Raw genomic sequence first — 54,722 nt, forward strand, 5'->3', positions numbered from 1 at the left:
AAAAACCATTAAAAGATTTTTTTAACACTACAAAAAATATATATGACTATACAAATTATATAAACAAAGTGAGAGAGCATTTGAAAAGTAATTATTCAAAAAATATTGATTAAAAAAAATGACTCTGTGTCTTTTTGTGAAATTCATCTCCGACCTAAAAGAGGTCGGAGTATTCTTTCACTAATTTGATAAAATATTTCAAAAAACTATAACATTTATATACTAGTTTGGCTAATTTATGATAGGAATTCAGTGAGGTGAAAATAATGAAAAGAATTACTATAGCAATATTAGCTTTAATCCTAATGGGTCTGTTAATCCCAACAGGTTTTGCAACCGATTCCAATCTTGTAATAACATATGGTGAAAGCACTTATGCAAACAGTGATTATAAATCAGCTGTTGATGCATTCTTTGTAAATCAAGCAAATGTTGATTTGAAAAATGTGGACTCAAAAATAATCACTGCCGATCAGGTTAACAAAGTATCAAGCGGAATTACAGGTAAATCTTACTCCTCAGATCAAATATTTTCCTCAGCATTCCTTGATTTGAAAGACAATGATAATCTGGAGGTCAGTGTGGACAAGTCAAAGATTACCACAGTAACAGGTAACATGTACATTTCCGCATTGAAATCAGCAGGTATTACCAGTGGGCATGTTTATGTTACAAGTCCAATCCAAGCTACTGGTGAATCTGCTCTTGCAGGAATAATGAATGCATATGAGGAAGCTACTGATGTTAAAATTCCAGATAACGTAAAAGAAGCAGCAAACGATGAGATTTATACTCAAGCTGAAATCGTGGAAAACTCAGGTGTCGATGCGGAAAAATTATCAAAATTGGTTGATGATGTAAAACAGGAGGTATCCGGAGATAATGTGACAGATCACAATACAATTGTAAATATCATTAACAATTATGTCCAGAACAACAATCTCAACATTACAAATTCCGACATTGAAAACTTGGCGGACACTATTGAGCAAGTGCAAAACGTTCAAGGTGATGTAAACCATTACAAGGACCAAGTTGGCAATCTTTTGAATGGTGGAAATTCAACAGGCGGTTTTTCTCTTGACGCATTATTTGACTGGTTTAAATCATTTATTAATGGGATTTAATTCCCATTAACTTTTTTTACTATAAAGCATTTTATTTATATTATTTATTTATCATTAGATTCAGACTTAATATTCTGAGGTGGTATATTGAAATATTTTGGAAATATTTTAAAAATCTCGATTATATTAATTATTATCTTAATGGCTGTTGGGTCAATTCATGCTACAGATAATTCATCTTCTGAGGCAATTGATGATTCTGATGATGATTTCGAATTGGATGAAGATTTGGAAGATTTTGAATTGGATGATTATTTAGATGATTCTGATGATGAGGATTTGGATGATTCTGAATTGGATGATTATTTAGATGATTCTGATGATGAGGATTTGGACGATTCTGAGTTGGATGAAGATGAGGATAATCTGGATGATGGCTGGTCTGATTATTTGAAGAGTTATGATTATCTAGAATATAAGATTATTTCCTATCTGGAAAGATATGGTAACTGTAGTGAAGATAATTGGACTGAATCTGAGAGTTTCCATGATGAATATCAAATATATCTTGCTAATTCATCAGATTATACATTAAATAAAAGTGCAGAAGGTTATAATACCTATTTAAAGATTTTCGATTCAATAACCTCCACATTTGGAGATTATAATTTAACAAATAATCAAACCATGTTCTTAAAATTTTTAATAATCTATTATTTGAATAATTACGGTAATGTAAGTGCGAATTATACCTGGAACAAAAGTGAAAGCTTTGAAAATTATACTCCTCCTTTTGACTTTATGGCTGATGCAATGTGTTGCCGCATTGCAGGAAATGCAGCAGCAGGAGGATCTGGTTATTATTCAGAGGTTTATGCACCTTTAAGTTTTATTCAATCTAATAATTTGACTGATGTCAATCAAACTTCACACATTAATCAGACCATTACCGAAGCGCAAAATTCGCGGGATTTGAATATATTTGTATTTATATTGGTGCTGGTGATTATGATTTTAATGATTATTTAACTTTGTAGTTTCTTTTTGAAATTACATCTCTTTTTTTTTAACTCAATGGATTTTGCATAATTTTCAAGTAAATCACAAATTTTGACCGCTTAATATATATACTATTGAAAAACATAAATAAACTTAATAGCAAATTAAATTTAATTAAATGAAGGTTTGATAATATGGTTAGGTTTTCACAAACTCTTGATGATGCACCATCAAGAAATCAAAAAAAATATTATGCTCAACAGGGGGAACGACAGTATTATGAAGAACGCAATGCTGACTCCAGAACAATTGACGATATTGTCTACAGTCAGTTTCCTAGACCAAAACAGGTTAAAAGACCAGTTCGTAGGGATGATGAATATGTTAAGCCTGAAGCCTATGAACCGATTAATGTAATTCATGAACAACCTCAAATTGAAAGAGAATCTATCAAACCAGATTATTCCAAACCAGAATTGATTTTCCCTGCTGATCAAAATATTCAATTTGGTGTTGAGTATTCCCCAAATTCAAAACCGCCTGTTATTGGTAATAATTATACAATCCGTTCAAATTCAATCATCTACAATGATGTGGTCATCGGTGATAATTTCAGAACAGGACACAATGTTGTCATTCGTGAAAATACCAATATCGGTGATGATGTGCTGATCGGAACAAATACTGTTATTGAAGGTGATGTTATCATTGGAAATGATGTCAGCATTCAGTCTAATGTCTACATTCCAACCAATTCTGTAATTGAAGACAATGTATTTATCGGACCTTGTGCTTGTTTTACTAATGATAAGTATCCTGTAAGAATCAATTATGAACTTCAGGGACCTAAAATCAGACGTGGAGCTTCAATTGGAGGTAACACAACATTCCTGTCCAATGTTGAAATTGGTGAAGGGTCTATTGTAGCTGCTGGAGCTATTGTAATACATTCTGTTCCGCCGTTCTATTTGGCTATTGGAACACCTGCACGTATCAAACCGCTTCCAGACCATTTGAAAGTTCCTAACAGATTTTAATATTTATAATGGAGATTAATTATGGCTAAATATAAATGTAAGATTTGTGGATATGTTTTTGATGAAGATGACATTGAAGAAGGTTTAAATATTCCGGCAGGAACCAAATTTGATGATTTGCCAAGTTCATTTAAATGTCCTAAATGTAGAATGGCTAAAGCAATGTTTGAAAAAATAGATTAATTTTATATATTACAAAGATAAATAATAATAGTAATAACAAATTTAAGGAGATTGTTAATCATGGCAAAGTTTAAATGCAAATTATGTGGATTTGTCACTGACGAGTTTGATGAACTTCCAGAAGACTACAAATGTCCAATGTGCGGTGCAACTGCTGACATGTTTGAAAAAATTGAATAAGGTTGTTTAACATGGCTTATGTTTGTAAAGTTTGTGGTTTCGTTTTAGAAGAAGACGAATTACCGGAAGATTATGTATGCCCTGTTTGTGGCGTACCCGCAGCAAATTTTGAAGAACAATAGGTTCTTCATTTTTTAAATTTTTTCTAAAAACTGCTTATTTTTAAAATTGACTATTATTTTACCAGAGTATTTTCCAAATATCTTTTCTATATCTCGGTTGTCTTTTGACACGACATGATAATGCACTTTATCTGAATACTCCTTGTCGATCGCTTCAAGGGAATTGTTTCTGACTTCAGTGTCAGCTATTTTAATGTCTGAATATTCAAAAATAAGTTCATAGACATCATATTCCTCAATTTCAACAATGTTGGCTTGACCAACAGCTTCCATGACTGATTTGGAATATGCGCGAACAAGTCCTCCTGCACCAAGTTTGATTCCGCCAAAATATCTAGTGACGACTGCAGTTACATTATGGAGCTCATTTTTCCTTAAAACATTAATCATTGGTTTTCCTGCAGTTCCGCCGGGTTCTCCATCATCATCAAAGCCCTCTCCGTCGCCAACAATGTAGGCGGTGCAATTGTGAGTTGCGTCACTGTACTTCTGGTTTAGCCTTTGAATGATTTCCTTTGATTCCTTCTTGTTTTTGGTTGGGTAAAGCCCACATATGAACTGGGATTTTTTAATGTTAATTTCGCTTTGGACTGGTTCTTTAATAGTTTTCATAATATCAATATATTTATATATCTCGTCAAACATATTAAATTTAATTAATTTAATGAAAGGTGTTAATTGTGTCAAGTAGATCTGCTACAGTTTTAGTAATTTTTATAGTTGCTGTTCTTGCATTTTGTCTTGCAAGTGTCTTTGCAGCCATGACTGGTCCAATTTCAATTTTACCTAATCAAAGTCAATCCGGAGGAGTATTGGATAATCTTTCGGCAATCACTGATGATAATTCAAACAATAATAAGTATAATTATCAAGATTACAATGATTATTCCGATGATCATTCATCTAAGGATGATTCTAAAGTTGAAACAACTACGGATGATTCGTCAAGTAATTCGAATTCACATCAAAGTAGTTCGGATTCTAGTTCTACCCATAGTTCAACTTCATCTGATTCTTCTTCTTCCAAAAATAGTGGAGGTAGTAGTTCAAGTGATGTTGAAACTACAACAGATGATTCTTCTTCCAAAAGTGGTGGTAGCTCAAGTGATGTTGAAACTACAACTGGATAATCATCTTTCCTTTTTTTTTAAAAATCTAACAGTTTTTCGATATCAAATATTACAGAGTTAATTGCCAGATTGAATAGTCTGTGACCATATTCCTCATCGATGTAAACGCCGTTTTCTTCAACGTCTTTTGCACCTTCTTCAATGTTCGGGTCATCTCTGCGTGCCTGTTTAAATCCGTGCAGACCTACCTCTTCATACTCATTAACATTGGCCTGATTTTCAAGTTCTTCTTCATTGACAATGCCCAAAACTTTAGCCATTGATAGCTCTCCGCTGCCTCCGTGAGGGCCTTCTGAAGAGATTACCTTATTGTTGAATGTAATTGCTAAGTCTGTCTTGTCTTCGATGTCCCACAATTCCGCCATCAAGGGAATGTTTCCTCCATGTGCATTGACGATAACTGCCTTTTCGATATTGAGGAATTTTTTGGCTTGGTTTAATGTAGTGATGACATTTTCTTTTAGCTCATCAAGGGAAACGTGGACTCCATGGTCAATTGTGTCCAGTTCATATGCTGGAAATATTATTCCTAAAAATTTGGCTCCGGTTAAAAGGGATGACTGAAAGGCGATGTGGGCTCCAATTTTGGCGTCAGTGTCGATTGGCAATGCAGGACCATGATTTTCCAGATGTGATCCTAGTGCAATTATTCCGATTTTGTGAACTCCAGGGTCTCTGATGTTTCCTGCTCTGTATCTTAGCTCTGCCATCTCATCACCTTATATTTCAAAGTTCCAGATGTCGTCGCCCACGTAATGTTTGGTTTCAACGGCTTTTCCGGAATCATTTGCAACCATTTCTTCCCCGCTGATTAGGCTCACTCCCATGGCCAATGGTTTTCCATGGGTTTCATCAATTATTAGAACAATGTCTCCAGGTTCAACGCCTTCGGAAGCATCAACAATTCCTGGGCTCATGATATCGGCACCATTGCTTACAAATCTGATGGCTCCCATGTCCACAGTAACGGTTTTTGCATCAATCTGATTGGCAAGTGCTGCCTTAAGTGTTGGGAATGGTTTATCATCAATAATTATAATGTAAGGTTCTCCATCTACCAAAATAAATGAATTAGGTTCCGCTTCAAGTATTTCAACATTCTTTTTTCCTTGAAGTAAATCTCCATATTCTCCCAATTCGGCTTTTATCTCTTTAATTTTCTTTTTTTTCAAGAAATTTCTTTTTTTGACTTTAATTACCATGATATCCCAATATTATTTTATTGAATAATATTTTGTATTTAAAATAAATAAACTTATTTGTTAATTAAGGAATATTCCTCATCTCTTGAAAAAACATATCTGAAATCTATAGGCTCACCAAACTCCGCAACGCTTATTGGAGAATCTCTTTTTGCATATTTTGTTATTGTGGTTGCATTCTCATTGCTTAGCTTGCTGATTGCATTGTTGATTATCTCAAGTTCCCTCTGGCTGAATTTGAGATCGGGTATTATGATTAGATAATATCTGTAGATTGTCCTGTTATAATAGGGTTCTTTTCTAAAAAATAGATAGTTTTTTGATATCAGCTCTTCGCTGATTTCCCTGAAATGCGTTGGTCTTATTCCTCTTTTTGATTTTATATAGGTTTCATTTGTCAGAAGTTCGCCGTAAAGCTCATAATAATTGAAATCAATGAAATAGAGTATGCTGCAAAGAACAGTCTTTCCAAAATTTGGTTTTTGATGGCATTGGGATAATATGTACATTATCAGGTCGATATACTTTTCACGGTTGAATCTCATGGGTATCACGATGATGGTTGGATGGAAATATTTTTGTATGAGATTCAATTTAAGTAAAGTGTGAGAGCATTTGAAAAGTAATCGTTGTTAATTATTACTGTCAAGGATAGTTTTTTCTTATATTTTGCCTAAATTAAGGTAACCTTTATATAGTAGGTTATCTATAATTAATAGTATTAGTTTTAATTAGGTTTTGTCTTATCTTAACTTGATTATATTATGTCTAATAAAGAGTAGTATTTACTCTATTCATATTAAAAAACTAAAATTTGTAATAATATAAGGTGATATAATGAGCGGACAAAATGTTCAAAGACCACTTGACGCATTAGGAAAATCTGTGGATGCTCCTGTTTTATTAAAACTCAAAGGAGATCGTGAATTTAGAGGTATACTTAAGAGCTTTGATTTACACATGAACTTAGTTCTTAATGATGCAGAAGAGTTACAAGACGGAGAAGTAACAAGAAAACTCGGTGTTGTGCTCATTAGAGGAGACAATATTGTTTATATTTCACCATAAGTATTATTCAATACTTTTCTAGATTATATTTTTACGATAGCTTAAGGAGGTGTATCAATGTCAAAGGGAACTCCATCAATGGGTAAAAAGAATAAAAAAACCCATATCAGATGTAGAAGATGTGGTAAAAACACTTACCATGTACGTAAAAAAGTCTGTGCTTCTTGTGGATTCGGTAGATCCAGCAAATTAAGGAGATACAGTTGGCAAAATAAAAAATCAACTACTAGACAAAGATTAGTATAAGTTGATTGAAATTTTGAAGATTATTTTAATAATCTTCTTCAAAATACTTTTTTTTAATTAATGCTTAATTTCATAGAACTTTTTTTTAGATAACTTTATTAACTATTTTTGATTAATTTAGTTCTAAGCATGATGAAATGATTTTCAGGAGGTCATAATATGACTGATTTAAATGAAATTGCTCGTGAACATGATGTAGATTTAGAAAACTGTGTTGTTTTTGTAAGAGGTAATGATGATATTTTAGCTGTGGATATTTCCAATGCCGGAATTAGACAAAGAAGTGATGATACCATGGGTTTTACTTTTTCAATTGCTCCAAAACAGGCATTGGCACTTGAAGAATACTTCAATAAATTCACAACCGGTGAAAAATTCTATTTTGATATTTCACAAACAGGATATAGGCCGGTTTATTATAGGGGATTATCTCCAATGACTAAGGAAGTCAGTCAGGAATATGAACCAAAATTCAATATTACATTATTTGCTCAAAAGGCAATTGTCGAACCGGAAGATTCATATTTCGCACCGACCTGTGCCTGCTGCGAGTTTTGCCATATTGATTAGGCTTTGAAATTTAAAAAAAGGGGAGAACTTCTACAGTTCTCCGTCCAGGGCATCCCATAGGTCTACTGCCCATCCTTGCTTGCCGTCGATTACCATGTCAAGCAATCTTACTTTTCCTTCTTTAAAGCGGAACAGCCTGTAGTCCAGTTGTGGCTTTTTAGCGCTGCCTTCTTTGTTGCAGTCAAGATAGATTCCTTCGCTGTATTCTTCTTCGAAATTTCCTGCTTGCACAAACTCTCCAACTAAGGAATATCCGTTTTTAACACTTTTATCTAACTGATCTACTGTTTTTAACCATCCGCCTTGTGCTCTGAATTTTATGTCTGGATCGATTCTTGTTATCTCTTCTTGCCAATTAAGTATCATTATACCAAATCCTTTTTTAATTCTAATTTGGTATTTTCATATATAAATGAAAAGTGCGAGAGCATTTGAAAAGTAATATTTATAACTATTGTTATATATACTTATATATAAGTTCAGTTATATAATAAATAATATTATTAAATATCAAGTCTGGGCTTTAAATGAATTTATTTGAAAAATTTAATATTGAAACTGATGATGAACATTTATATGAGGTTGCATTTACACATGCTTCATATGCAACCATTCATGATTTGGATTATAATTATGAAAGACTGGAGTTTCTAGGAGATTCAGTTTTGAGTTTGATTGTATCCGAATATTTATTTAAAAAATATCCCCATTATGAGGAAGGGGAATTAACTAAAAAAAGGTCCAATTATGTTTGTCAAAATGCATTGATTTATTACTCTCAAAAGTTAAAGTTAAAGGATTACCTTCGTGTTGCGGCTGAAGAGTCCAATTTGACAAAAAATGAGGTAATATCCATAACTGCGGATATTTTCGAATCATTTTTGGGAGCAATATTTATAGATCAGGGCATAGAATTTGCAAAGGAATTCATTTCCAAATGGATTTTTAAATATATTGACCAGGAAAGAGTGTTCTTTGAAGATTACAAATCAGCAATGAAGGAATACGGTGATGCTGAAGAGGTTTCTATTGAATATCAAATATTGAAGGAATATGGTGTTCCTCATGATAAGACATTCATTATGGCCTGCCTGATTGACGGTCAGGAAATGGGTGTTGGAAGAGGTAAAAATAAAAAAGAAGCTGAACAAGCAGCTGCAAAAGGCGCAATGCGTAAATTAAGGCTAGGGAGAAATTAGATGAACAAAGAATCTGTAGGTGTTGTTGAGACAAAATATTTCCACATTGAAGAACCGATTGATTTGGACAGTGGAGAGGTTATAGACGAAGTTACTGTAGCCTATGAAACATATGGTGAACTCAACAAGGAAAAATCCAATGCTATCTTAATTTGCCATGCATTGACTGGTGATGCGCATGCTGCAGGATGGCATGAGGGAGACAAGAAACCCGGTTGGTGGGAAATTGTAATAGGTCCTGGAAAAGCTTTGAATACTGAAAAATATTTCATAATATGTTCCAATGTTTTAGGAGGATGTAAGGGAACAACAGGTCCAAGTTCAATAAATCCGAAGACAGGCAAGGAATACGGTTTGGATTTTCCCGTCATTACAATTGGTGATATGGTTAAGGTTCAAAAGAAGCTTATTGATTCATTCGATATTACTCAGTTGGCTGCCATTATTGGTGGCTCAATGGGCGGAATGCAGGTTCTTGAATGGATGGTTTCATATCCCGCAATGATGAAAAAGGCAATTCCGATAGCAACAGCTGCCATGTCCTCTCCACAGCAAATTGCATTTAATGCTGTAGGGCGCCAATCAATATTTTCTGATCCGCATTGGAAAGGCGGAAATTACTATGAATCAGGTGTGATTCCGCGAAATGGATTGTCTTTGGCCCGTATGATTGCTCACATTACCTATTTAAGCGATGAATCCATGGACATCAAATTCGGACGAGGTCTTCAGGATAAGGATGAAATCAGTTATGACTTTTCACTCGATTTCCAGGTTGAAAGCTACTTGAAGCATCAAGGAGAAACCTTTGTAAAACGTTTTGATGCAAACAGTTACCTGTACATTACAAAAGCCGTTGACCTGTTTGATTTGTCAATAAACGATTCATTGATTGACGGGTTTAAGAATGTTGAAGCAAAAGTCCAAGTGCTTTCTGTCGATTCAGATTGGCTTTATCCGACTGAACAAAGTACTGATATTGTGACTGCCCTGAATGCAAACAACGTTGATGTATCATTCTCGGAAATCAAATCAAACTATGGGCACGATGCATTTCTGCTTGAAAAGGGACAGCTCAATTATCTATTTGCAAATTTCCTATCAGAAAGTGTCGTCGAAGACCTGATGATGGAAAACATTGCCACTATCAAGGCAGATGCAGATGTTGTTGAAGCGGCTAAATTGATGTTGGATAAGCATGTTACCCACATTCCGGTTGTCACTGATGAAAACAAATTGATAGGAATTGTAACAAGCTGGGACTTGTCCAAATCCATCGCTACCGACTCAAATCATCTGACTGACATCATGACAACAACAGTCAAGTACTGTAATGCCGGAGATACAATAGAGGAGATTGCTCGGTATATGCGCAAATTCGACATATCATGTCTTCCTGTCGTTGATGAGGACATGGTCGTTTTAGGATTGATTACAACAGATCAAATCAGTAATTTACTCAGCTAAATTACACTTTTTTTTAATTTTTTGGAGAGATATTATTTCAAGGACTGCTAAATTCATTGATGGTGCCAAAAAGGGTATTCCGATTACTTTCGGTTATGTTCCGATGGGTATTGGATATGCGGCAATTGCCATAAAAGCGGGAATGACTCCTTTTGAGACCATTTCAATGTCTTTTCTGGTATATGCTGGAGCGGGACAGATTATTGCGGCATCCATGGTTTTGAGCGGTGCGACTGCAATGGCAATCATACTGACCAATTTTGTAGTTAACTTGAGGTATTTTGTGATGTCCACTTGTGTATTGAACAAGATTGAAGATTCAAACACTCCTTTAAATATATTGGCGGCCCATGTGACTGTCGACGAGTCCTTTGCAATGTTTTCATTAAGTGAGGATTCAAGCATCTGGACATATCTCGGAATTGCAATAACCGCATGGCTGAGCTGGTGTCTGGGAGCGGGAATAGGTGTTGTCCTTTTGGATCTGCTTCCGGTAATTGTCACAAACAGTTTCAACATTTCATTATATGCACTGTTTGTAGCCATATTGACACCTGCAGTAAAGGAATCCAGACAGATTGCCCTGTTGGTATTGGTAACTGCAGTTTTAAACATTGTCCTAAGTCAGTTTTTGGGCAACTGGTCCCTAATCGTTTCCACTTTGGTTGGAGCGGCAATTGGAATGTATATAGTTGATGATGAATACTTGATTTCAGGTGATGCATAATGGATTATATGGCTTTGGTTATTTTGGGCTGTGCGGTCGTGACATTCATTCCAAGACTGATTCCTGCATTGTTCATCGATAAGTTGGAGTTCCCTCCAAAAGTCGAGAAATTCCTGAATCTGATTCCTTACACTGCCCTTGCGGCACTGATATGTCCGGGGGTTTTGACTGTTGACAATCAGCTGTGGTATATAGGATTGATAGGAGCCATTGTGGCAGCGGGACTTGCCTGGAAGAGGGTTCCCCTTGGAGCCATTGTAATATTGACTGTGGTGATTCTAATTGCGGTCTATTCGATCGTACCCTTCTTTTAGGGAATTATAGGATAAAAAAGGAGAATTATAATGTTCGGTAATGTTAATGTAGATTTATTTTATTTTTTCAATCACAATTTTCAAAATCCTATTTTTGATTCTATAATGCCGATAGTGACCCACTTTGGAGGATTTAAGGTATTGATAGTTGTGCTGATTGCTATTATAGCATATGCACATTTAAAAAATAAGAAAACTCTTAAAAGAATCACTATGTTTGCATTGTTTGCATTTTTATGCTCTGATGTTGTTACCGCTATCTTAAAGCATCTGATTATGGAACCGAGACCTTTTGTAACTTTGGATAATGTGCGTTTGCTGATTGTGGAAACCGATCCCCTTTCATTTCCATCTGGCCATACCACTTCAACAGTGTCATTCGTAACATTTTTTGTATTGAACATGAAGGAATTGGCCAAAAAGCATTATAAGATAATTGATGCCGTATTAATATTATTTGCAGTCACAATCCCATTTTCAAGAATGTATGTCGGTGTGCACTATCCTGGTGATGTCCTGGCAGGTGCTGTTATCGGTATTTTAGGTGCATGGCTTGTCAACAGGTATAGAACACGAGTGAGAGCTTAATTCAAGCAGAATTTTTTTTGGGAAAATGCTTTGGTAATTGTATAAGTTTTTTCTGCTTGGAACTATTTTTTCTAACAAAATATGTTATACAAATGTTACATATGTTAAAGATACATTACCTCATATATAAACTTTTCGTTTTTAATTTTTTTAAAAAAATTAATTTATTATTTGTTAAATTCTAATTTAATATAAATATTTATTTTATTTATTAAAAATAAATATTAAAATTGTTTTTTATAAGATTTAATAAGTATTTAACATATATTTTATTTTTTTAATTGATTATATTAATTTTTATATTAACCATAAAGTTTATATACTATGTAATATAACATTAACATATGTAATTAGTTTTTAACATAATTACTGAAGTACTTAAATACTTTTTTGCAAAAAATTAATTTGTGGATTACTATGAGAACCATGATTAAATATTTAAGACAAGAGCTCAAGATGAGCCAAAAAGAATTGGGTGATAAAGTTGGAGTTACCCGGCAAACAATTAACGCGCTTGAAAATGGCAGGTACAATCCTTCTTTATTTTTAGCTTATGAAATAACCCAAGTTTTTAATAAAATGATGTTTAAGGGAGATCGAGAAAAATATTTTGTTATGGAAGAAATATTTATTTTCGATGATGATTACTATTAGGTGATAAAAAATGATTTTAGATATATACAAAGATTCACTGGAATATTCAGCCAAGGACTGGAAAACTTTAGTGATATTGGGGGTAATCTGTTTTTTCAGCTTCTTATTGCTTCCGGCATTTCTGATTACTGGTTATAATTATAGAGTTATCAACACTGCAGTACATGGAGTTATCAACGGTAGGGATCCACTGCCGGACTTTGAAGATTTGATAAGCATGTTTGTTGATGGAGTAAAGTTTGTAATAGTTCAGATTTTGTATCTGCTCGTGCCGGCAATTATCTTTTTGATATTCGCCCTTGTTGCAGGACAGACAAATGGTGTTGCTGCATCTGCAATAATGATTATCGGATGCATAATAACATTTGTCGCTTTTGTTGTTGCAGAGCTGATGGCTCAAATGGGAATATGTCACATGGCATACAATGACGGTGCATTCTCAAAGGCATTTGCTATAAGTGAAATAAAAGAGGTCATAGATGAAATCGGATGGTTTGAATGCATTGCAACCTTCTTGGGATTGATAATCATAACTTTTGTTATTTTATTTGTTGTTTCAGCAATTATTGGAATAATATTTACAGCATTCGGCGTCTCCACTGCTATTTTAGGTATTAACCCAAGTTCAATATTCATTTTAGGTGCTCTAATCAACATACTAATTACAATGTTCCTGGTCGGACCGTACGTGAGCATATTCAATTCAAGATCAATCGGATTGTTGTACACAATGCAGATATAAGGTGATTTTTATGGCAAGCATTACTGACTGCGTCGTTGAAGGATTGAAATATCCTTTCAATGACATTAAAAAACTTTTGGGAGTTGGAATATTATTTGTAATAATTGATTTGCTTTCAATTGTTTTCACCATTAAGACTGTTGATGTAACCAAAATGATTATAGGCACTTTAGAAAAAACCAATGCAACCGCATTCAATCTAAACTTTTCTCAATTGCCTAATGGTGACATATATTTGGCTATTGCGATACTTGTAGTGGGATTCATTGTGTCATTGATTATACTGGGATATCTGTATGATGTCGTCAAATTCTCAATAAACAGGAAAGATGACCTTCCGGAATTTGGGGACATCGGGGGCATGTTTATCAGGGGAGTAAAGTATTTCCTTGTAAGCCTTGCATACAGCATTCCTTCAATGATTGTGACATTTTTAGCAATACTGGTAACAAACAACTCATCAGCATGGCCAGTCATAATGATAATTTCAGTTTTAGTGATGATAATTTGTTATTTCTTCATGATTATGGCATTGAACAACATGATTGCTCATGACAGCATTAAAAAGGCATTTGACTTTAGCGAAATAATGGGCAATATCTCTAATCTCGGATGGATCAAATATATTGGAATAATCCTGTTTACAGTGATAGTTTTCATGATTATCAACATAGCTATAGGAATTGTCATGAGCTTTTTGACTGTAATATTTGCGGCGACTATTAACAATCAGGCAATAGTCATATCAACAGTCATATCAGCAATTGAAGCATTATTCGTAACCTCATATTGGAGCGTATTTTTCAGTAGGGTTTGCGGATCGATATATAGAGAATCGGTCAAATAGTTGGGACGTTTTTAACCGTTCCATTTTATTTTTTTAAGTAATTTTATAGGGAGTTTTTAATATGGTAGACTACGTTATCGAAACTAACAATCTGTCAAAAACATATTCCAGAAAGAAGGTTGTCAATTCAGTTAATATGCATGTTGAAAAGGGAAAGATTTATGGTCTTTTGGGTAAAAACGGTGCCGGAAAAACCACAACAATGTGCATGCTATTGAACCTCACATATCCAAGCAATGGAGAAATATTCCTTTTCGGAAAGGATCCTAAAAGATATTCAAATGAAATCTATCCTAAAATAGGTTCAATCATTGAAACTCCAGGATTTTACGAGAATCTGACAGCATATGAGAACTTGAAAATCATTGGAAAAATAAGGGGGAACTATAATCCTCAAAAAATCAGGTTAGTTCTTGAAATGGTTAATTTGGCAGATGATAAATCAAAAAGATTCAAAGATTTCTCATTGGGCATGAAGCAACGTTTGGGAATAGCTGCAGCTATTTTGCATAATCCTGAATTGCTGATTTTAGACGAACCGATTAACGGTCTTGACCCTTTTGGAATTAAGGAAATCAGGACATTGCTTAAAAGATTGTCTCATGAATTCGGAATAACGATTCTCATTTCATCGCATATATTGAGTGAGATTGAAAATCTTGCCGATGTCATAGGTTTCATGGACAATGGTGTTTTAATCGATGAAATCTCAAGGGAGGAATTGCATGACAGGTTAAACAAGTTTGTTGAATTTGAAGTATCTGACATTGGTCTTGCACTCAATGTCTTTAAGAGATTGGAGCTTAGGGAAAATGAGGATTATACATTTGACAACAATACTATCCGTCTCTATTCTCATTTGGACATAAGGGACAAATTTAATGCATTGTTTGTTAAGGCAGGAATTGATGTTAGAAAGGTGAACTTATGTGAAGAGAACTTGGAAGAGTTCTTTACAAGATTCGTTTCCAATAATTGAGGTGATAAGATGTTAACTTTCATAGAAATGGAATTTTTAAAACTAAAACGATCAAATATTTTCCTGTTGAGCTTAATTGGAGCCATTTTACCTCCAATTTTAATGTTCATTGCAGTTTTTGCATTTGATGAAGGCCACACTTTCGAATTGCTGTTCAGTAATGTAAATATGTACATGTCAGCATTATTTGCAATTCTGCTTTATGCAATAATGATTTCCTACCTGTTTGGAAGGGAATACAATGAACATACTCTAAAAACAATGCTTACCATTCCCGTATCCAGAGGAAAATTCTTGCTCAGTAAATATGTCATGTTTTTAGTATGGATTTTAATATTGACGGTAGTTACAAGCCTGTCGACTATGTTATTGGGTTTTGTTGCAGGGCTTGATGGATTCAGTCTAAAACTCTTCATTGATAGCTTCGCTCAACTCCTCTTTGCAAATGTGTTGTTGTTTTTAACATTCTCTCCATTTGTATTTATTTCATTGTTCATTACAAATATGGTTCCTGCAATGGTTGGAGGAGCAGGCCTTGCATTGGTCAATATGCTGATTTATGGCCAGACATGGGCACCATATGTTCCATGGGTGTGTCCATATTTGATTGCATCCGGTGAGATTGCAGAGTATAGTTCAAGCATTACTCTATCTTACGCGGTTATATTGGTGACTTTTGCGATTGGATTAGTTATCTCATATATTTACTTTACAAAGACCGATGTTTCACTTTAGGTTTACTTTTCAAATGCTCTCTCAAAGAGTTTAAATATTGTGATGTTGAAATATTAGGTTGGACGTGATACTATGAATGACTTTGAAAATCAAAAGTTTTGCCAATCCTGTGCAATGCCTATGGCAGATGAAGAACTCTTTGGAACCAATGCTGATGGCAGCAAAAACGAAGATTATTGCATATACTGCTTTAAGGATGGAGAATTCACATCAGACATGTCAATGGATGAAATGATGAATTTCTGCATAGACAAGATGGTTGAAGTTCATCCGGAAATTGACAAGGAGCAGGCAAGTGCAATGATGGGCGAAGTATTTCCTAAATTAAAAAGATGGGCAAATGATTAATTGACCCGTCAATTCTTTTTTTAAATTTTAAGTAGTATTAATTCAATAATATTATATCATGTGTTCGATAGTAGGCCTTCAAGGTAGAGTAAAAGCAGATTATATTGTTAAAATGTTGAAAACCTCAAAATACAGGGGTCCTGACTCATCAGGTCTTTTTTTGGATAAAATTTACACTGACATCGATTTGGATGAATTCAGTGATGATAAGGAGTACCCAATAGCTTTTGGCCATAACCTTCTTTCAATTTATGATTTAAACGACAGAGTATCTGAAATGCAGCCTGTAAGCAATGGCAATCTCACCCTGGTTTTCAACGGTGAAATCTATAACTTTAAAACAATAACCAACCTTCTTTCCAAAGTAGGAGTCCAGAAGGAAATTTTATCCGATGCCGAAGCGCTGCTTTATCTGATTGACTGCTACAATAAGGATGATCTCATAAAGGCCATTCAGATGGCAATCAGATTGGTCGATGGAGATTATGCATTTGCAGTCTGGGACGGTGAAAACCTGGCCCTTGCACGTGACCCCCTTGGGGTGAAGCCTTTATTCTATGCACAAAATGATGAGATGAAGGGATTTGCATCTACCCGACAGTCACTAAAGGAAGTCGGATTTGAAAAAATAGAAACCTTAAAGCCTGAACATATACTATTTAACTGGAATGATATAGCTCCAACACAGGCAATATATGAAAAGGTATTCGAAGGCGATGTAGCTAAAATTGACAAGATGTTAAAGTTGAGCGTCGCCAAAAGAATCGACGGATTAAGCGAGGTCGGCGTGATATTTTCAGGAGGCCTTGACAGTTCATATATCGCACTGCTTTTAAAGGAGATTTCCGAAAACATTCCTCTGAAGATTACTCTTTATGCAGTTGGTACAGAAGGCTCAAAGGATGTTGAAGCCGCAATCTATGCATCAAAATTTCTCAATCTTGATTTGAAAATCTGTGAGGTTACAGAGGATTTGGTTCGCGAAGCCTTGCCTGAAGTTGTCAAAGCCATTGGTGATGATAACCTGATGAAGGTTGGTGTTGGCCTCACCACATATTTTGCAACCAGGATGGTTTCAGAAGATGGTCTTAAGGTGGCATTTTCCGGCCAGGGTGCAGATGAGCTGTTTGGAGGATACAAACGTTATCTGCAAAGCTTTGTTGACGGCACACTCAATTACGATTTGAGGGTTGACATGTCAAACATGTATCACGTTAATCTTGAAAGGGATGACGCATGCTCAATGCTTAACGGCGTTGAATTGAGACTGCCATTCTTGGATAAGAACCTGGTGGAATTGGTTTTAAACATTCCTGATAACAAAAAGATAGTTTCTATGCATGACGATATGAGGAAAAGTATCCTGAGGAAATTGGCCTTTGAAGAGGGTCTTGACTATGAGATAGCCTACAGGCCTAAAAAGGCGGCCCAATATGGAACCGGAATCGACAAGATATTGAGAAAGAAAATCATTAAGGATACGGATATTTCCCAATATCTATAAAATATCTTTTAACTAATTTTTTTTAAATTATTTTTCTATTTTTCTTTGACTATTTCAAAAACTTTGTCGATTTGAAATTTTTAATTTTATTTAAAAATTGTTAAATTTAATAAATAGGTGGAGTAAAAGCTTCTATCATGCTAAACCAAAAAATGGATACTCTAAATATTATTTTAGATGCTAAATAGTACATATTTTAAGATTATGATGATAGATTATTCTTTTCAAATCCTAGTTTGTGAAAATTTTTAAATGGTGAGTGAAACTATAATTTTCTGATATATTTTTTTGAATCACTGAAAGAACATAAATATTTATTACTTTGATAGAATTAATTGATATTTATGAACATTAAAGCACCTATAATTATGGAGTTAATTTTCATTGTGATTTCTGTTTTGGTATATATTACAACTTCCAACACATTTTTCATATTCAATTTCCTCTATATCGGAACTGCAATAGCTGTTGGACTGTTTATGATGAGTAAAAATAACAGATACGCAAGAAACATGATTATGCTTGCAGTTGGATGTTACCTATTTGTTTATGTTGGAATTTTAGGTCATGAAAACTTGTCCTTGTCAGGATTTTGGTATTATTTAAGTTTAGGTGTTTTTGAAGGTGCCGTTATTCATTTTCTAATTGCAAAAATCCTTGGTCCATTACTGTTTGGCCGTGGATGGTGTGGCTATGCCTGCTGGACAGCAATGATATTGGATTTGTTACCTTATAAAAACCCTCAAAACGAAAGGAAAAACTGGGGGTATGTCAGATACATATTATTTGCAGCGATATCATGTGGTGTATGTTCACTATTCGTTTTTAAAGTTTCTAATCTTGATTCAATAATATTTTCCCTATTTATTTTAGGAAATATTATTTATTATATTCTGGGAATTGCTCTGGCATTTTATCTTAAAGATAATCGTGCATTTTGTAAATATATTTGTCCGATTACTGTATTTTTAAAGATTTCAAGCTACTTTTCACTTTTAAGAGTTAAAGTTAATGAAAATAAATGCATCAGTTGCGGCAAATGTGTAAGGGCATGTCCGATGGATGTTGAAATGTTAAATAATTCCAGAAAAAGAGAAAACGGTACGGAATGTATACTGTGCCTTAATTGTGTTCACAGTTGTCCGAATGATGCCGTGAAATTATGATTTGGACAAACAGGTTTAATTTGAAAAATTAAGTATTTTCAGTCATCATAATGAATCTTTTTGATTAATTTGATATAATATTAATTATTTCCTAACTCGAATAACGTTGCCATGCCTATGTTATAAGCGAGCCAATTCTCTCGGCTGTAGTGGAGGTCTGGGTGAAAATAATTGGTGAGCATATACAATATTGAGGAAGCGATCCTTGCTCAGAAAACGAATATTCAAGACAAAAATAGTGTTTTAAAATGAATATATTGCAGAGATTTATTTTGGAATCAAAATCGAAAAACCGATTTTGAAAATCGACAAAGTTTTTGAAAGAGTATTTTCTTTAACTTTATTAATGTTAAAAAACATAATAATTATATTATTAATTAATAGGAGTTTATATTAATGACAATCGAAAAAGATGCAGAAGATATTATAGAAAAATTCTCAAAAATATTGGAAGACATTCCGGATTCTGACGAAACCTGGTACATTACCGATAATTTAAACCTAACTCGTGAAGATGAAGCTCATGAGAAAAATCCTGAAAAAATATTAAGAAATGCCAATATTGATAAAGATGGAAATCTTATTGTGAAAAGAGCTGATTGGACAAATTAAGAGGGATTTATATGAGAATAAACTTGGTTCTAGAACTTTTAGATTCTCCAGGACAGTTAGTTAAAGCATTAGAACCAATCAGTGTGTATGGTGCTAATCTAGTAACTGTCATTCATAAGAGAGATTATAAAAACGAAAATGGGAAAGTTCCGGTTCAGCTTACTTTAGAAGGTGAACATGAAGACCTTAAAAAGGTGGTTGACAGATTTGAAGAATTAGGATTTTCCATTATTGAATTGGATGGTGTTGTTAGAAAAGAAAAAATCACTACAATATTCTTTGGCCACATTGTAGACCAGGACTTAAGGGACACTATGGATAGAATAAATAAATTGGACGGTGTTGTAATTGTGGCATTTGATATTAAATTAAACGGTGAGGAAAAATCCACCGCATTGATTAATATCGAAGCGGATATTGGCAAAAAGCAAATAGTATTTGATAAGATTGCAGAAATTGCAGAGGAAAAGGAATTGCTAGTGATTAATGAAGTTTAAGTGATGATTATTATGGATGAATGTAAAGTCATTATCATGGGATTCGGTTCAGTTGGCCAAGGTGTTGCCAATGCCCTATCTATGAAAAAAGATTTAATTAAGGATAAAACTGGTGTTGCAGTGAAAGTAGTGGCAGCAACAGATTCATCTTCATCTGCAATCTCACAGGAAGGTTTGGATGAAGAATTACTTGTAAAGACTAAAAAAGAGAAAGGAAAACTATCAGCATATCCTGAATTTGGGTCTGATAAGAATGGTGCAGATGTATTGGATGCTGTTGAATACGATTGTCTTATAGAAGCAACTCCTACAAATATCGTTGATGCACAGCCTGCACTTTCACTAACCCTAAAGGCATTCGAACAGGGAAAAGATGTTGTAACCTCAAATAAGGGACATTTGGCCTTAAAATTCAAGGAAGTTGTTGGTGCTGCTGAAGAGGCCGGTGTGGAATTTAAGTATGAAGCCAGTGTTGGCGGATCAATGCCAATCATCAATTTCACAAAAGATACTTTAGCTTCCTGTGAAATCAAATCAATCAAAGGTATCCTCAACGGTACCACAAACTACATTTTATCAAGAATGACTTCTGAAGGTTCAGAATATGAAGTCATCTTAAAGGAATCACAGGAATTGGGTATTGCAGAAACCGACCCGACCCAGGATGTTGAAGGTATTGATGCAGCATGTAAAACTGTTATTCTGGCAAATTCATTATTGGGAATTGATGCAACATACAGTGATGTTAAGGTTGAAGGCATTTCAAACATCAACTCACAGGCTATCGAGCTTGCCAAAAAGGACGATTATCTGATAAAGTTGATAGCTGAAGTATCTCCTAACAATTTGCAGGTATCTCCTCGTTTGGTTAAAAGGGGAAGTTCCTATGATGTGAGCGGAACCTTAAACATGGCTACAATCAAAACCGATTTGGCTGATGAGGTATCCGTTATTGGACTCGGAGCAGGTTCTCTTGAAACTGCTTCTGCGATGTTGACCGATTTAATTAGTATTTTAAAGAATAAAAACTAATTAAATTTTTTTTATTTTTTTGATAACATGAAATACGTAATTTTTATTCCTGATGGTTCCAGCGATTACCCTGTAGATGAATTGGAAGGCAAGACCCCACTTATGGTGGCAAATACTCCAAATATTGACCGATTGGCCAAAAAAGGATTTGGCGGATTTACCAATAACGTCCCTGCACAGTATACTCCGGGGTCTGACGTTGCAAACATGAGCATCTTCGGTTTCAATCCGGCAGACTACTATACCGGCCGTGGACCTCTAGAGGCAGGAAGCGAAGGCATTCCGACAAAGCCTGAAGATGTGATATTCAGATGCAATACCATATTCAGCGAAAGTGACGCAATGGATGATTTTAATGCAGGCCACATTTCCACCGAAGAGGCTGACGTGCTGATGAAAGGTCTGAACGAATATTTCACCGAAAAGTACCCTGGCTTTAAAGGCAAATTCTACACTGGCGTAAGCTACAGGCATCTGTTCATTTATTCATGTGACAGCATAGAGGATGCAGAGATTCTCTCAAGCATCAAGACAATGCCTCCTCATGACATTGTTGGTGAAAATCTTTTAGATAACATGTTTGGAGAATGTGAATTGGCTGAAGAGATTCAAAACATAATGTTTGAAGCAAGAGAATATCTGAAAGGTCATGAAATCAATCAGAAAAGGGAAATTCCCGCTAACATGGTATGGCTATGGGGACAGGGCGTAACTCCAAGCCTGCCTAACTTTGAGGAGACCTATGGAATCACAGCTTCAGTAATCACAGGTGTGGACCTTCTTAAAGGTATTGGAAACTTTGCCGGAATGAACATTATTGATGTTCCAGGTGCAACTGGATATTTCGACACTGACTATAAACAAAAAGGAGAATATGGTATTGAAGCATTAAAGGAAACCGATTTATTATTGATTCATATTGAAGCTCCGGATGAGGCCGGCCATGCTCAAAATACAGCTGAAAAGGTAAAGGCAATCGAAAGGATTGACGAGTTCATTGTCGGTCCGATCATTGAAAGTCTTGAAGGCTCACCATACAGGGGAGCAATATTGCCTGACCACCCGACACCGATAAGCGTTGGAACTCACACCCGTGATGATGTGCCGATAATTATATTCGATTCCGAACGTGATGGTGATGATTGCGAATCCTTTGATGAGGAAGGAGTGAAAAAAGGCTCATTGGAATTCAGGAAAGGACATTTATTAGTTCAAAGATTGATTGATGGAGATTATTAAAATGAAAGTATTACTTGTTAACGGTAGTCCAAATAAAAACGGCTGTACCTATACAGCATTGACTGAAGTTGCAAAGACTTTGGAAACCCATGACATTGAAACAGAAATATTCTGGATTAAAACAAAACCTATAATAGGATGCATCGCATGCATGAAATGCGGCGAGAAGGGACAGTGCACATTTGACAATGATGTTGTAAACGAATTCGTTAAAAAGGCATATGATGCGGATGCTTTCGTATTCGGCTCACCTGTTTATTATGCCAGTGCAAACGGTTCCATGACTTCATTTCTGGACCGTGCATTTTACTCAAACTCCCATGGGGCCAATGGCGAAGCGTTCAAGCACAAGCCTGGAGCGGTGGTCTGCTCTGCAAGACGTGGTGGAACAACCGCAACCTATGATCAACTGATCAAGTATTTGGGAATCAGCCAGATGCCTATCATTTCCTCATTCTATTGGAATATGGTTCATGGAAACACTCCCGAAGAGGTAATGCAGGATGAAGAGGGATTGGGAACCATGAGACAACTGGCCCATAACATGGCATTTTTCCTGGAATGTATGAAAGCGGGTGAAGAGAAAGGTTTGACCATAACAGAAGAAGAAAAACCACGCACAAACTTCATCAGGTAATTTATGAACATATTTAAAACTCCTGAAGGATACTTATATTCAAATAGGGCATTACTTGCTCTATTCATTCCACTTTTAATAGAATACGGTCTTGAATTCTTTGTAGGCTTTGCCGATTCAGTAATGGTTGCATCATTAGGTGAAGCGGCAATTTCGGGAGTTTCTCTCGTTGACTTTTTAGTTCAACTTCTTATTTTTTCATTTTCGGCCCTTGCAACAGGCGGTGCCGTTGTAGCCGGACAATATTTGGGCGACAAACAGATTGACAAGGCGCGAAACTCTGCAACCCAGCTGGTTTGGTTTTCGACTATTTTGTCAATTGTTCTAATGATTTTGGTAGTTTTGTTAAGGCATTTCCTTATTGGAATTCTCTTCGGCCAAATCGAAGCGGATGTGTGGGCAAATGCGGATATGTATTTGTATATTGTGGCATTGTCAATTCCATTTCTGGCAATTTATAATGCCGGAGCGGCTATTTTTAGAACAACCAACAATGCAACCGTTCCAATGAAGATTTTGCTCATTTGCGATGTATTGAATGTTTTGGGTAATGCATTCTGCATTTACTATTTGGGATGGGATGTTCGTGGTGTTGCTATTCCAACCGTGATATCAAGGGCATTGGCTGCCGTTTTGATAATGCATTTTGCCGTGGACGATAATTATAAATTACATATCAAAAAGACATTAAAGCATAAGTTTGACTTTGTTATACTTAGAAAGGTATTGCAGGTAGGCATTCCATATGGTATTGAAAACGGACTGTTCCAATTGGGCAGGGTTTTGGTTTTAAGCATTGTTTCAACATTCGGAACAATGGCAATAGCTGCAAACTCTGTCGGTTATGCGATTGGAATTTTTTCGGTTCTGCCAGGTTTTGCAATCAATCTGGGTCTTACTGCAGTGATATCGAATTGTGTCGGTGCGGATGACTATGAGCAGGCCCGATATTACAACAAGAAATGCCTGATTATCGTAATCATTTCACACATTGTCATAAATGTCTTGATATTTGCAGGCCTGCCTTTGATTTTGGGCATATACAACCTGTCGGCCCAAACTGCAGTCATGGCCAGTGAAATGATAATATGGCACGGAATCTTTGCAATAATAATATGGCCATTGTCATTCACTGTTCCTGCAACATTCAGGGGTGCAGGAGATTCAAAATCAGTAATGTATATCAGTTTGGCAGTGATGTTTGCATGCAGAATTGGCCTTTCATATGTAATTGCCGATTGGATGGGTATTGGAGTGTTCGGAACTTGGATTGCAATGTTTATCGATTGGTATGTAAGGGCAGGAATTTACGTTTACAGATATTTCTCAAATAAATGGACAGAATATAGGGTGGTTTAAATAAGGGCAAAAATTACATATAAGAACACACATACATTTAGCAAAAAGCAGCTGCAGGATCTGTTTTTATCGGTTGATTGGTCTTCAGGTCATTTTCCCGAAAAGCTTGTAATCGCTATGAAAAACTTCGAAACGGTTTACTCCGCATGGGATGGGGACAAGCTTGTTGGAATGATTTGCGTAATGGATGACGGGATAATGAATGCTTATGTGCATTATCTTTTGGTTCATCCCGATTATCAGCTTGAGGGAATCGGAAAGGAACTTGTTGAGAGAGTTAAAAATCATTATAAGGATTATATGCGAATTGTAGTTGTGGCATATGATGAGGAAATGAAATTTTATGAATATTGCGGTTTTGAAAAGGCAGAGGACGCAAGTCCGATGTTCATAACTGAATTGTGGACATAGGAGGTGATTTGATGATAGATAATGAAGATATATTTAATAAGCTGGTCAGTTCATCAAACTTGACTGATGCACACTTTAAGGTAATACTGGACAATCAGAATTTGATTTTGAAAAATCAGGAAAAGCTGTCAAAACAATTGGCGGATATAAGTTCCAAATTGGATAAGCTATTGGAATAGTGGAATTATGGTTCTATTTAGAGGGGATATCAAGTGTAAAAGCCTGCAGAGGCGCACATCAATCAGCGTAATATTGCCTGCAGACAATATTCACTTCCTGCAGGATGCAGAAGAAATAGTTCCAAAGCCATACAGGACACTGTATCTGCTTCACGGATTGTACGGCAGTGACGACATATTTCTTGCAAACACTTCAATTCAGAAGTTTGCCGAAGACAACGGAATAGCAATTGTGATACCGTGCGGAGAAAACAGCTTTTACGTTGACAATCCAAAGGCACATGCCTATTATGGGGAATATGTCGGTCAGGAACTGCTTGACATTACAAGAAACATTTTTCCCCTTTCACACAGGAGGGAAGACACTTTCATTGCAGGATTTTCCATGGGAGGTTACGGTGCCGTCAGAAACGGTTTGAAGTATCATGAAAACTTTTCCAAAATCGGAATGATATCTGCAGCTCTGATAACCGATGATATTGTAAACTATACAGATGACGAGAATGTTTTGCGTTCCAGAGATTTCTACGAGTCCATTTTCGGTGACTTGGATGAGTTGAAGGGCTCTGATATGGATCCTAAGGCACTGATTGAAGGGTGTGTGAATGTTCCGGACATTTACATGGCCTGTGGAGAGGATGACTTTTTATTTGAAAAGAATGTTGATTTTCATGAATTTCTGAAGGATATGGACGTTGATGCCGATTTTGTTAAGGCTTCCGGGGAACACACTTGGGAATTCTGCGATAAGTACATTAAGGAATTCATTAAGACATTGGGGTGAAATTATGAAATGTCCAAATTGCGGCAATGAGTTGGATGAGGACAACTACTGTGACGAGTGCATTGAATTTTTCAACAACTTGGATGACGATTCATCTGATTTTGATTTTGAGGAGGAGCCGGATTTCGATTCAATGGTAAACAACGGTGATGAAATCTGTCTGAACTGCACATACTGGAGCGTAAGTCCGTACGGCAGGGCTCATGGAATGTATTGTCGAAGGGGCAATGGCCAGACCGAACCTAACGATTCATGTTTTGACTTTGTTCAGTCTCACAGCTTTGCCAATTATGGTGATGAAGGTCAGTTTCAGTTTGATGAAACATCAAGAGACATTTCAAACAAGTTGAATAACTGGAGAAACAGCAGATATTAAAGGAAAAATTAATTTCCTTCAATTTCTTCGCCGACAATAAGTTTGATGCCTAAAGGTGCTGTAACGGATTCCTTGATTGCTTCACCAAATTCTATGAATTCAGGTGTTTGCATGTGGGTCTGTAGAGCTTCCTGACTTTCCCATTTTTCGATGAATATCAGGGAGCCGTCAAGGACATCCTGGTACAGGTTGTAGGATATGTTTCCTTCATGTGTTCTTGAGGCGTTGATTAATGTTTCGGCTTGTTTAATTACTTCATCCTTTTTTTCTTCTTTCACTGGTAAATTTGCATTAACGATAATCATTTTATCACCTTTTTTTAATTAAAAGTATAAGTGTTTTAACATATTAATTTTGTTCTTTATAATGCATTTTTCACATCAGATTAAATTTTTATATACAATGAGATACTAAAATTATAAATGTAATTTTAATTAGGAGAGGATTTTTCTGACAAAGTATATTATTATAACTGGTGGGGTAGTTAGTTCCATAGGTAAGGGCATAACCTCTGCATCTATGGGAAGAATTTTAAGATCTTATGGTTTAAAAGTTTCAGCTATTAAAATAGACCCATATTTGAACTGGGATTCTGGAACACTCAATCCATATCAACACGGTGAGGTATTTGTAACTCATGATGGTATGGAAACAGACTTGGATTTGGGACACTATGAAAGATTTTTAGATGTTGAGCTTGATGGAATGGCAAATATTACCACCGGTAAGGTTTATGAATCTGTCATCGCTAAGGAAAGAGAAGGAGGATATCTTGGAGAATGTGTACAGGTTATCCCTCATATAACTAATCGTATCAAGGAAATGATTAGGGCAAATTCAGAAAGTGCAGATTATGATGTTGTTCTTGTTGAGCTTGGCGGTACTGTCGGAGATATTGAAAGCCAACCTTTCCTTGAAGCCTTAAGACAACTCAGAAATGAGGAAGGCAAAGAAAATGTTATGTTTGTCCATGTTACATTTATCCCCTACCTAAATGCAGCTGGAGAATTCAAAACAAAACCTACCCAACACTCCACAAAGGAATTAAGAAGTGTCGGTATTAATCCTGATGTTATTGTATGCAGGTCACAGGTCCACATTGACGACGCCTTGCTTGGAAAAGTTGCTCATTTCTGTGACGTGGACGTTAAGGCAGTGGTCAACACTCCTGATGCAGGAACAATCTATGAGGTTCCTTTGGTATTGGAAGAACGCAAAATAGGTCAGCTGATTGTTGATAGAATCGGTTTGGATGTTGAGGCAGACTCTTCCAAATTGGACGATTGGGCTAAAATCGTTGAATCATTAAGAATCACCGATCCTCAAGTCACTATCGGTATCGTTGGAAAATATGTCGAACTTGAAGATTCATACATCAGTATCCGCGAATCTCTCCTTCACGCAGCGGCAAGCATTGGAGTAAAGGCAAATATCAAATATTTGAGTTCCGATGTTGAGGAGCTGGACAAGGACGCTTTAAAGGAGTTTGACGGTATCTTAATTCCAGGAGGATTTGGAGAACGTGGTTTTGAAGGCAAGTTGGATGCAATAGATTATGCGATTGAAAACGATGTTCCGTTGTTCGGAATCTGTCTTGGAATGCAGTCCATGGTGACTCAATTTGCAAGAAGAAACGGATATCCTGATGCCAACAGTTCCGAATTCGATGACAATTTGAAATATCCTGTTATCGACATGATGGAAGAGCAAAAGAAAATCAAAGACATGGGTGGAACCATGCGTTTGGGATCCTATGACTGTAAAATCATTGAAGGAACTAAAACTTATGAAGCCTATGGTGAAATAGATATTGAAGAACGTCACAGGCACAGATATGAGTTTAACAATGATTTCAGAGATGATTTGCAGGAAAAAGGCCTGATAATTTCCGGTACAAGTCCTGATGACTTCCTGGTTGAAATTGTTGAATTGCCAAATCACCCTTGGGCTATTGGTTGCCAATTCCATCCTGAATTTAAATCAAGACCTAATAGGCCACATCCATTATTTAAAGCATTTTTAGAAGCTATTTATGAGTTTTCTAAAAATTAATTTTTCTCTTTTTGTTACAATTTTACAAGTCAAAAGCAATTTGACAAGTTGATTTTCTATCTAATTAATATATTTTGAGTTATAATAGTACTATCATGAATTTTAGTACCATTTTTTTGATTCAAATAATTATTACATTGCTATTTTGTATTTTGGCATCAATTTACGATATTCGGGACAATTTTGTTCCCGAGAGGTTATGTTATGTTTTGGCGTTATTTGGACTGGCCTCAAATCTGATATTGTCATTGATTTCAAATAACGTTAAATTCATTTTAGCTTCATTTATTTCAATGGTTATCACATATGCCATAACTTATTTGCTGTGGAAATTGAAAATGTGGGGTGGTGGTGATGTAAGATTATTTACTGCTATCGCTACAGTAATACCAAGTGGACTTAATATTGATTTTTTGAATGTTTTTCCTCAGTTGTCAATATATCCGTTTTCATTCAGTGTCGTTGCAAACAGCATTCTGGTTTCCTTTCCATTTTTGGCGATTTTTGTTTGCCATCTCATAGCTAAAAATGAGACATTCAAAAAGCATCCCTTTTATCTGATAACTCTTCTGAATATTGAGAATCTACGAAAGATGATCCATTCGACCTTGAATAAAACAATACTTATCAAGGATTTGAAGGAAGGAAACATCGTAAATGATTTTTATTTTGATGAAGAGTACATCATTGAGTTGATAAATGATGTCGACGGCAATCTGGAAGTGTGTGAAAGCAAAAGCGATGAGGGAAAATATTATTTCAAATCCATGAGTGCAGGGGGAATAACTGAAAAGGACATGTATCTAATCAAGATAATGAGCGCTCAGGGATTCATCGGCAAATACATATCCATAAAGATTTCCTATCCGTTCACTCCGGCAATATTTGCAGGACTGCTGGTGGCGGTATTTTATGGGGACATAATCATGCTTTTTGCAAAAAATCTGGTTTTGGTGGTGTAGCGATGATTGACAATAGGGGTCAGGTTTCTCTTGAATATTTGCTGATATTTGTAGTGTCGCTAATCCTGTTGATTGCTTTCACATTGCCTTTAGCGGAATTGACGATTGGAAATACATTGGATGTGTCTGATACGTTAAACGTGAAATCCGACTTGTCAAAGGTGTCCCAGGCCATTGAAGAGGTTTACGGACAGGGTCAGGGATCAAAACACACGATTGATGTTGTGGCATCAAATGATTTGAAGGTAAATGTTGCAAGTGATTATATTTCATGCAATATAAAGCTTAAAGACGGTAAAAATAAAGATGAAAAAATATATTTCAGGTCAACACTTGAAAAATCCAGCATATATCTGAAGAAAGGTGAAAATTCAATAACTGTTGAATGGCCTGAAAATAGTGAAAATATGCAGATATATGTAAAATAATCACTTTTCATACAAAAGTTTTTTTAAGTATATAATTTAATATTTTAATATACTGTAAAATGGCGTGTGAAATATATGGATATTATAACTCTAATAATTTACCTTGTTTTATTTATTATTATGATGGTTTTTGTTTTTTCAATAGGAATGTTGAGACAATACATGCCAAAACGCGAAGTGCTGTTGGTTCTGGCAGTGGCTTTTTTAATCGGTTCAATCGGAGGGGCATTCTTCCTGCAGCCGATTTATGAAGAGCTGCCTGATATGGCAAGTACTATTGAAAAAAGCATGCCAAATAATGAAGAAAAATTATCTCTCGATTTATCATCTTCTGTAGATACTGATGCCCTTAGAAAAGACGTATCTTCCATGAAGGGTTTCAAATCATTTGATGAAACTTCGATTTCGATACCAATGTGGCACTTTAATAAAATGGAGCATGACTATTTTGAGGAGATAGTCGGAAATATTGACAGCCACTATAAGAATTATACCGTAGCGGATGACAAAATCATTATAGAGTTGGATGATAATTACACAGCATCCCAAGCTTTAAAAACTTTTTCAGATTGGTATAAATTGGTATACGGTGAGACACTTTCCTATGCACAGATTCATGCTGTTTTAGTTGTTGATTCAGCTAATCTGGATGATTTTGAACATACATTGCTTAATAAAGGAATTGTCGCAAGCAATATTGAAGGGCCGGTTCAGAATAGCGTAAATGCAACAAACTCTTCAATGTTGTCAAATCTTCAATTTACATTGGTTTGCGGCGGTATCGGTGTTGTTGTCGCATTGATAGGAATCTATATGGACACTGTTGTTCCGGCATATAGAAGATTTAGAAAGACCATGAACAAAAAACGTAAACGATAGATATGAACGTTGCGATTTTATTTTCTGGAGGCAAGGACAGCACCATGGCTGTTTATGCCGCTTTGGAAGCGAAAGAAGATGTAAAATATCTTCTTTCAATGAAATCCAAAAATGATGAGTCATACATGTTTCATGTTCCAAACATTCATGTCACTGATTTGCTTTCAGAGGCGCTTGATATTCCTATAATGTCAGTTGAAACAGATGGCGTTAAGGAAGAGGAACTTGAGGATTTGAAGGCCGCTTTTTTAGACCTTAAGGATTTGGGTGTTGAGGCAATATACACAGGTGCACTTTATTCAGTCTATCAGAAGTCCAGGATTGAAAAATTGGGTGATGAGGTCGGATTGAAAATAATTTCTCCTTATTGGCATGTGGACGAGCTGGAATACATGCGCAAAATCGTTTCATTAGGTTTTAAGATAATGATTTGCGGTGTCGCTGCATGGGGATTGGATGAATCCTGGCTTGGAAGAATAATCGACGATGATACAATCGATGAGCTTGTCCGGCTTAATGAAAAATATCATGTTGACATAGCCTTTGAAGGCGGTGAAGCCGAAACATTGGCGATTGACGGACCTATTTTTAAAAAAAGAATTGAAATATTAAAATATAAAAAGGAATGGCATCTTGACAGTGGTGTTTTTGTAATAGAAGATGCTGTTTTAAAAGAAAAATAATTATAATCCGATTTCACTAAAGAATTCGTTGATTTCATCCTGGAAGCTTTCCAGATCACTTTCGTTAATGATTAACTTGTCTGAAAGTGCAATCACCGTTCCGATTCCAAAGCCCAATTCATTTTTGTCCCTTCTTTCAAATTCGGAATATTCCTGTGAATCGTCTTCCCTCATTCTCAGTTTCAATCTTTCAAAGCGTATTGTCGGATTGGTGAATACGGAAAGGATAATGAAGTTTTCGAAATTTTCCTTAAACATCTCCACTTCATGATGGCTTCTTATGCCCTCAACGATTATCAGATTTTCGACACCGTCATCCTGAAGTTTTTTAATCTTTTTGATTGTAAGCTCAGACACTATGTACGGACCATGCTCTGCCCTTAGATTTTGGGCAGTTTCCTTGCTGCCTTCTCCTCTTTTTTTGGCTTCTTCTCGTACAATGTCGCCCATACTAACAATAATTGCTCCCTTTTCAGCTGCCAAATCTGAAACTATGCTTTTTCCAGAACCCGGCATACCAGATATTCCCATTACTTGCATTATATTCACTCTTTAATTCTTATTTGCTCTAATGATTCCTTAAGATTTTCATCATTGTCATATTCATTGACTAATTCCATCAATATTTCCTTATCCTGAGTCTTTAAGTCTTCAGCTATCTTTGTCATAAATGGTACTGCACGAACAATATTGTCCATTATTGACACGTCAGACATTTTTGATGTTCTTGAAAGTGGATTCAAATCAATTGTTATTATATTCTTGCCGCTTTTTTTCAGTATTTCCGCTCTGTCGCCATCTTCTAATGGAATAAGTATTGTATCCGCACTGTATATTCCGGTTTTGCTTGCTGAAGATCTGCTATTTTTTATTTCATTTAAATATTCTATATCATCATCTAATGATCCTAAAATTTCTTTATACCCATGGTCTTTATATAATTGAGTTATTATTTTCACTCTGTCGTCAGTTCTATAAAAAAGGTTTATTTCTATTTTTGCATTAACGCTTCTTGCCAGTTCGATTATCTCATCACATGCAAGGGCGGTTGCATTGCCGTTGACTGAAATCACTGGATTGTTTGATAAAAGCAGTGCAGCCACTGCCACATACATTGCCCTTTTTGCAGGATAAGTGGTTTTCTCTCCAATCAGATAATCAAACGCTTCGCCACGGCCATGCGCTATCATGGCTGATTCTGCCAAATAGCCTTCCTTTGAGGCTTTGACAATTTTGTCTCTTAATAATAATGATTCATACCTTGGGTGTGATTTTGGTATCATATTTTTTCTCCTTACTTTAAATCAATAGTCATTTGAGCTAAATACCCTAAAAATGTTGTTATCAATATTGTAATTAGGGCTATGGAAAGGATATGTGTGGAGTACTTTCCTATAATCAATTTTCCGGCTTTTGGCAATACGAAAAATATCGCATCTAAAATAATGTCAATAATGGTGAACAGAACTCCAACCAGGAATCCTTCAATAACTTCATTGCTTTCTATATTTCTTATATAAATTATTCCGAAAAATCCTGTTACAATAATTGTAATTATAGGTACAATAATATTGATATTTGAAAAATGGGAGTTAAATATTGGGTTAAAAATTCCAATTAAAATTGTAGTTATACTCCATGACAGGATTCCGCATATTATACCTAATTTCAGTTTCATTCTCAAACCTTAAATGTTAATTAATTATATTTTTATTTTAAAATATTAAATACTTTTCTAAGGTTTTTCAACAGTTGAATCGCTTTTCTAATTAAAAATAGTTTTTGAGTTGGTGGTAGATAATTAATTAAATTAACTATCTACCTGCTTGTTTTAACAAGCTTTTAGAGAAATGAATTTTAAAATTTGGCTGTTTTATCTATCTCTAGGCTACTTTGTAGCCAATTATATTATTTGAAAGTAACCATATATAAAGTTTATTGTAATTTATAAAAATTCAAGTATACTTTATTAAAAAGCTTTATATTAGGTTATTTATAAAGTTTAATTGAATGATGCATGATTATAATTTTGAAGAATATTTGAGAAAAACACTATCCAACTCAATAAGTTCACAGAATCCTTCAGAAATTGCAAAAAATAAGGCAAGGAAACTATCTCCATCATATTATCAGGATTTGAAGGAAAAGCTTTTGATTGAATATGATAAGAAATCCTTGAAAGATGTAATGGACTGTAAAATATCCAAGACATCCTTTGGAGATGTGCTGAAAATAACAAAAAAGGAAAGGATAGATTTTAATATTGAGGACAATGATTTCATGCATCAGATGAACAGCAATTTGAAATTGCTGCCTAAAATAGGTCTGAAAACTGAGCAAAACCTTAAAAGCAAAGGTTATGACACGATTGAATCCCTCACAAATCATGATAGATATGGGGATTTGGCATCTGAATTTTTAGGTAATTTGGATGGGAGGTCATTTTGCGAAATCATTGACATGCTGGACGGTAACAGGTATTCAAAAAAATGCAGGGATAATGTAATCAAAAGCATCAGCCTGACGGATGAGAAAAACTTCAAGTTCATGGATATTGAGACAAAAGGATTATCTAATGTTCCGATAATCTTGATAGGTGTTGCTGAAATTAAGCAAAATAGAATTGAGGCATCGCAATATTTCCTGAGGGATTACACCGAAGAGGCAAGCATCATTGATGCCTACCTGTCTCATTTGGATGAGGATTCAATTCATGTGACATTCAATGGAAAAACTTTTGATGTACCTTTTATAAAAAATAGATGTAGATACAATAGGATCGATGCCGATTTGGATTTGCCTCACCTCGACTTGATGTATTTTGCAAAAAATCTGTGGGGTGAAAAGCTTCCGAATTGCCAGCTGCAAACGATAGAAAAAGAATTGTTTGGAATAAATCGAGTTGGAGATGTTCCGGGACAATATATTCCCGGATATTTTGATGCTTATTTAGAAGAAAATAATATAGGTCCCGTAGTGCCGATAATAGAGCACAATGCCCAGGATATTATTTCACTTGCAAGCTTTTTAGATAAAATGTATAGGGATGTAAATTAAAATGGGATTATTTGACAGATTCAAGAAAAGCGATAACAAAAAAGAAAAACCCAAAAAGGAAGAGAAGGTAATTCCTGATGATTTGGAAATTGATGAGGATCAGTTGGTTTTAAAGGACATAGCCATAAACAGCAAGGACAGGTATGAAAGGGCGGCGGCCGCCGACCAGATTACCGACCAATATGTGGCTTTGGATTTGGCCAAAAATGTCAAGGACCGTGCAATCAGACTGATTGCAATAAATAACGTTAAGGATGAGAGACTTTTAAGGGATGCCGCTGAAAACTCCCAGTTTTTTGATGTGAGAAGCTTTGCATGGGAAAGGCTCGGCGAAAACAACAAGTCAATTGCCGAAGTCGTAATCAATACAAAAAAGGGTCCTGATGTTGATGAAATCTTTGAAAAGGTGGTTGATGAGGAAACCCTCAAATGGATTGCAATCGATGCGCAGGATAAACGATACAGAAATGCTGCCGTTGAAAAGATTGATGATGCTGATGTGTTGTATGACCTGGTCTTCAAGGCAAAGGACAAATCAATCAGAAAGGCCTGTGTGGAAAAGGAAACATTCGTCAGCGAAGAGATGCTTCAGAAAGTAGCAATTGAGGATAAGGACGAATCCGTTAAAATTGCCGCAGTCAAAAAGATTGAAGACGACAAATGCCTTGAAAACATTGCATTGAATGAGGACAACGCAAAAATAAGAACCCTGATTTTTGATAAGATTGATGATATAAACATTTTAAGAGACATTGCCATAAACTCCAAAAAAGCAGATGTGAGACTGGATTTGGTTAAAAAACTCGATGATGAGGATTTGCTGGAACAGATTGCCCTAAACGATTCAGACAAGATTGTCAGAAGTGAAGCCGTCAAAAAAATAACCGATGAAAAGGTTTTACTGGATGTCATCGCATCCGATGATGACAGGTTTGTCCGCCAGATTGCCGTTAAAAGCATTTCCAATCCTGATGACCTGGTTAAGATTGCTCTTGAGGATGATGATCAGTTTGTAAGAAATCATGCAATAACAAACCCTGCAATAACAAGTGAAGATGATTTTACGTATGTTGCAATCAATTCAACACATGAGGAGGTGGCTTTAGAAGCATTAAGCCACATCACTGAAGAGAAAAATTTCATTGAAATTTTGAAAAATGCGAAATTGGATTCCATAAGCAAAGCCACTCTTGACAATATCGACGATTTGGAAACATTAATCAGGATTGTCCTTGCAAATGAGGATGAAGAATTCTCCCTTAAGGCATTGAATAAAATCAAAGTCGAAAAATGCTTGTTTAAAATTTATGAACAGGGCATATCTGAAAATATCTCCGTCAGGGCGGTATCTTTAATCAAGAACCAGAAGATGCTGACAGACATTGCAAGAAATGCATCAGCCTGGAGAATCCGTGAAGTCGCCGTTAAAAAGATAGTGAGTAAGAAAGTCCTGAAGGATATCTCACTGAATGATGAAAACGAATATGTAAGGGAAGTTGCAAAAAAGAGAATGAATCTATAAATAGAATTCAGGCTCTTTTCTTTCGCTGTTTGCTTTCTCAAAATCAGGTTTTTTTGCTTCAAATGCCGCTCCTGAAAACTTACGTGCATCTTCTGGGCAAATTGAAATGCATGCTGTGCACCTTGAACATGAATTGAGGTCTGTTTCAATGGGATCATCTTCAGGTATCGCTTTTTCAGGACAGATTGAAACACAATCATAACAGAAGGCACACACTGTCTCATCACAGCTTATCTCAAATGGCAGCTGCTTGTAATCTGTGTATGGTATGTTTCCCGGAATTTCGGATTCCAATGATTCGTTTGACTCTAATTTTTTGATGCATTTTTCACTGAATTCATCAATCTTTTCCATATCGCTGTCATCAGGTCTTCCGACAGCAACGCCATCAAATATTGAATGATGGGAAACAGTGGAAGCGGCAGCTATTACATTGAAGTTATTTTCCCTTAACAAATCTGTTAATTCAAGCAGGGAATCAGTAACATGGGCATTGCCGTAGTTGACGACTGCAATTGCAGGTGTTTCATTTCCCTTGATTTTTGATAATCTCTCACGTGCGGTTTTTGGTAGCCTTCCGGCAAAAACGGGCATCACTACAACTGCAACATCCTCGCTTTTCAATTCCTTTTCAGAGTTGAATATGAGAAGGTTGCAAATCTCCTTTTCCTGGCTAAAATTACCAGCTATCCTGTCAGCTACTTTTTTGCTGGTTCCTGATGGACTGAAAAATATTTCAACAATTGACATAATAACACCTATATTATATATGTATAGAAACTATTTAATAATATTAAATTTAAAAAATAATTTGGTGATAAGATGGAATTAATGAGAGAGCTATCTTTGGCGCCAGGTGTATCTGGCAGTGAAGAGAAAATAGCTGAAATTATTACACGCGAATTAAAAGATGTAGCCGATACAATTGAAACTGACAGCATGGGAAACCTCATTGCAACCAAAAAAGGCGAAAAGAAAGCGCCTAAAGTAATGCTTGCTTCCCACATGGATGAAATCGGTTTGATGGTAAGATACATTGACGATAACGGTTTTATTAAGTTTTCAAACATTGGCGGAATAAATGATCAGATGTTAATGAACCAAACTGTAACCGTTCACTCTTCTGTAGGTGAACCTATTGTTGGAGTAATCGGTTCAAAACCGCCACACGTAACAAGTCCTGAAGAGAGAAAAAAGGTTGTTAAATCTGATGACATGTTCATTGACATCGGAGCCAAGGACAAGGAAGAAGCAGAAAAGATGGTGAGAATCGGAGACAAGATGACTTTCAACTCACTATTTGTTGAGTATCCAAATAATCTAATCATGGGTAAGGCTTTGGACAATCGTGTAGGCTGTTATGTGATGATGGAAGTCTTAAAAAGGGTCAATACCAGAGCCACTGTCTATGGTGTAGGTACAGTTCAGGAAGAGGTTGGCCTTAAGGGAGCCAAAACATCAGCATTCAAATTGAATCCGGACCTTGCAATTGCACTTGACGTGACATTATCAGGGGACCATCCTGGAATCAAGCCTGAAGAGGCACCTGTCGTTATGGGCAAAGGACCTGCCATAATTTTGGCAGATGCCAGCGGAAGAGGTATTTTAACCCAGCAATCCGTCAAGGACATGCTTATAAAAGCGGGTGATGAAAACGAGATTCCATATCAATTGGAGGTAAGTGACGGCGGTACCACTGACGGAACTGCAATTCACTTGACCCGTGAAGGAATTCCTACAGGTGTTTTATCCGTTCCTACCCGTTACATACACACTCCTGTAAGCGTATGTAGTATGGAAGATATAGAAAACACTATTCAATTAATTACCGAAGCTATAAACAACTTATAGCTTACTCTTTTTTTCTTTTTATATTATAAATTCAGATTGATTTTTCATAAAACACATACTATTTATATGATAATGTTTAACATTGTTATGTAGGTGTTTTAATTATGTGTAAAAATCATATTACAATTATGATTATCAGTACCATTCCTGACATGTTTGGTGAACATTATTATTTCATTAAGGAAGTTTTTCCACAATTAAAGGAGATTTGCAACAGCCATGACATTGACTTGGAGTATATTGACCTGTTCTTTTCAATGTCTGAAGAGGAATTCAAAACCTGCAGGTCCATACAAAAATATTTCAATTCAATTGATTCCGACAGGACTTTCTATATCTGCTTCAGGGGCCAGAAATTGGGTTGTGTCCCTACTCCTGCAGACATTGACAAGATGACTCTGGATGAATATCCCGAACTTGTGGATTATATTGGGGATACATCATTCACGGAATTGACAGTAATGCATGCATTGCATCCCTTTGAAAAATATGATAATGGAAATGCCCAGTCATTGCCTCCGGTAAGGCATTCCTTTTTCTACTTTAGGAATGACGATTACCTGAATGAATTGTCCGATTCCCAAAAGGAAATCTACACCTGCGGACATTGCGATGATGAATTTGTTCAGGACCTGAAGCTTGCCATGGCCAAGGATCTGGTCTTTCATGACAAGTATGAATTTGACAAGCTGAAGGATAACGTGTCAAACATTAACATCAGACGTTATGATGGTGTATGGGATAAAAATTTGGCGTTAAGTGATGTATTGGATAAATATATTGAAGAATATGTTGAAATGAATGATATGTCTATCGAAGATTTGCCGGATTATTATGATAAGTTCCCTATTCTCAATTCAAAGGGATGTTTTAATGATTTTAATAGTGAAGGCAATCCCTTAAAAGACATTATAATTGAGGATTTTGTCAATGAATTGAAACTTGAGTTTCCTCAAAAATTTAAGTAGGATAGATTATTTGAATCTATCATCTGACTTTTGTGACTTTGCCTTTTGGTGTTTGGTTTCAAACCATCCTATTTTCAGCTCGTCTATGGTGTCCTCGTATAGTTGTGGCACATAGGGCTTTATGTCAAGAAGCGGTGTTCCGTCCAATATGTCAACGTTTTCTATGTGGATGGTGTTTCCTTCAACTTTTTTTACTTTAACGACACTCATTCCGATTCTGTTTGGCCTTTTTGGTGATCTTGTTGCAAACACCCCGTGTGTGTCGTTGTCCATGAACGGCTTTACCTCAAGCATGTATCCGTCAACCTTGTGAAGCAGATAGATTAGATGGATGTGTGAAAAGTCACCCAAATCTTTCAGGCCATCAGCATATTTGTCCTTGATTTCAATTGTACCTTTAATTCCTTTTGCGCCTGTTGGCTGAATTGGCATTCCTTCAATTTCTTTGAATTGGGTATGGATAGTGCCAATTGATTCTAATTCAATATTCATATTTATCATATTCGTCATTATCCTTATTAAAACTTACTTTTTCGATATGAAGTATTTCAGGTAATCGATTAAAAAAGTCTTTATTTGCCAAAAAACGAAACATTTATATACAATTCGGTATAACATTATAACTGTAAAAACACATTGAGATGAAAAAATGAAACTTAGTGCAAGAAATCAATTAGAAGGTAAAATTACAAATGTAGAACTTGGAGCCGTTATGGCTAATATTAAAATCGAAATTTCAGAACCTAATACTATTACCGCTGTTATAACTAAGGAATCAGCTGAAAACTTAGATTTAAGCGAAGGCGATGATGTTACTGCTATCATCAAATCCACTGAAGTAATTATAGGTAAATAGATTGGAGGTGTTTGATATGAAACTTAGTGCAAGAAATCAATTAGAAGGAAAAATTGTCAGTGTTGACAAAGGTGCCGTTATGGCTAACATTAAAATTGAAGTGACAGAACCTAACACCATTACTGCAGTCATTACCAAAGAGTCTGCTGAAAAATTAGGTCTGGCTGAAGGCGATGACGTTACCGCTATCATAAAATCTACCGAAGTAATCATCGGAAAATAGATTCAAAATATTATTTTTACATCTGGGGTTTAAAAAATAATTAAAAATGCCATGACTTTTTCAGTCATGGATCAATACTAATTTTGTAGGATTAATGTCCAAGGAATCCTAATAATATTAAAATAACAAGAACGACGATTCCTGCTTTTAGGAGTGTTTTAAGGTTTTTAACTATTGCATATATGATAAGGAACACAATGATTATCCTTAGGATGTGCATCAACATGTGATTATCCGCCTGCTAATATGGTTTTGGTACCTTCTTTTGAAATTTCCTCTTTTTTGAATTCAACATCATATTTGACGGTTTCAATAACTTCTTTCAGTGCATCGAGGGTTTCTCCACGGTGGGCACCAAGCACTGCAACTAAAAACAGCATGTCTCCGGTGTAAAACTCACCGATGTAGTGAACTACGGATATTTCGTGAACATTATATTTGATTTTAGCGTTTTCCACAATCTTTTCAATTTCGCTTTTTGTCTTTTCCTTGTCGGGGGTTGTCAAGATTAACTTTTCCAGGTTCATGTTTTCTTCTTTTCCGCGTACAATTCCTTCAAATGTGAAGATTGCACCTGAATAATCAATCTTTTTGTCTTTTTTTAATCCGGCAATTAGGTCTGCCATTGTAACTTTGTCTTCTTTTGCTTCTATTACTCTTACAACCATTGTTTCATCTCCAAGTAATATATTATATCAAAACTATTATATAACTATTGTTATAAATCACTTATTTCCTTGACTGACAAATTTTTCAATCTGTCAACACCGTTGATTTCCCTAATCAAATCAACGCTGGCCTTCGGAACCAGTTCCTGCCAGTTTTCATCATTCAAAATGCGTCTTCTGACTTCGCTGCCTGATAGGTGCAGACGGTCATATAGAGGGGGCTGTCTGACTTCATAGCCTTCCTCACTGAACAGCTGCTTGACCAGGGGGTTTCCTGAATAGACGATATTGAACGGAGGTGTCAGCATTTTGACATGGGATACCCAGATTGCATTGAAATTGATGTCCTGCATTGGAATGATGTAGTATCTTGACGGGTCAATGTCCTTTTCGGCCAGAGCCTGGCTCATCATGACTACACGCTCTCCTGCCGTGAAGGGGTCTTTCAGCTCATGGCTTGCCTGAGCGCTGCCGATACCTATGATTATCTCATCAACTTCATTGAGAATCTGTTTGATTACCTCCATATGGCCGTTATGAACAGGTTGCATGCGGCCAATTAGAATTCCACGAACTTTCTGCATATTATCACCTAAGGCGCCAGCCCGTCTAAACTTCTGATTAAGTTCTCAGCGGTCTTATGTTTTTGAGATAGGGAATCTGTAATGCATGTTTCAACAAGCAAAGTGTTAATTCCCTTGTCAGCTATTGGCTTTGTGACCTTTTCAGGGCTTGTTCCCAAATCAAAGTTATAATCAACAAGATTTACGTCATTTGTTATCTTGGAAATATAAGAATTGATCTTGTCGGTTCTGTTGGACAGGCTAAATACAAAGTTTGAATACTCGTATTCAGGGTTGATCTCGTGGACATCCACTACAATGAACGGATTGTCCTTTGCAATATTCGGAACGATGTATTTATTTGCAAGCTCCTCACCGGCAGCACGGGTTTCGTCATGGGAAGTCAAGTTCGCTATTGTCTTGATATAGTAAATGACATAATGTTTTGTCAGATTATTGGCGCCGTTTTCTGCAGTTATGTTGTGGATGGTCTTGTTGACCTCCTCGTGAATTTCATGCTCTCTTGGGTGAACTCCCAGAATAATGCCGACGGTTTCATTGGAAGAAGGATTTCCGGCCTCTATCTTGTAGACAGTACCGTTTACATTGCCTCCAACTTCAGTAACATTATAAATATTGTTTGGGTTATTGTTATTATTTACCTCACCGATAATAAAAGATAGATTGATTACCACAATAACTATTAAAATTATCAGTAATATCTGATATTGAGATTTTTTGTTCATAAATATAACCTATTTAAATATCTGCCTAAACTTATATAAAGACTTTTCACCAAAATTAATAACATAAGATATAATAGGAGTATTTTCAATGGAAAATAAAAATATAATTATAATTGCAGTAGTAGTTGTAATAATTGCTATTTTGGGAGTTATATTTGCCACTGGAATATTGAACGGTGGCGAAAAGACAGCCGGAGTTACCACTCCATTCAAAACAGAATTTATGGAAGGTACTTTTGCTGGAAATGTTAGCTTAGAAAACGATAGTGAAAAATTCATGCATTCATACGAGGACAAGGAAAACAAGATAACATATAACATATCCACTGTTGACGATTCGGATGCCCTAATGGACATCTATTACCTCCAGGGTGTGATGAACCCTGAAAAACGCAGCTTCAATGGAAATGACTGGAATATCTACTTCACTCAGGCAGTTCAAGGAAACGATTCAAATTCATCAGATAAGCCGATGAACATTATCATCTGCCAATCACAAGGTGAAAAACAGGGATATCTGATCTATATGATTATTGACGCCAAATCCAAAGTGAATGCAACACTCAATACATATGGTGAATCCTACACAGGCTTTGTCGAACCGCTGCTTAAAAGCATTACCTTAAAGGAAAGCAAAAACGTTCCTAAAATCTATGAGGAATTCGGATTGACAAAGGATCAGTTTAATCAGCAAATGGATCTGGTTAAGCAGTATAAGGCGGGAAACACTTCTGTCTTACAACAACAGCAAGAGGCTGCAGCTGAATGAGGATTACAGTTTTTCATGCAAATGAGTGCGACAAGAAAAAGTGCACAGCAATAAAACTGGCCAAAATGGGGAAATGCCGACTAGTTGAAAATATCAACAAGATTCCCTCAGGTGCAATCGTACTCAATCCATATGCTGAAAAGGCTGTATCCTATGAAGACTACAGATATGTTCAAAGGAGAGGAATTGTAGGGCTTGACTGCTCATGGAATGATGTGTCAAGTTCTAAAAAATTCTTTTCACTTTCAAAATACCACCGATCATTGCCTTTTTTGATTGCAACAAACCCCGTAAACTATGGAAAGGCATGTATCCTATCCACGGTTGAGGCAATCAGCGCCACACTATACATCACTCGCTTTAAGGAGGAAGCTATCGATTTGATGGACGGATATAAGTGGGGCCATACATTCATTGAGCTTAACCATGACCTGCTTGAGGCATACAGTGAAGCCGACACCAGTGCGGAGGTCGTCAGGGTTCAAAATGAATTTTTAGCCGAGAAAGGCATCAATTCAAATGAATGAATTTTTCTGATTTTCAATCGTCATTTTTATTTTTTCATGAAATTTGTATAAACTTCTTTTTGAAAGTTTTTGTTTTGTATTAACTTTTAAATAATTTGAAATTTATAACTACAATTACACAGATTATTCGGAGTTTTTAATATGAATAAGAAAATTTTATCCATACTATTCTTATTGGCATTATTCTGCGCAGTCGCACATGTGAGTGCGGCTGAGATTTCTGATGATGCGGTCGCTTCCGACAGCTCAGAAAATATCACTCTCAAAGGAAATGCCAATGAAGATATAGAATTAAGTGAAGGTGCAAGTGATGTTTTAGCCAATGGAACTGGAGATGATTCTTCAACCAACACAACTCCGGCTCCTGTCGTTGAAAAGTCAACAGCAGTCATCAAGGCATTAAAAGCTAAAGTCGCTTATAAAAAGAGCACCAAATGGAAAATCAAATTGGTGGATTCCAAGAAAAATCCTATTGCAAAGACAAAGATTCTTTTAAAAATCTACACCGGTAAAAAATTCAAGAAGGTTTCAGTATGGACAAATGCCAAGGGCATTGCAACCTACAATACCAAATCGCTGAAAGCGGGTAATCATAAGGTCGTGACAAGCCTGGCAAATGACACATATAATTTCAAGGCGGTTTCAACATCAATCAAAGTGGTCAAACAGACACCGCTGAAGATATTTGCCAAAAAGACCACCATGAAGGAAGGTGCGCTTCTTACAATTCTGGTTATGAACAAGAAAAACAAAAAGCTTGTTAATGGGGTAAAACTCAAATTGCTGATCTACACTGGCAAAAAGTACAAAACCGTAACCCTAAAAACCAAAACATTCAATAAACTTAAGGGAATGGCAGGTTATGCAACTAACCAGTTGAGTGTAGGTACCCATAAGGTTAAAATAATCCCGACCGATTTCAAGTATAGCGGTTCCAAGAAAACCAGCATGACCATCAAGAAAAGCGCCAAAAAGACTGGTGCAATGTCAATAAAATTATAATGGAATGAAATAGTGATTGGGGTTACGATTGGAGTTCTAGTGGTTCTTCAAGTGGCGGTGGAGACAGTATTGCAGGTGGTTCTGCAAGCAGTTCCAGTCGCTTTGATTTCAATTAAAAATATAATGGGAGATTTAAATTATTTTAAATCTCTATTTTTTTTTATTTTTCAGATTAAATTTGCAATAATATTTTTAAGAAATCCATTTTTTCCTTATTTTAACTCATTTTTACTAAACCTTTAAATACTATTAAATCAAAATAATTAATTAATAGTTATGTATAGCATAACAATTTAGTTTTATTCAATTTTCACGATTATTAAGGAGGAGTTATTAATGGCAAGATTTGAAGAAGCAGAAAACAGAATGTTCAATGTTAAAATCTGCTTAAAATGTAATGCTCGTAACCCTGCTGGTGCTACAACCTGTAGAAAATGCGGTTACAAAGGATTAAGATTCAAAGCAAAAGAACAAAGAGGATAAACATATTCTCTTTAATTCTTACTATTTTTTTCTAAAACATTAAATATTATTTTATACAAAACTATTTTTAGGTATTCTTATGAAAGACGTTGAAAATTATATTAGAGATATTCTGAAAACAAGAAAACTTCATTTTACTTTAATCGATCCTGACGAACAGACTCCGGAGGAGGCCTTGGACATTGCCACTCAGGCAATTGAGGGAGGCAGTGATGGAATCATGATTGGAGGCTCCACTGTCAACGGCGATGATGTGGACAACACCTGTAAGATCCTGTCAGAAAACATTGCGGTTCCAATTATCATTTTCCCTGGAAACACAAGCAGTGTGAGCAGTTATGCCGATGCAATATTTTACATGAGCTTTGTAAACTCAAGAAACTCATACTGGATTAACGGCGCTCAGGCATTGGCCGCACCTGCCGTTAAGGCTTCAGGAATGGAAATATTGCCTATGCATTACATGGTGATTTCACCTGGAGGAACAGTCGGATGGGTTGGAGACGCCAATCTGGTTCCTAGAAACAAGCCTAAAATACCTGCAGTCTATGCGATGTCTGCAGAACTTTTCGGCATCAAGTTCTTCTATCTTGAAGCCGGCTCAGGTGCACAAGAACCTGTTCCTGCCGAAATGGTTGCATACTCAAAAAAGGCAGCTCCTAAAAACATTCTGGTTGTCGGAGGAGGAATCCGTGACGGCAAGGCAGCATATATGGCAGCAAAGGCTGGCGGAGACATCATCGTTACCGGAACCGTTGTGGAAGAAGTTGACGATGTCAAATCCAAAATTCAAGAAATTACCGGAGCCATCCTGAAGGCTTCAAAAGAGTAGTTCCACTGCTCTTATTAAACTTTTTTTTCTTTGATTAGTTTTCAAATGCTCTCTCATTTGATTTAAATAATTTAATGGTTATATTAATACTTGTGATATTATGTTGAATTCATTGTATGAAAAGGCCATCGCCAAAAGAGGATTTCATATCGATATCGAACCGACAGCTGATATCGAATCCCAGTTGGAACATAAATGGTTTGACAGGACAATCGGTGAAAGCAAAGCCGACTTTTCGATTGCAGCAGGAGACGGAAGCTTCAACAAGAAGAAATTCCTCACCACCAATTTCTGTGCTGTTGGAGCAGAGTCCATAATTTACGATGGCGAGATTAAAAAGATTGACGATTCGGACATTTTCGACATTGCGCATGTCTCATTTCTCGATGAGCTTTTAAGCAATTACATGGCAATATATGAGCTTAAATGTGCCCTGAGAACTCTGAATGATTATGACGTTGACTATTACATGTTTGACGGCTCCATTCTCGGAGACCTGCAGAATGCATTTCCAAGAGGGGCGAAACTACCTTCAAAGCTTAAGGAAAACCTCGATGATTCATTATTGGAGGAGTTTCGCTCAAGGCTTAAGGTCAGGCATTACGGACTGCTGTTTCCGGATATCCGGGACGGCTTCAAGCTGATGGAGATGCCCAAAAGCGATGATACAAACATCCTCAATGAGACAAACCTTCATCTGGCGTCAGTTGAAAAGATCATTCTTTTATATGAGATTCTGCAGTTCAGAAAAAGAATCATTTCAATCTCCAAGACCTCATCGGACAATGACCTCTTTCATTGGAACATTCCGGACATTGCATTTCTTGACAAGTTCACAAAAAAGCAGGGAATGACATTCATAAAGTACAGGCAGGTTCACGATAATGCTGCATTTCCATATTTCAATGACTTTTTCAAGAGTCTGACATTTACGGTATTTTATGTTCGCCTGCAGGACAACAAGAATGTATTGAAGGTTGAACTGCCTTACAGGGCAACAAAGGAAGAGGTTTTTGAAATAATAAGAAAGATAAACGTATTGTCTGTCCAGGGTTATCCTTACCTTTTGAACAAGGCCCACAATGACGTGGTGATAACCGACAGGAACATGAAGGAATTGATGAAAATAGCTAAGATTTACGAGACAACAAACAGGGAAGTGATGTCATGGTAGTGGGAATCTGCGTAGGAGAAACTAATTTAAACGAAGTAACATTCATCTCAAATGAAATGCCACAGGTTGGCCAATATGTAACAATTGAATATGACGGAAAAAAGGTATTGGGAATGGTTGAAAATCTGGTCAGGGGAAACGATGCGCTGAATGTGGACATAAACGACTTCAAGGCAATCCAGAAAATCTCCAGGATTGGTGTTGAGGACAACTACATCAGGGGCAAGGTCAAAATCCTCGGAGACGTCAATGACGACTTGAGGATTCCAAGAACACCCGTGCTTCCAGGAACAGAAATCAATCTCGCAGATGCGGACATGCTCAATGAAATATTCAAGGTGAAAAATCCGATAAGGCTCGGAACACTGGTCAACCAGAATGACGTTGAGGTCAATGTCGATGCAAACCCGATACTCTCAAGGCACATGGCGATTCTTGCTATGACCGGAGCGGGAAAGTCAAACACAGTATCCGTACTGATAGACCAGCTTCTCTCATACAACGTGCCCGTGTTTGTATTTGACATGCACGGCGAGTATAAGGGAGCCGAATTTCCAAACGGCAATGTCAATGTGATAAGGCCTAAAATCAACCCTACCTACATGTCTTTTCTTGAAATCAAAAAACTCGTAAACATTCCGGCAAACGCATATCTTCAGGAGCGCTATTTCAGAAAGGCATTCAGGGAGGCTAAAAAGCAGGTTGAAGATGGAACAACCCAGGAAAAGAACTTTCTGCAGCTGATGTACAATATTCTTGAAGATGAATCTCTCGATGAAGAATCAGACAAAAGGATAGTGGATGTCATGAACAAGATCGACGATTCCATGGACAAGTACTCAAACCTGTTCGACCAGTATACTGGCAACATACTGTCCAGCATCAAAAAGGCCCATGTGAATGTCCTTGATTTGTCCCAGGTTGACGAATATGTTGCAAGCGTGCTTGTAAGCCATATCCTGAGAAATTCACTTAACCGCTCCAAAAAGGCGGCCCACAGTGGAAACAGGGACGAGCTGCTTGAAAACTCTGTATTCTATATTCTTGAAGAGGCTCATATTCTGGCTCCAAACAAGCGCGACAGCGATTCCAAACGCTGGATTCAAAGGGTTGCAAGAGAAGGGCGTAAGTTCGGATTGGGCCTGTGTCTTGTAAGCCAGTCCCCGAAAACGGTTGACCATGATGCCCTCTCACAGATGAACAACATGATTATATTGAGGCTTGTCGAGCCTGAAGACCAGAGGCATGTCCAGTCAGCAAGCGAAAGCCTTTCACAGGACTTGATCAATCAGCTTCCATCCTTGAATGTTGGGGAGGCCATCGTATTGGGCTTGATGTCTAAAGTGCCTACTCTCGTTAAGATTGACAAATTCCAGGGCAGAACTCATGGTGATGACATGGATATCGTGTCTTTCTTTAAGGATTCTCTTAAAAAGGAAGCTGAAGAGATTGAAAGGCAGGAAGATGAGCTGATGGATATGGGGTATGATTACTAATCATATTCTTTTCTTACTTTTTTTAAAATTTTAATATTGATTTTTACACTCTCATATCAATATTGATTAGTTTTCAAATGCTCTCTTGGCAAACTATTAAATAATAGTTGAGAATATACTATTACACATTAAATGCTTGAAATAGTGTTTAAATTGGTTATATACATAAAATAAAAGAAGGTAATATAATGAAATTTGCACATTTGGCAGACACTCATTTAGGTTACCGTCAATACGGATTGTTTGAACGGGAAAAGGACTTTTATGAAGTGTTTGATAAGGTTATTGACAAAATAATTGAAGAAAAAGTAGATTTTGTAATACATAGTGGCGACTTATTTGAAACCGCAAGACCTTCACCTATGGCGCTTCTGACCTTTCAAAAAGGTTTACTTAAGCTGAAAGGTGCGGGAATTCCTATGTATGCAATAGCAGGAAACCATGATGTGGTGATGAGAAAAGGCTCCATACCTCCACATGTTATTTTTAAGAAGATGGGACTTAAGGTCATAAGCACTATCAATCCCACCTATATGCACGGAGACATATTTATAGCTGGCCTTCCTTACTATCCGGCATCACACGGAAAGGCTCTGAAGAGCAAGCTGGCCGATTTGTCCAAAAAGGCAGGCAATCATGAAAAGTCAATTCTGGTTCTTCACCAGGGAATCGACAAATATTTCAGCATCAATTATGAATTGGAGATTGGCGAGATACCTGATAACTTCGATTATTACGCCCTCGGTCATATTCACAAATATATCAATGATGCTTACGGTAAAGGAAGACTTGTTTATCCGGGTTCTGCTGAAATCTGGAAGACATCCGAATTGCCTGATTATAAGAAGAACGGAAAGGGCTTTGTTGTGGTTGATTTTGACGGTTCAAAGCCTGTCGTCAAGAGGGTCACTGTCGATGTTCCACGTGAATTCATCGAAAAAACCATTGAATATAACGATTTGGAAAGCGGCATTGCAAGCATCAAGGAAATCATCAAGGGATTTGACAAAAAGCCGATATTAAAAATAACCATCAGGGATGTTGAATCTGATACCAGCAGAGTATATGAAATCATAAAAGAGGAGCTGGGGGATTTGGCTTTGATGATAAGGCCTACCTTTGTAATGGCCGGTGAGGAGATTGAGCTTATTGAAGTGGAATCCAAAAGATTGGGTCCGGAACAGCTTCTGGAAAGTCAGCTTGAAGGATATGGCAACAGCGAGGTCACAACCCTTGCCGTCGATTTGTATCACCTGCTTTCAAAGGAAAAGCTAGATGAGTCACAGGAGCTGATCAATCAGTACTTCGATGACCATTATGCCAATGAAGTTGAAGATTCCGAATTCAGGACTGAAGAGCTGCAAATCGAAAGACCTCCAAGGAAAAAAGATGATGTGCAGGTAACATTTGGAAAGGAGGTTGAAGAATGATTTTCACAAGATTAAAATTAAACAATTTCAAATCACACGAGCATACCGTAATTACTTTTGATAAGGGAATTAGCGTAATTGTAGGTGAAAACGGTGCGGGAAAATCAACAATCCTTGAAGCGATAAGCTTCGCCCTATTCAAACAGCACACAGCCAAAAAGATTGATGATCTGGTTAGAAACAATGCAAATTCCATGTCCATAGAACTGGAATTCACTTCCAATAACAGGGATTACAAGATTGTTCGCGAGAAAAAATCCTCCTTGAAATCATCCCTGTTCAAAAGGACCTCCTCAGAAGGGGGATATGTGCATGTCTGTACCGGAGATAAGGAAGTTGCCAGTGAAATTCGCCAAATCCTGGATATCGATTCAGACCTCTTCCTCAATGCAATCTATATCAGGCAGGGGGAAATTGCAGAATTGGTTGACAAGACTCCTGCTGAGAAAAAACAGCTGATTGGAAAATTGCTGGGAATAAACTCTTTGGAAAAGGCATGGAAGAATTTATTGCCTTTCATAACCGATTATGAATCTCAACTTGCCGAGCTTAAAGGTAAGCTCTATAATTCCGAAGAGCTGATGGAAAATTATAACAAGAAAAAGGATGAACTGGAAAGCCTTAAGGATAGGGGCCATGAACTCGAAGAGCAGATTGATGAAGTCGATGGATTGCTCAAAGATATTTCTGAAAGCAAACGTAATATGGAGCGTGAAAAGGAAATCTACGAAACACAAATAAACAATTTGGAAATTGAAGAAAAAACATTCGCCAAATTGGAAGATGAAAAGCGTGTTGTTCAAGAGGAATTGGATAAAATCCGTGAAGCTGAAGAGGAAATCGACAGATTGGAAAAATTCGTTTCCAAACTTGATGTTTATCTTGACTTTGAAAAATCGGTTACAAGCATTCAAAAACTGAAAGAGGACGAGAACGAAATTGAAGATAAATTGGATTCAATTGCCGAGCAAAAGGAAATCGTTTCCACCAAAAAAGAAGGATATAATAATTATCTTTCATCCGATGTGGAAATAAACAGGTTGTCTGACCAAAAGAATAACCTTGAAAAGGAATTGGCTACAATGGCCAAGCTTGAAAAGGATAAGAAGGAATTGTTGAAAAGCATAGAGGATGAAAGGAATGACATCGACAAGTTCTTCTCAAAATCAAAGGATAATCTGGATGATTATGGATTGGACCAGGATATATTGGCCAAGATAGATGATTTTAACCATCTTGAAAGTTCCACTAATGATTTCATCAATGAGACTTCCGAAAAAATTGATGAATTGGGCAAGGAAATCATCGCAAAAAATGAGGATATCGTTGTATACAATCAGAATATCAAGGCATGCCAGAAACCTTTGGATGATCTGGAAGGAATCGACAACAAATGTCCTGTTTGCCAGTCAGATATCAGTTCCTATAAGAAAACCGAATTGACAAAGCATTACACTGATGAGATTAATGAAAACAAAAAACTTATTGCCCAAAATGAAGAGGCTGTTCGTCTGTTGAACAAGAACAAGAACAGTTTTGAAGAGAAGCTTCAAAAACTCACGGAATTGTCCAAAAGCATCATTGAGTACAGGCAGAAATTTGAGCATCTTCAAAATGAACTTATCAGATTGAACAAGATGGATGAGGACTTGGAAGGTAAGGAGTACATTAGCAATAAGCTCGGCGAGCTCATTCTGCTCATTGCCACTAAAAAGGAAGAACGTGAATCATTCAAAGAGGATCATGATTCCTACATTCAATCCAAGGGAGCCCTGGAAGTTTTAGGCAGTGAAACTGAAATCCAATACAAGTTGAAGCAGGTTCAAAATGAAATTGACAATCATGTCACCAACATTAAATTGGCCATAAATCAGGACCCTCATTTAAGTGGGGACATGGGTCCTAATGAACTTAAAAGTCGTATTGAGGATTTAAAGAAGAAAAATGAAGAATTCAACCAATTGAAAGGTTTTGTTCAAAATAAAAATTCATTCATGACTCGATTGGATTCCATTAAAGAGGATATCGGTGTTTCAATCAATCAAAAGGACATCATTGAAAACAAAATCAATGCATCACTATACGATGAGGAAAAATACGAACAAATCCTCTATAATTTTGAACGCTATGAAAGAAGAAAAAACACTTTCAATGAAGAGCTTTTCGAGATTAAAGGAAGGGCAAAGGAATCAATTGTAAGTCTTCAGGATTTGACTGACAAGATTAAGATGGCATCCCAGTTCAGACAGGAATATGATAACATAGATGAGTATATAGGCATCCTTAAGCATATCCGTGAGCTGTACAGCCGTGGAGGTATTCAAAAGGATTTAAGAAATATCTCACGTCCGGCCATACAGAAACACACCAAGGAATACTTCAAGGAGTTCAATTTCAACTACTCTGATTTGACAATTGATGATGATTATGAAGTGACCGTTTATGGTCCTGAAGGGGAATCATCAATGAGCATGGTCAGCGGTGGTGAAAAGATTGCCATTGCACTTGCATTGAGATTGGGTATTACTCAGGCAATGGCCAATGGTGAATTGGACACCATTTTATTGGATGAGCCTACAATTCATTTGGACGCTTCAAGAAAGCACGAACTGATCAATCTGTTAAAGGAGATGTCTTCACTTCCTCAAATGATTATAGTAACTCACGAAGCCCAGCTTGAAAATGCTGCTGAAAATCTGATAAAAGTCGAAAAAGAGAATGGTATTTCAAAAGTAATAATGTAGTCGCATTATTACCTTTTACTTTTTTTTTACATAGTTTGCGGAGCGTCTTTAATTGAGTCCAGAATGCAGTTTGCATTCCAGCCTACAATGGTTGCGGCACGCTCTTCCAATATTTCTGGAACTTCTTCCAGCCCGTATGGTCTTACAAGAACGATTGGAATGTCATATTTTTCGCTTGCATCCAACAAATCGTGGAACACTTCCTTATTGTCATTGTAGAGGCCTGCCAACATGATGATTCTGTCTACCTTATTGTAAAAGTTTTCGCCGGCTGTAGCATATGAACCTGATATTGATTCCTTCCATCTGAAATCAACTTTTGAGTATAGCTTTTCTGTAAATTGGCCGTATTCATTGTTTTTGTCAAAACCGTTAGTGATAATTAGATTGTAAATTTTCTCATCACGTTCATCTTCAAACATGTCAATCACCTTGCTTTAATTTTTATTTTCATATATTATAAAAATATTTATTAATTCTAAAATTTAAGATTATATTAGAACAGTAAAGGAATTATTTTATATGAAAGCGGCAGTAATTGGATTAGGTGTGGAAGGAAAAAAGGCTGTGAACTCCCTTTTAAAACATGGTTGGGAAGTTTATGCCACTGATTTGAATATTGATGTTGATTTGTCCGGTTTGGATTTGCCGATGTTGTCAATGAATATGATTGAGGATAAGGAGACCGTTTCAATTGTAGGGGATAACATCACAGTTGATTTGGGATTTACCAATTCCTATGCAATTGAAAATTGTGATGCAATAGCCATCAGTCCCAGCATGTTTGGAGGAGCATTTGCCGAAAGGCTGCTTGAAGACGGAGAGCTTTTAAGCGATGTAATCACAAAACACAGGGATATCTTCACAATTGGAATAACCGGAACCAACGGAAAGACCACTACTGTGCACATGCTGAAAAACATTTTGGAAGATGCCGGCAAGAAAATATTGGTTGGCGGAAACGGTGGAGGAGGCTTTTCAGGCTATTATGATTTGATCCTTGAGGCTCAGGAGGGGGATTATGACATTCTGCTTGTTGAAGTATGTGACATGACACTTGATTTTGCCAATTATTGCTTTGACTTTGATATGGTCGGATTGACCAATATAGGCAATGACCATATGGACGTTCACAAAACCATTGCCAACTATAAGAATTCCCTAGTCAGGTTTTTTTCAGACAAGACAATTTTCATTGCATTCGATCAGGATTTCAAGGCAGACTTTAAGGGAGCCGCCAAAACAGCAATTCCTTATTTTGCATATCAGGATGAACTGCAGCTGGTAGGTAAATTCAATTTGCTGAATGCAGGCCTTGCAACCGCAATTTGCCGTGAGCTCAAGGTTCCAAAGGATGTTATCAAAACAACACTTGCCGATTTCAAGGCTGTTGAAGGCAGATTGGATGTCTATAAAATCAATGATGCCGATGTTTATGTGGGAAAAACTGATAATTCCGATGCGCTGGCTTCAGTTTTAGGCGAAAAAAACTTTTATGCGCTATTCATTGGCACCCCTAGACATAATGAAACCCACAGATTGGATATACTGGACGTTGCAGTAAAATATAATCCTGAAGTCATTGTACTGTTTCCTGGATTGGATGATACATTGGACATCGCAATTTACAGGCTCAATTCTCTGGGTTATATGGGCAATATTATAACTGTAAATACGCTTGACCAGATAATAGAATTGGTTGCCGAGTATTCTCATGAAGAGGCGATTCTTATAGGCGGCAACGGTCAAGATGTAATTATTGAAATTCAAGATAGGATTAAACAAATTTCAGAAAAATTATAACTCGTGTAATAACCTTTTTATAATAGATAGTGTATAATTATATATGTATTATTATTTTAGGTGTATTATATGAGTAATGGTTGGAGAAAAATTTCTATTGCAATATTTGTAGCACTAATTGCCTTATGTGCAGTACTTGCATTTTTTGGTTCTGCTAGTGCTAATTATACTGCAGATTCCATAGTTAAGGATTATAGTCTTCCAATCGGCCAATCAATGTTTGAAAATCAATCAATTACTGGTACTACCAATCCGGTTGATGTTCCTTTAGTCAGTAATTTTGCATTTTTATCCCATCAGCTTCAGGCGTTTGATTTGAAGGGAATTGTATTGGCCTTATCGACAGGTGTTGTTCCGTTTGATTTCAGCACTGTTGCAGGGGGAGGTATAGATTCCTATGGTAAAGTTGTTGATGTTGATGGTCCGGGGTTTTTAACTTTTGCTGGGGACAAGTTAGTTGTAAAATCACCGGATAATTATGTGTGGGCTTATAGTGCACCATACAAATGGTTGAAGAAAACTTCATCCGGTGTTGACGTTTATGAGGATGGTAAAAAAGTAAAATCTGTTCCTGCGGCAGATATTAAGAATTTAGAATATAAAAATGACTATTATAATGCTTCCACAATTGTAGATTGGTATAATTATGATGCTCAAGATGGTTCCATATTCACTTTAGAAAAAGGAATGGTTGGCTTTTCAGACGGAAGAAACAATATCAGTTCAAGTGATGTGCCTAAAATATTCGGTCAGGAAATGGTGGATTATGCTTCTGAATATCCAACAGGTTCACCAATCTTATTA

The 54,722-nt window shown here is 36.4% G+C and carries 70 protein-coding genes (1 of these 70 running past the window's edge); 55 read left to right on the forward strand and 15 right to left on the reverse strand.

Features of this window, described 5'->3' with window-relative positions:
• Positions 1 to 266: 266 nt before the first annotated feature.
• The 6 genes from QZ138_RS00305 to QZ138_RS11365 all read left to right on the forward strand — a co-directional run bounded on the left by QZ138_RS00305 (position 267) and on the right by QZ138_RS11365 (position 3,588).
• Positions 267 to 1,127 carry a DUF1002 domain-containing protein gene (locus tag QZ138_RS00305; protein WP_292884769.1) on the forward strand — a complete coding sequence of 287 codons (861 nt, stop codon included), beginning with the start codon at positions 267 to 269 and terminating at the stop codon, positions 1,125 to 1,127.
• A 141-nt stretch (positions 1,128 to 1,268) separates the two neighbouring features.
• Positions 1,269 to 2,096 carry a hypothetical protein gene (locus tag QZ138_RS00310; RefSeq protein ID WP_292884772.1) on the forward strand — a complete coding sequence of 276 codons (828 nt, stop codon included), beginning with the start codon at positions 1,269 to 1,271 and terminating at the stop codon, positions 2,094 to 2,096.
• A 419-nt stretch (positions 2,097 to 2,515) separates the two neighbouring features.
• Entirely contained in the window at positions 2,516 to 3,103 is a 588-nt protein-coding gene (locus tag QZ138_RS00315; protein ID WP_292604074.1) for an acyltransferase, read from the forward strand.
• A gap of 21 nt (positions 3,104 to 3,124) precedes the next feature.
• On the forward strand, positions 3,125 to 3,286 hold the full coding sequence (locus QZ138_RS00320) for a rubredoxin (RefSeq protein ID WP_292604055.1): 162 nt from the start codon (positions 3,125 to 3,127) through the stop codon (positions 3,284 to 3,286).
• Positions 3,287 to 3,346: 60 nt separating this feature from the next.
• A complete protein-coding gene (locus tag QZ138_RS00325) occupies positions 3,347 to 3,466 on the forward strand; it encodes a rubredoxin (protein ID WP_292604057.1) in 120 nt (39 codons plus the stop codon).
• Positions 3,467 to 3,477: 11 nt separating this feature from the next.
• Complete coding sequence (locus QZ138_RS11365) at positions 3,478 to 3,588, forward strand: rubredoxin-like domain-containing protein (protein WP_287412285.1); 111 nt, start codon at positions 3,478 to 3,480, stop codon at positions 3,586 to 3,588.
• Positions 3,589 to 3,600: 12 nt separating this feature from the next.
• Here QZ138_RS11365 and QZ138_RS00330 read toward each other — a convergent pair whose 3' ends face one another.
• The gene (locus QZ138_RS00330; RefSeq protein ID WP_292884776.1) at positions 3,601 to 4,200 is read right to left on the reverse strand and encodes a YigZ family protein; all 600 of its coding nucleotides are present in this window, start codon (positions 4,198 to 4,200) and stop codon (positions 3,601 to 3,603) included.
• A 68-nt stretch (positions 4,201 to 4,268) separates the two neighbouring features.
• Between QZ138_RS00330 and QZ138_RS00335 the strand changes: the two genes are divergently transcribed.
• Positions 4,269 to 4,718, forward strand: coding sequence for a hypothetical protein (locus QZ138_RS00335; RefSeq protein ID WP_292884779.1), 450 nt, complete (start codon positions 4,269 to 4,271; stop codon positions 4,716 to 4,718).
• Positions 4,719 to 4,735: 17 nt separating this feature from the next.
• Here QZ138_RS00335 and arfB read toward each other — a convergent pair whose 3' ends face one another.
• Genes arfB through QZ138_RS00350 form a run of 3 tightly spaced genes read right to left on the reverse strand, consistent with a single transcriptional unit; the run spans position 4,736 to position 6,465 of the window.
• The gene (gene arfB / locus QZ138_RS00340) at positions 4,736 to 5,428 is read right to left on the reverse strand and encodes a 2-amino-5-formylamino-6-ribosylaminopyrimidin-4(3H)-one 5'-monophosphate deformylase (RefSeq protein WP_292884782.1); all 693 of its coding nucleotides are present in this window, start codon (positions 5,426 to 5,428) and stop codon (positions 4,736 to 4,738) included.
• A gap of 9 nt (positions 5,429 to 5,437) precedes the next feature.
• Entirely contained in the window at positions 5,438 to 5,920 is a 483-nt protein-coding gene (locus QZ138_RS00345; protein WP_292604066.1) for an RNA-binding protein, read from the reverse strand.
• Between the two features lie 53 nt (positions 5,921 to 5,973).
• Positions 5,974 to 6,465: a type II toxin-antitoxin system antitoxin SocA domain-containing protein gene (locus tag QZ138_RS00350; protein ID WP_292884785.1), complete on the reverse strand. Its 492-nt coding sequence runs from the start codon at positions 6,463 to 6,465 to the stop codon at positions 5,974 to 5,976.
• A 292-nt stretch (positions 6,466 to 6,757) separates the two neighbouring features.
• On the opposite strand from QZ138_RS00350, the gene QZ138_RS00355 reads away from it, so the two are divergent.
• The 3 genes from QZ138_RS00355 (at position 6,758) to QZ138_RS00365 (ending at position 7,804) form a co-directional block, all read left to right on the forward strand.
• Positions 6,758 to 6,988 carry an LSm family protein gene (locus tag QZ138_RS00355; RefSeq protein ID WP_292884787.1) on the forward strand — a complete coding sequence of 77 codons (231 nt, stop codon included), beginning with the start codon at positions 6,758 to 6,760 and terminating at the stop codon, positions 6,986 to 6,988.
• A 57-nt stretch (positions 6,989 to 7,045) separates the two neighbouring features.
• Positions 7,046 to 7,234, forward strand: coding sequence for a 50S ribosomal protein L37e (locus tag QZ138_RS00360; RefSeq protein ID WP_292884789.1), 189 nt, complete (start codon positions 7,046 to 7,048; stop codon positions 7,232 to 7,234).
• Between the two features lie 159 nt (positions 7,235 to 7,393).
• Positions 7,394 to 7,804, forward strand: coding sequence for a hypothetical protein (locus tag QZ138_RS00365; RefSeq protein WP_292603305.1), 411 nt, complete (start codon positions 7,394 to 7,396; stop codon positions 7,802 to 7,804).
• Positions 7,805 to 7,834: 30 nt separating this feature from the next.
• On the opposite strand, the gene QZ138_RS00370 is transcribed toward QZ138_RS00365, so the two are convergent.
• Complete coding sequence (locus QZ138_RS00370) at positions 7,835 to 8,170, reverse strand: hypothetical protein (RefSeq protein WP_292884791.1); 336 nt, start codon at positions 8,168 to 8,170, stop codon at positions 7,835 to 7,837.
• A gap of 161 nt (positions 8,171 to 8,331) precedes the next feature.
• Here QZ138_RS00370 and rnc point away from each other — a divergent pair, with 161 nt between their 5' ends.
• The 23 genes from rnc (at position 8,332) to QZ138_RS00485 (ending at position 26,200) form a co-directional block, all read left to right on the forward strand.
• Positions 8,332 to 9,003, forward strand: a complete 672-nt coding sequence (gene rnc, locus QZ138_RS00375; protein ID WP_292884794.1) for a ribonuclease III — start codon at positions 8,332 to 8,334, stop codon at positions 9,001 to 9,003.
• On the forward strand, positions 9,004 to 10,470 hold the full coding sequence (locus QZ138_RS00380; RefSeq protein WP_292884797.1) for a homoserine O-acetyltransferase: 1,467 nt from the start codon (positions 9,004 to 9,006) through the stop codon (positions 10,468 to 10,470).
• Between the two features lie 82 nt (positions 10,471 to 10,552).
• Positions 10,553 to 11,197, forward strand: a complete 645-nt coding sequence (locus QZ138_RS00385) for an AzlC family ABC transporter permease (protein ID WP_292885001.1) — start codon at positions 10,553 to 10,555, stop codon at positions 11,195 to 11,197.
• Positions 11,197 to 11,511: an AzlD domain-containing protein gene (locus tag QZ138_RS00390; protein ID WP_292884799.1), complete on the forward strand. Its 315-nt coding sequence runs from the start codon at positions 11,197 to 11,199 to the stop codon at positions 11,509 to 11,511. Before QZ138_RS00385 ends, QZ138_RS00390 begins: the two co-directional genes overlap by 1 nt.
• Before the next feature lie 105 nt (positions 11,512 to 11,616).
• The gene (locus QZ138_RS00395; RefSeq protein WP_292884801.1) at positions 11,617 to 12,099 is read left to right on the forward strand and encodes a phosphatase PAP2 family protein; all 483 of its coding nucleotides are present in this window, start codon (positions 11,617 to 11,619) and stop codon (positions 12,097 to 12,099) included.
• Between the two features lie 417 nt (positions 12,100 to 12,516).
• Entirely contained in the window at positions 12,517 to 12,753 is a 237-nt protein-coding gene (locus QZ138_RS00400) for a helix-turn-helix transcriptional regulator (protein WP_116591747.1), read from the forward strand.
• A gap of 10 nt (positions 12,754 to 12,763) precedes the next feature.
• A complete protein-coding gene (locus QZ138_RS00405; protein ID WP_292884803.1) occupies positions 12,764 to 13,495 on the forward strand; it encodes a DUF4013 domain-containing protein in 732 nt (243 codons plus the stop codon).
• A gap of 10 nt (positions 13,496 to 13,505) precedes the next feature.
• Positions 13,506 to 14,342 carry a DUF4013 domain-containing protein gene (locus QZ138_RS00410; protein ID WP_292884806.1) on the forward strand — a complete coding sequence of 279 codons (837 nt, stop codon included), beginning with the start codon at positions 13,506 to 13,508 and terminating at the stop codon, positions 14,340 to 14,342.
• A 61-nt stretch (positions 14,343 to 14,403) separates the two neighbouring features.
• Positions 14,404 to 15,321 (forward strand): ABC transporter ATP-binding protein, encoded by a 918-nt coding sequence (locus QZ138_RS00415; RefSeq protein WP_292884808.1) that lies wholly within the window; start codon positions 14,404 to 14,406, stop codon positions 15,319 to 15,321.
• A gap of 9 nt (positions 15,322 to 15,330) precedes the next feature.
• A complete protein-coding gene (locus tag QZ138_RS00420; RefSeq protein WP_292884811.1) occupies positions 15,331 to 16,056 on the forward strand; it encodes an ABC transporter permease in 726 nt (241 codons plus the stop codon).
• Positions 16,057 to 16,128: 72 nt separating this feature from the next.
• Positions 16,129 to 16,404, forward strand: a complete 276-nt coding sequence (locus QZ138_RS00425) for a zinc ribbon domain-containing protein (RefSeq protein WP_292884814.1) — start codon at positions 16,129 to 16,131, stop codon at positions 16,402 to 16,404.
• Between the two features lie 58 nt (positions 16,405 to 16,462).
• Entirely contained in the window at positions 16,463 to 17,908 is a 1,446-nt protein-coding gene (locus tag QZ138_RS00430) for an asparagine synthetase B (protein WP_292884816.1), read from the forward strand.
• A 344-nt stretch (positions 17,909 to 18,252) separates the two neighbouring features.
• A complete protein-coding gene (locus tag QZ138_RS00435; RefSeq protein ID WP_292884818.1) occupies positions 18,253 to 19,074 on the forward strand; it encodes a 4Fe-4S dicluster domain-containing protein in 822 nt (273 codons plus the stop codon).
• A 396-nt stretch (positions 19,075 to 19,470) separates the two neighbouring features.
• A complete protein-coding gene (gene gatC, locus QZ138_RS00440; protein WP_292603333.1) occupies positions 19,471 to 19,686 on the forward strand; it encodes an Asp-tRNA(Asn) amidotransferase subunit GatC in 216 nt (71 codons plus the stop codon).
• Between the two features lie 11 nt (positions 19,687 to 19,697).
• Complete coding sequence (locus QZ138_RS00445; protein WP_292884821.1) at positions 19,698 to 20,183, forward strand: amino acid-binding protein; 486 nt, start codon at positions 19,698 to 19,700, stop codon at positions 20,181 to 20,183.
• Positions 20,184 to 20,195: 12 nt separating this feature from the next.
• A complete protein-coding gene (locus QZ138_RS00450) occupies positions 20,196 to 21,215 on the forward strand; it encodes a homoserine dehydrogenase (protein ID WP_292884824.1) in 1,020 nt (339 codons plus the stop codon).
• A 27-nt stretch (positions 21,216 to 21,242) separates the two neighbouring features.
• On the forward strand, positions 21,243 to 22,454 hold the full coding sequence (locus tag QZ138_RS00455) for a cofactor-independent phosphoglycerate mutase (RefSeq protein WP_292884827.1): 1,212 nt from the start codon (positions 21,243 to 21,245) through the stop codon (positions 22,452 to 22,454).
• A 1-nt stretch (position 22,455) separates the two neighbouring features.
• The gene (locus QZ138_RS00460; protein WP_292603341.1) at positions 22,456 to 23,091 is read left to right on the forward strand and encodes a flavodoxin family protein; all 636 of its coding nucleotides are present in this window, start codon (positions 22,456 to 22,458) and stop codon (positions 23,089 to 23,091) included.
• 3 nt (positions 23,092 to 23,094) lie between these two features.
• Positions 23,095 to 24,450, forward strand: a complete 1,356-nt coding sequence (locus QZ138_RS00465) for an MATE family efflux transporter (RefSeq protein ID WP_292884830.1) — start codon at positions 23,095 to 23,097, stop codon at positions 24,448 to 24,450.
• 60 nt (positions 24,451 to 24,510) lie between these two features.
• Positions 24,511 to 24,861, forward strand: coding sequence for a GNAT family N-acetyltransferase (locus tag QZ138_RS00470; protein WP_292885004.1), 351 nt, complete (start codon positions 24,511 to 24,513; stop codon positions 24,859 to 24,861).
• Between the two features lie 11 nt (positions 24,862 to 24,872).
• Complete coding sequence (locus QZ138_RS00475; protein WP_292603345.1) at positions 24,873 to 25,040, forward strand: hypothetical protein; 168 nt, start codon at positions 24,873 to 24,875, stop codon at positions 25,038 to 25,040.
• Positions 25,041 to 25,047: 7 nt separating this feature from the next.
• The gene (locus QZ138_RS00480; RefSeq protein WP_292884833.1) at positions 25,048 to 25,824 is read left to right on the forward strand and encodes an alpha/beta hydrolase family protein; all 777 of its coding nucleotides are present in this window, start codon (positions 25,048 to 25,050) and stop codon (positions 25,822 to 25,824) included.
• 4 nt (positions 25,825 to 25,828) lie between these two features.
• Positions 25,829 to 26,200 carry a hypothetical protein gene (locus QZ138_RS00485; RefSeq protein ID WP_292603349.1) on the forward strand — a complete coding sequence of 124 codons (372 nt, stop codon included), beginning with the start codon at positions 25,829 to 25,831 and terminating at the stop codon, positions 26,198 to 26,200.
• A gap of 8 nt (positions 26,201 to 26,208) precedes the next feature.
• Here the strand turns inward: QZ138_RS00485 and QZ138_RS00490 are convergent, their stop codons facing one another.
• Positions 26,209 to 26,505, reverse strand: a complete 297-nt coding sequence (locus QZ138_RS00490) for a putative quinol monooxygenase (protein ID WP_292884835.1) — start codon at positions 26,503 to 26,505, stop codon at positions 26,209 to 26,211.
• A gap of 145 nt (positions 26,506 to 26,650) precedes the next feature.
• Here QZ138_RS00490 and QZ138_RS00495 point away from each other — a divergent pair, with 145 nt between their 5' ends.
• The 5 genes from QZ138_RS00495 to QZ138_RS00515 all read left to right on the forward strand — a co-directional run bounded on the left by QZ138_RS00495 (position 26,651) and on the right by QZ138_RS00515 (position 31,204).
• Positions 26,651 to 28,252, forward strand: coding sequence for a CTP synthase (locus QZ138_RS00495; protein WP_292885007.1), 1,602 nt, complete (start codon positions 26,651 to 26,653; stop codon positions 28,250 to 28,252).
• Between the two features lie 95 nt (positions 28,253 to 28,347).
• Complete coding sequence (locus QZ138_RS00500) at positions 28,348 to 29,214, forward strand: prepilin peptidase (protein ID WP_292884838.1); 867 nt, start codon at positions 28,348 to 28,350, stop codon at positions 29,212 to 29,214.
• A 2-nt stretch (positions 29,215 to 29,216) separates the two neighbouring features.
• The gene (locus QZ138_RS00505; protein WP_292884840.1) at positions 29,217 to 29,642 is read left to right on the forward strand and encodes a class III signal peptide-containing protein; all 426 of its coding nucleotides are present in this window, start codon (positions 29,217 to 29,219) and stop codon (positions 29,640 to 29,642) included.
• Positions 29,643 to 29,762: 120 nt separating this feature from the next.
• On the forward strand, positions 29,763 to 30,521 hold the full coding sequence (locus tag QZ138_RS00510; protein WP_292884843.1) for a hypothetical protein: 759 nt from the start codon (positions 29,763 to 29,765) through the stop codon (positions 30,519 to 30,521).
• A gap of 2 nt (positions 30,522 to 30,523) precedes the next feature.
• A complete protein-coding gene (locus QZ138_RS00515) occupies positions 30,524 to 31,204 on the forward strand; it encodes a TIGR00289 family protein (RefSeq protein ID WP_292884846.1) in 681 nt (226 codons plus the stop codon).
• Here the strand turns inward: QZ138_RS00515 and QZ138_RS00520 are convergent, their stop codons facing one another.
• From QZ138_RS00520 to QZ138_RS00530, 3 genes are read right to left on the reverse strand one after another with little or no spacing between them, the layout of a single operon-like run.
• The gene (locus QZ138_RS00520; protein WP_292884848.1) at positions 31,205 to 31,744 is read right to left on the reverse strand and encodes an AAA family ATPase; all 540 of its coding nucleotides are present in this window, start codon (positions 31,742 to 31,744) and stop codon (positions 31,205 to 31,207) included.
• A 5-nt stretch (positions 31,745 to 31,749) separates the two neighbouring features.
• Entirely contained in the window at positions 31,750 to 32,487 is a 738-nt protein-coding gene (locus QZ138_RS00525) for a 4-phosphopantoate--beta-alanine ligase (protein ID WP_292884850.1), read from the reverse strand.
• Positions 32,488 to 32,498: 11 nt separating this feature from the next.
• A complete protein-coding gene (locus QZ138_RS00530) occupies positions 32,499 to 32,882 on the reverse strand; it encodes a hypothetical protein (RefSeq protein WP_292884853.1) in 384 nt (127 codons plus the stop codon).
• Between the two features lie 332 nt (positions 32,883 to 33,214).
• Here QZ138_RS00530 and QZ138_RS00535 point away from each other — a divergent pair, with 332 nt between their 5' ends.
• Entirely contained in the window at positions 33,215 to 34,261 is a 1,047-nt protein-coding gene (locus QZ138_RS00535) for a ribonuclease H-like domain-containing protein (RefSeq protein WP_292884856.1), read from the forward strand.
• Position 34,262: 1 nt separating this feature from the next.
• Positions 34,263 to 35,783 (forward strand): HEAT repeat domain-containing protein, encoded by a 1,521-nt coding sequence (locus tag QZ138_RS00540; RefSeq protein WP_292884858.1) that lies wholly within the window; start codon positions 34,263 to 34,265, stop codon positions 35,781 to 35,783.
• Here the strand turns inward: QZ138_RS00540 and QZ138_RS00545 are convergent.
• On the reverse strand, positions 35,778 to 36,533 hold the full coding sequence (locus QZ138_RS00545) for a ferredoxin (protein WP_292884861.1): 756 nt from the start codon (positions 36,531 to 36,533) through the stop codon (positions 35,778 to 35,780). The genes QZ138_RS00540 and QZ138_RS00545 overlap by 6 nt on opposite strands.
• A gap of 72 nt (positions 36,534 to 36,605) precedes the next feature.
• On the opposite strand from QZ138_RS00545, the gene QZ138_RS00550 reads away from it, so the two are divergent.
• Together QZ138_RS00550 and QZ138_RS00555 are read left to right on the forward strand one after the other, a co-directional pair.
• Entirely contained in the window at positions 36,606 to 37,634 is a 1,029-nt protein-coding gene (locus QZ138_RS00550) for a M42 family metallopeptidase (protein ID WP_292884864.1), read from the forward strand.
• A 104-nt stretch (positions 37,635 to 37,738) separates the two neighbouring features.
• A complete protein-coding gene (locus QZ138_RS00555) occupies positions 37,739 to 38,602 on the forward strand; it encodes a hypothetical protein (protein WP_292884866.1) in 864 nt (287 codons plus the stop codon).
• 6 nt (positions 38,603 to 38,608) lie between these two features.
• Here the strand turns inward: QZ138_RS00555 and tsaA are convergent, their stop codons facing one another.
• The gene (tsaA, locus tag QZ138_RS00560) at positions 38,609 to 39,094 is read right to left on the reverse strand and encodes a tRNA (N6-threonylcarbamoyladenosine(37)-N6)-methyltransferase TrmO (RefSeq protein ID WP_292884869.1); all 486 of its coding nucleotides are present in this window, start codon (positions 39,092 to 39,094) and stop codon (positions 38,609 to 38,611) included.
• Between the two features lie 157 nt (positions 39,095 to 39,251).
• Here tsaA and QZ138_RS00565 point away from each other — a divergent pair, with 157 nt between their 5' ends.
• Both QZ138_RS00565 and QZ138_RS00570 read left to right on the forward strand, forming a co-directional pair.
• Entirely contained in the window at positions 39,252 to 39,458 is a 207-nt protein-coding gene (locus QZ138_RS00565; RefSeq protein ID WP_292884872.1) for a molybdopterin-binding protein, read from the forward strand.
• Positions 39,459 to 39,474: 16 nt separating this feature from the next.
• On the forward strand, positions 39,475 to 39,681 hold the full coding sequence (locus QZ138_RS00570) for a molybdopterin-binding protein (protein WP_292603381.1): 207 nt from the start codon (positions 39,475 to 39,477) through the stop codon (positions 39,679 to 39,681).
• 230 nt (positions 39,682 to 39,911) lie between these two features.
• Here the strand turns inward: QZ138_RS00570 and QZ138_RS00575 are convergent, their stop codons facing one another.
• The 3 genes from QZ138_RS00575 to QZ138_RS00585 are packed head-to-tail and all read right to left on the reverse strand — an operon-like array spanning position 39,912 to position 41,658.
• The gene (locus QZ138_RS00575) at positions 39,912 to 40,349 is read right to left on the reverse strand and encodes a molybdenum cofactor biosynthesis protein MoaE (protein ID WP_292603383.1); all 438 of its coding nucleotides are present in this window, start codon (positions 40,347 to 40,349) and stop codon (positions 39,912 to 39,914) included.
• Between the two features lie 50 nt (positions 40,350 to 40,399).
• Complete coding sequence (locus QZ138_RS00580; protein WP_292884875.1) at positions 40,400 to 40,933, reverse strand: nicotinamide-nucleotide adenylyltransferase; 534 nt, start codon at positions 40,931 to 40,933, stop codon at positions 40,400 to 40,402.
• Positions 40,934 to 40,941: 8 nt separating this feature from the next.
• Positions 40,942 to 41,658: a hypothetical protein gene (locus tag QZ138_RS00585; protein WP_292884878.1), complete on the reverse strand. Its 717-nt coding sequence runs from the start codon at positions 41,656 to 41,658 to the stop codon at positions 40,942 to 40,944.
• Between the two features lie 88 nt (positions 41,659 to 41,746).
• Here QZ138_RS00585 and QZ138_RS00590 point away from each other — a divergent pair, with 88 nt between their 5' ends.
• The 9 genes from QZ138_RS00590 (at position 41,747) to QZ138_RS00630 (ending at position 52,115) form a co-directional block, all read left to right on the forward strand.
• The gene (locus QZ138_RS00590; RefSeq protein WP_292884881.1) at positions 41,747 to 42,427 is read left to right on the forward strand and encodes a hypothetical protein; all 681 of its coding nucleotides are present in this window, start codon (positions 41,747 to 41,749) and stop codon (positions 42,425 to 42,427) included.
• A complete protein-coding gene (locus tag QZ138_RS00595; protein WP_292884884.1) occupies positions 42,424 to 42,954 on the forward strand; it encodes a DUF367 family protein in 531 nt (176 codons plus the stop codon). The genes QZ138_RS00590 and QZ138_RS00595 overlap by 4 nt, the downstream gene beginning before the upstream one ends.
• Before the next feature lie 141 nt (positions 42,955 to 43,095).
• Complete coding sequence (locus QZ138_RS00600) at positions 43,096 to 43,956, forward strand: hypothetical protein (protein WP_292884887.1); 861 nt, start codon at positions 43,096 to 43,098, stop codon at positions 43,954 to 43,956.
• Positions 43,957 to 44,292: 336 nt separating this feature from the next.
• Positions 44,293 to 44,439, forward strand: a complete 147-nt coding sequence (locus QZ138_RS00605; RefSeq protein WP_116591610.1) for a 50S ribosomal protein L40e — start codon at positions 44,293 to 44,295, stop codon at positions 44,437 to 44,439.
• A 79-nt stretch (positions 44,440 to 44,518) separates the two neighbouring features.
• Positions 44,519 to 45,271, forward strand: coding sequence for a geranylgeranylglyceryl/heptaprenylglyceryl phosphate synthase (locus tag QZ138_RS00610; RefSeq protein WP_292884890.1), 753 nt, complete (start codon positions 44,519 to 44,521; stop codon positions 45,269 to 45,271).
• Positions 45,272 to 45,371: 100 nt separating this feature from the next.
• Positions 45,372 to 46,445: a DNA double-strand break repair nuclease NurA gene (locus QZ138_RS00615; RefSeq protein WP_292884893.1), complete on the forward strand. Its 1,074-nt coding sequence runs from the start codon at positions 45,372 to 45,374 to the stop codon at positions 46,443 to 46,445.
• A complete protein-coding gene (locus tag QZ138_RS00620) occupies positions 46,439 to 47,941 on the forward strand; it encodes an ATP-binding protein (protein WP_292603402.1) in 1,503 nt (500 codons plus the stop codon). Before QZ138_RS00615 ends, QZ138_RS00620 begins: the two co-directional genes overlap by 7 nt.
• A gap of 188 nt (positions 47,942 to 48,129) precedes the next feature.
• Positions 48,130 to 49,371 carry an exonuclease SbcCD subunit D gene (locus QZ138_RS00625; RefSeq protein ID WP_292884897.1) on the forward strand — a complete coding sequence of 414 codons (1,242 nt, stop codon included), beginning with the start codon at positions 48,130 to 48,132 and terminating at the stop codon, positions 49,369 to 49,371.
• A complete protein-coding gene (locus QZ138_RS00630; protein WP_292884900.1) occupies positions 49,368 to 52,115 on the forward strand; it encodes an SMC family ATPase in 2,748 nt (915 codons plus the stop codon). Before QZ138_RS00625 ends, QZ138_RS00630 begins: the two co-directional genes overlap by 4 nt.
• A gap of 26 nt (positions 52,116 to 52,141) precedes the next feature.
• Here QZ138_RS00630 and QZ138_RS00635 read toward each other — a convergent pair whose 3' ends face one another.
• Positions 52,142 to 52,537: a nuclease gene (locus tag QZ138_RS00635; RefSeq protein ID WP_292884902.1), complete on the reverse strand. Its 396-nt coding sequence runs from the start codon at positions 52,535 to 52,537 to the stop codon at positions 52,142 to 52,144.
• A 100-nt stretch (positions 52,538 to 52,637) separates the two neighbouring features.
• Here QZ138_RS00635 and QZ138_RS00640 point away from each other — a divergent pair, with 100 nt between their 5' ends.
• Together QZ138_RS00640 and QZ138_RS00645 are read left to right on the forward strand one after the other, a co-directional pair.
• Positions 52,638 to 53,918, forward strand: coding sequence for a Mur ligase family protein (locus QZ138_RS00640; RefSeq protein ID WP_292884904.1), 1,281 nt, complete (start codon positions 52,638 to 52,640; stop codon positions 53,916 to 53,918).
• Positions 53,919 to 53,987: 69 nt separating this feature from the next.
• Positions 53,988 to 54,722 carry the 5' portion of a hypothetical protein gene (locus tag QZ138_RS00645; protein ID WP_292884907.1) on the forward strand. It continues 450 nt past the right edge of the window, so the window shows 735 of its 1,185 coding nt (coding positions 1–735); it begins with the start codon at positions 53,988 to 53,990; the stop codon falls past the right edge of the window.

The sequence above is a fragment of the Methanobrevibacter sp. UBA212 genome (genome assembly GCF_905233225.1).
Lineage (GTDB): Archaea > Methanobacteriota > Methanobacteria > Methanobacteriales > Methanobacteriaceae > Methanocatella.

What these genes read in the sequence shown, in the direction of transcription:
- QZ138_RS00435 (WP_292884818.1), top strand. Translation starts at nt 18,253, where the DNA reads ATGAACATTAAAGCACCTATAATTATGGAGTTAATTTTCATTGTGATT.
- QZ138_RS00465 (WP_292884830.1), top strand. Translation starts at nt 23,095, where the DNA reads ATGAACATATTTAAAACTCCTGAAGGATACTTATATTCAAATAGGGCA.
- QZ138_RS00395 (WP_292884801.1), top strand. Translation starts at nt 11,617, where the DNA reads ATGCCGATAGTGACCCACTTTGGAGGATTTAAGGTATTGATAGTTGTG.
- QZ138_RS00605 (WP_116591610.1), top strand. Translation starts at nt 44,293, where the DNA reads ATGGCAAGATTTGAAGAAGCAGAAAACAGAATGTTCAATGTTAAAATC.
- QZ138_RS00580 (WP_292884875.1), bottom strand. Translation starts at nt 40,933, where the DNA reads ATGCAGAAAGTTCGTGGAATTCTAATTGGCCGCATGCAACCTGTTCAT.
- QZ138_RS00565 (WP_292884872.1), top strand. Translation starts at nt 39,252, where the DNA reads ATGAAACTTAGTGCAAGAAATCAATTAGAAGGTAAAATTACAAATGTA.
- gatC (WP_292603333.1), top strand. Translation starts at nt 19,471, where the DNA reads ATGACAATCGAAAAAGATGCAGAAGATATTATAGAAAAATTCTCAAAA.
- QZ138_RS00365 (WP_292603305.1), top strand. Translation starts at nt 7,394, where the DNA reads ATGACTGATTTAAATGAAATTGCTCGTGAACATGATGTAGATTTAGAA.
- QZ138_RS00380 (WP_292884797.1), top strand. Translation starts at nt 9,004, where the DNA reads ATGAACAAAGAATCTGTAGGTGTTGTTGAGACAAAATATTTCCACATT.
- QZ138_RS00415 (WP_292884808.1), top strand. Translation starts at nt 14,404, where the DNA reads ATGGTAGACTACGTTATCGAAACTAACAATCTGTCAAAAACATATTCC.
- arfB (WP_292884782.1), bottom strand. Translation starts at nt 5,428, where the DNA reads ATGGCAGAGCTAAGATACAGAGCAGGAAACATCAGAGACCCTGGAGTT.
- QZ138_RS00530 (WP_292884853.1), bottom strand. Translation starts at nt 32,882, where the DNA reads ATGAAACTGAAATTAGGTATAATATGCGGAATCCTGTCATGGAGTATA.
- QZ138_RS00610 (WP_292884890.1), top strand. Translation starts at nt 44,519, where the DNA reads ATGAAAGACGTTGAAAATTATATTAGAGATATTCTGAAAACAAGAAAA.
- QZ138_RS00420 (WP_292884811.1), top strand. Translation starts at nt 15,331, where the DNA reads ATGTTAACTTTCATAGAAATGGAATTTTTAAAACTAAAACGATCAAAT.
- rnc (WP_292884794.1), top strand. Translation starts at nt 8,332, where the DNA reads ATGAATTTATTTGAAAAATTTAATATTGAAACTGATGATGAACATTTA.
- QZ138_RS00600 (WP_292884887.1), top strand. Translation starts at nt 43,096, where the DNA reads ATGAATAAGAAAATTTTATCCATACTATTCTTATTGGCATTATTCTGC.
- QZ138_RS00510 (WP_292884843.1), top strand. Translation starts at nt 29,763, where the DNA reads ATGATGGTTTTTGTTTTTTCAATAGGAATGTTGAGACAATACATGCCA.
- QZ138_RS00400 (WP_116591747.1), top strand. Translation starts at nt 12,517, where the DNA reads ATGAGAACCATGATTAAATATTTAAGACAAGAGCTCAAGATGAGCCAA.
- QZ138_RS00310 (WP_292884772.1), top strand. Translation starts at nt 1,269, where the DNA reads ATGGCTGTTGGGTCAATTCATGCTACAGATAATTCATCTTCTGAGGCA.
- QZ138_RS00635 (WP_292884902.1), bottom strand. Translation starts at nt 52,537, where the DNA reads ATGTTTGAAGATGAACGTGATGAGAAAATTTACAATCTAATTATCACT.
- QZ138_RS00455 (WP_292884827.1), top strand. Translation starts at nt 21,243, where the DNA reads ATGAAATACGTAATTTTTATTCCTGATGGTTCCAGCGATTACCCTGTA.
- QZ138_RS00405 (WP_292884803.1), top strand. Translation starts at nt 12,764, where the DNA reads ATGATTTTAGATATATACAAAGATTCACTGGAATATTCAGCCAAGGAC.
- QZ138_RS00540 (WP_292884858.1), top strand. Translation starts at nt 34,263, where the DNA reads ATGGGATTATTTGACAGATTCAAGAAAAGCGATAACAAAAAAGAAAAA.
- QZ138_RS00515 (WP_292884846.1), top strand. Translation starts at nt 30,524, where the DNA reads ATGAACGTTGCGATTTTATTTTCTGGAGGCAAGGACAGCACCATGGCT.
- QZ138_RS00325 (WP_292604057.1), top strand. Translation starts at nt 3,347, where the DNA reads ATGGCAAAGTTTAAATGCAAATTATGTGGATTTGTCACTGACGAGTTT.
- QZ138_RS00545 (WP_292884861.1), bottom strand. Translation starts at nt 36,533, where the DNA reads ATGTCAATTGTTGAAATATTTTTCAGTCCATCAGGAACCAGCAAAAAA.
- QZ138_RS00370 (WP_292884791.1), bottom strand. Translation starts at nt 8,170, where the DNA reads ATGATACTTAATTGGCAAGAAGAGATAACAAGAATCGATCCAGACATA.
- QZ138_RS00525 (WP_292884850.1), bottom strand. Translation starts at nt 32,487, where the DNA reads ATGATACCAAAATCACACCCAAGGTATGAATCATTATTATTAAGAGAC.
- QZ138_RS00475 (WP_292603345.1), top strand. Translation starts at nt 24,873, where the DNA reads ATGATAGATAATGAAGATATATTTAATAAGCTGGTCAGTTCATCAAAC.
- QZ138_RS00350 (WP_292884785.1), bottom strand. Translation starts at nt 6,465, where the DNA reads ATGAGATTCAACCGTGAAAAGTATATCGACCTGATAATGTACATATTA.
- QZ138_RS00330 (WP_292884776.1), bottom strand. Translation starts at nt 4,200, where the DNA reads ATGAAAACTATTAAAGAACCAGTCCAAAGCGAAATTAACATTAAAAAA.
- QZ138_RS00360 (WP_292884789.1), top strand. Translation starts at nt 7,046, where the DNA reads ATGTCAAAGGGAACTCCATCAATGGGTAAAAAGAATAAAAAAACCCAT.
- QZ138_RS00505 (WP_292884840.1), top strand. Translation starts at nt 29,217, where the DNA reads ATGATTGACAATAGGGGTCAGGTTTCTCTTGAATATTTGCTGATATTT.
- QZ138_RS00615 (WP_292884893.1), top strand. Translation starts at nt 45,372, where the DNA reads ATGTTGAATTCATTGTATGAAAAGGCCATCGCCAAAAGAGGATTTCAT.
- QZ138_RS00410 (WP_292884806.1), top strand. Translation starts at nt 13,506, where the DNA reads ATGGCAAGCATTACTGACTGCGTCGTTGAAGGATTGAAATATCCTTTC.
- QZ138_RS00590 (WP_292884881.1), top strand. Translation starts at nt 41,747, where the DNA reads ATGGAAAATAAAAATATAATTATAATTGCAGTAGTAGTTGTAATAATT.
- QZ138_RS00550 (WP_292884864.1), top strand. Translation starts at nt 36,606, where the DNA reads ATGGAATTAATGAGAGAGCTATCTTTGGCGCCAGGTGTATCTGGCAGT.
- QZ138_RS00390 (WP_292884799.1), top strand. Translation starts at nt 11,197, where the DNA reads ATGGATTATATGGCTTTGGTTATTTTGGGCTGTGCGGTCGTGACATTC.
- QZ138_RS00445 (WP_292884821.1), top strand. Translation starts at nt 19,698, where the DNA reads ATGAGAATAAACTTGGTTCTAGAACTTTTAGATTCTCCAGGACAGTTA.
- QZ138_RS00620 (WP_292603402.1), top strand. Translation starts at nt 46,439, where the DNA reads ATGGTAGTGGGAATCTGCGTAGGAGAAACTAATTTAAACGAAGTAACA.
- QZ138_RS00535 (WP_292884856.1), top strand. Translation starts at nt 33,215, where the DNA reads ATGATGCATGATTATAATTTTGAAGAATATTTGAGAAAAACACTATCC.
- QZ138_RS00485 (WP_292603349.1), top strand. Translation starts at nt 25,829, where the DNA reads ATGAAATGTCCAAATTGCGGCAATGAGTTGGATGAGGACAACTACTGT.
- QZ138_RS00595 (WP_292884884.1), top strand. Translation starts at nt 42,424, where the DNA reads ATGAGGATTACAGTTTTTCATGCAAATGAGTGCGACAAGAAAAAGTGC.
- QZ138_RS00305 (WP_292884769.1), top strand. Translation starts at nt 267, where the DNA reads ATGAAAAGAATTACTATAGCAATATTAGCTTTAATCCTAATGGGTCTG.
- QZ138_RS00450 (WP_292884824.1), top strand. Translation starts at nt 20,196, where the DNA reads ATGGATGAATGTAAAGTCATTATCATGGGATTCGGTTCAGTTGGCCAA.
- QZ138_RS00320 (WP_292604055.1), top strand. Translation starts at nt 3,125, where the DNA reads ATGGCTAAATATAAATGTAAGATTTGTGGATATGTTTTTGATGAAGAT.
- QZ138_RS11365 (WP_287412285.1), top strand. Translation starts at nt 3,478, where the DNA reads ATGGCTTATGTTTGTAAAGTTTGTGGTTTCGTTTTAGAAGAAGACGAA.
- QZ138_RS00625 (WP_292884897.1), top strand. Translation starts at nt 48,130, where the DNA reads ATGAAATTTGCACATTTGGCAGACACTCATTTAGGTTACCGTCAATAC.
- QZ138_RS00500 (WP_292884838.1), top strand. Translation starts at nt 28,348, where the DNA reads ATGAATTTTAGTACCATTTTTTTGATTCAAATAATTATTACATTGCTA.
- QZ138_RS00585 (WP_292884878.1), bottom strand. Translation starts at nt 41,658, where the DNA reads ATGAACAAAAAATCTCAATATCAGATATTACTGATAATTTTAATAGTT.
- QZ138_RS00460 (WP_292603341.1), top strand. Translation starts at nt 22,456, where the DNA reads ATGAAAGTATTACTTGTTAACGGTAGTCCAAATAAAAACGGCTGTACC.
- QZ138_RS00355 (WP_292884787.1), top strand. Translation starts at nt 6,758, where the DNA reads ATGAGCGGACAAAATGTTCAAAGACCACTTGACGCATTAGGAAAATCT.
- QZ138_RS00630 (WP_292884900.1), top strand. Translation starts at nt 49,368, where the DNA reads ATGATTTTCACAAGATTAAAATTAAACAATTTCAAATCACACGAGCAT.
- QZ138_RS00490 (WP_292884835.1), bottom strand. Translation starts at nt 26,505, where the DNA reads ATGATTATCGTTAATGCAAATTTACCAGTGAAAGAAGAAAAAAAGGAT.
- QZ138_RS00480 (WP_292884833.1), top strand. Translation starts at nt 25,048, where the DNA reads ATGGTTCTATTTAGAGGGGATATCAAGTGTAAAAGCCTGCAGAGGCGC.
- QZ138_RS00640 (WP_292884904.1), top strand. Translation starts at nt 52,638, where the DNA reads ATGAAAGCGGCAGTAATTGGATTAGGTGTGGAAGGAAAAAAGGCTGTG.
- QZ138_RS00425 (WP_292884814.1), top strand. Translation starts at nt 16,129, where the DNA reads ATGAATGACTTTGAAAATCAAAAGTTTTGCCAATCCTGTGCAATGCCT.
- QZ138_RS00520 (WP_292884848.1), bottom strand. Translation starts at nt 31,744, where the DNA reads ATGCAAGTAATGGGAATATCTGGTATGCCGGGTTCTGGAAAAAGCATA.
- QZ138_RS00575 (WP_292603383.1), bottom strand. Translation starts at nt 40,349, where the DNA reads ATGGTTGTAAGAGTAATAGAAGCAAAAGAAGACAAAGTTACAATGGCA.
- tsaA (WP_292884869.1), bottom strand. Translation starts at nt 39,094, where the DNA reads ATGAATATTGAATTAGAATCAATTGGCACTATCCATACCCAATTCAAA.
- QZ138_RS00345 (WP_292604066.1), bottom strand. Translation starts at nt 5,920, where the DNA reads ATGGTAATTAAAGTCAAAAAAAGAAATTTCTTGAAAAAAAAGAAAATT.
- QZ138_RS00570 (WP_292603381.1), top strand. Translation starts at nt 39,475, where the DNA reads ATGAAACTTAGTGCAAGAAATCAATTAGAAGGAAAAATTGTCAGTGTT.
- QZ138_RS00555 (WP_292884866.1), top strand. Translation starts at nt 37,739, where the DNA reads ATGTGTAAAAATCATATTACAATTATGATTATCAGTACCATTCCTGAC.
- QZ138_RS00430 (WP_292884816.1), top strand. Translation starts at nt 16,463, where the DNA reads ATGTGTTCGATAGTAGGCCTTCAAGGTAGAGTAAAAGCAGATTATATT.